At 59.4% G+C, this 57,141-nt stretch carries 51 protein-coding genes, 1 tRNA gene and 1 rRNA gene (2 of these 53 running past the window's edge); 26 read left to right on the top strand and 27 right to left on the bottom strand.

Features of this window, described 5'->3' with window-relative positions; translation table 11 throughout:
* Together QCL65_RS22865 and tyrS are read right to left on the bottom strand one after the other, a co-directional pair.
* Positions 1-728: ribosomal RNA gene (locus QCL65_RS22865) — 16S ribosomal RNA — on the bottom strand; it reaches 809 nt to the left of the window's first position.
* 525 nt (positions 729-1,253) lie between these two features.
* Positions 1,254-2,453, bottom strand: a complete 1,200-nt coding sequence (tyrS, locus tag QCL65_RS22870) for a tyrosine--tRNA ligase (protein ID WP_407312871.1) — start codon at positions 2,451-2,453, stop codon at positions 1,254-1,256.
* Positions 2,454-2,664: 211 nt separating this feature from the next.
* Between tyrS and QCL65_RS22875 the strand changes: the two genes are divergently transcribed.
* Complete coding sequence (locus tag QCL65_RS22875; RefSeq protein WP_407312873.1) at positions 2,665-4,083, top strand: peptidoglycan DD-metalloendopeptidase family protein; 1,419 nt, start codon at positions 2,665-2,667, stop codon at positions 4,081-4,083.
* A gap of 3 nt (positions 4,084-4,086) precedes the next feature.
* Positions 4,087-5,178: an anhydro-N-acetylmuramic acid kinase gene (locus QCL65_RS22880; RefSeq protein ID WP_407312875.1), complete on the top strand. Its 1,092-nt coding sequence runs from the start codon at positions 4,087-4,089 to the stop codon at positions 5,176-5,178.
* Positions 5,179-5,235: 57 nt separating this feature from the next.
* Here the strand turns inward: QCL65_RS22880 and erpA are convergent, their stop codons facing one another.
* Positions 5,236-5,586 (bottom strand): iron-sulfur cluster insertion protein ErpA, encoded by a 351-nt coding sequence (erpA, locus tag QCL65_RS22885; protein WP_407312877.1) that lies wholly within the window; start codon positions 5,584-5,586, stop codon positions 5,236-5,238.
* 144 nt (positions 5,587-5,730) lie between these two features.
* Positions 5,731-6,765 (bottom strand): N-acetyl-gamma-glutamyl-phosphate reductase, encoded by a 1,035-nt coding sequence (gene argC, locus QCL65_RS22890; RefSeq protein ID WP_407312878.1) that lies wholly within the window; start codon positions 6,763-6,765, stop codon positions 5,731-5,733.
* Between the two features lie 135 nt (positions 6,766-6,900).
* On the opposite strand from argC, the gene hemJ reads away from it, so the two are divergent.
* The 5 genes from hemJ (at position 6,901) to coq7 (ending at position 9,817) form a co-directional block, all read left to right on the top strand.
* On the top strand, positions 6,901-7,326 hold the full coding sequence (hemJ, locus tag QCL65_RS22895; RefSeq protein ID WP_407312880.1) for a protoporphyrinogen oxidase HemJ: 426 nt from the start codon (positions 6,901-6,903) through the stop codon (positions 7,324-7,326).
* 78 nt (positions 7,327-7,404) lie between these two features.
* Entirely contained in the window at positions 7,405-7,881 is a 477-nt protein-coding gene (locus QCL65_RS22900; RefSeq protein WP_407312882.1) for a DUF805 domain-containing protein, read from the top strand.
* Between the two features lie 57 nt (positions 7,882-7,938).
* The gene (locus QCL65_RS22905; RefSeq protein WP_407312884.1) at positions 7,939-8,718 is read left to right on the top strand and encodes an SDR family NAD(P)-dependent oxidoreductase; all 780 of its coding nucleotides are present in this window, start codon (positions 7,939-7,941) and stop codon (positions 8,716-8,718) included.
* 66 nt (positions 8,719-8,784) lie between these two features.
* On the top strand, positions 8,785-9,123 hold the full coding sequence (locus tag QCL65_RS22910; RefSeq protein ID WP_407312886.1) for a histidine triad nucleotide-binding protein: 339 nt from the start codon (positions 8,785-8,787) through the stop codon (positions 9,121-9,123).
* 46 nt (positions 9,124-9,169) lie between these two features.
* Positions 9,170-9,817, top strand: coding sequence for a 2-polyprenyl-3-methyl-6-methoxy-1,4-benzoquinone monooxygenase (gene coq7, locus QCL65_RS22915; RefSeq protein ID WP_407312888.1), 648 nt, complete (start codon positions 9,170-9,172; stop codon positions 9,815-9,817).
* 63 nt (positions 9,818-9,880) lie between these two features.
* Here the strand turns inward: coq7 and speD are convergent, their stop codons facing one another.
* Both speD and QCL65_RS22925 read right to left on the bottom strand, forming a co-directional pair.
* The gene (speD, locus tag QCL65_RS22920; protein WP_407312890.1) at positions 9,881-10,675 is read right to left on the bottom strand and encodes an adenosylmethionine decarboxylase; all 795 of its coding nucleotides are present in this window, start codon (positions 10,673-10,675) and stop codon (positions 9,881-9,883) included.
* Positions 10,676-10,905: 230 nt separating this feature from the next.
* Positions 10,906-11,328 carry an OsmC family protein gene (locus tag QCL65_RS22925; RefSeq protein ID WP_407312892.1) on the bottom strand — a complete coding sequence of 141 codons (423 nt, stop codon included), beginning with the start codon at positions 11,326-11,328 and terminating at the stop codon, positions 10,906-10,908.
* Positions 11,329-11,535: 207 nt separating this feature from the next.
* Between QCL65_RS22925 and crp the strand changes: the two genes are divergently transcribed.
* Positions 11,536-12,174, top strand: a complete 639-nt coding sequence (gene crp / locus QCL65_RS22930; RefSeq protein WP_407312894.1) for a cAMP-activated global transcriptional regulator CRP — start codon at positions 11,536-11,538, stop codon at positions 12,172-12,174.
* On the opposite strand, the gene QCL65_RS22935 is transcribed toward crp, so the two are convergent.
* From QCL65_RS22935 to QCL65_RS22995, 13 genes are all read right to left on the bottom strand, one after another.
* A complete protein-coding gene (locus QCL65_RS22935; protein WP_407312896.1) occupies positions 12,171-12,878 on the bottom strand; it encodes a biotin/lipoate A/B protein ligase family protein in 708 nt (235 codons plus the stop codon). The two genes, crp and QCL65_RS22935, sit on opposite strands and share 4 nt — an antisense overlap.
* Before the next feature lie 9 nt (positions 12,879-12,887).
* Positions 12,888-13,724 carry an indole-3-glycerol phosphate synthase TrpC gene (gene trpC, locus QCL65_RS22940; protein WP_407312898.1) on the bottom strand — a complete coding sequence of 279 codons (837 nt, stop codon included), beginning with the start codon at positions 13,722-13,724 and terminating at the stop codon, positions 12,888-12,890.
* A complete protein-coding gene (gene trpD, locus QCL65_RS22945) occupies positions 13,721-14,770 on the bottom strand; it encodes an anthranilate phosphoribosyltransferase (protein ID WP_407312900.1) in 1,050 nt (349 codons plus the stop codon). Before trpD ends, trpC begins: the two co-directional genes overlap by 4 nt.
* 9 nt (positions 14,771-14,779) lie before the next feature.
* Complete coding sequence (locus tag QCL65_RS22950) at positions 14,780-15,379, bottom strand: aminodeoxychorismate/anthranilate synthase component II (protein WP_407312902.1); 600 nt, start codon at positions 15,377-15,379, stop codon at positions 14,780-14,782.
* A gap of 11 nt (positions 15,380-15,390) precedes the next feature.
* Positions 15,391-16,878 carry an anthranilate synthase component I gene (gene trpE, locus QCL65_RS22955; RefSeq protein WP_407312904.1) on the bottom strand — a complete coding sequence of 496 codons (1,488 nt, stop codon included), beginning with the start codon at positions 16,876-16,878 and terminating at the stop codon, positions 15,391-15,393.
* A gap of 70 nt (positions 16,879-16,948) precedes the next feature.
* Positions 16,949-17,767, bottom strand: a complete 819-nt coding sequence (locus tag QCL65_RS22960) for a phosphoglycolate phosphatase (protein ID WP_407312906.1) — start codon at positions 17,765-17,767, stop codon at positions 16,949-16,951.
* Entirely contained in the window at positions 17,764-18,438 is a 675-nt protein-coding gene (gene rpe, locus QCL65_RS22965) for a ribulose-phosphate 3-epimerase (protein WP_407312908.1), read from the bottom strand. The genes QCL65_RS22960 and rpe overlap by 4 nt, the downstream gene beginning before the upstream one ends.
* A 208-nt stretch (positions 18,439-18,646) precedes the next feature.
* The gene (locus tag QCL65_RS22970; protein WP_407312910.1) at positions 18,647-19,471 is read right to left on the bottom strand and encodes an ABC transporter permease; all 825 of its coding nucleotides are present in this window, start codon (positions 19,469-19,471) and stop codon (positions 18,647-18,649) included.
* Between the two features lie 10 nt (positions 19,472-19,481).
* Positions 19,482-20,729, bottom strand: a complete 1,248-nt coding sequence (locus QCL65_RS22975) for an ABC transporter permease (protein ID WP_407312912.1) — start codon at positions 20,727-20,729, stop codon at positions 19,482-19,484.
* Positions 20,730-20,808: 79 nt separating this feature from the next.
* On the bottom strand, positions 20,809-21,843 hold the full coding sequence (locus QCL65_RS22980) for an ABC transporter substrate-binding protein (protein WP_407312914.1): 1,035 nt from the start codon (positions 21,841-21,843) through the stop codon (positions 20,809-20,811).
* 51 nt (positions 21,844-21,894) lie between these two features.
* Positions 21,895-23,019 (bottom strand): ABC transporter ATP-binding protein, encoded by a 1,125-nt coding sequence (locus QCL65_RS22985; protein WP_407312916.1) that lies wholly within the window; start codon positions 23,017-23,019, stop codon positions 21,895-21,897.
* Positions 23,020-23,252: 233 nt separating this feature from the next.
* Entirely contained in the window at positions 23,253-23,882 is a 630-nt protein-coding gene (locus tag QCL65_RS22990) for a response regulator (protein ID WP_407312918.1), read from the bottom strand.
* 21 nt (positions 23,883-23,903) lie between these two features.
* The gene (locus QCL65_RS22995) at positions 23,904-25,907 is read right to left on the bottom strand and encodes an ATP-binding protein (protein WP_407312920.1); all 2,004 of its coding nucleotides are present in this window, start codon (positions 25,905-25,907) and stop codon (positions 23,904-23,906) included.
* A 61-nt stretch (positions 25,908-25,968) separates the two neighbouring features.
* Here QCL65_RS22995 and QCL65_RS23000 point away from each other — a divergent pair, with 61 nt between their 5' ends.
* Positions 25,969-26,952 carry an alpha/beta hydrolase family protein gene (locus tag QCL65_RS23000; RefSeq protein WP_407312921.1) on the top strand — a complete coding sequence of 328 codons (984 nt, stop codon included), beginning with the start codon at positions 25,969-25,971 and terminating at the stop codon, positions 26,950-26,952.
* On the opposite strand, the gene QCL65_RS23005 is transcribed toward QCL65_RS23000, so the two are convergent.
* Genes QCL65_RS23005 through QCL65_RS23015 form a run of 3 tightly spaced genes read right to left on the bottom strand, consistent with a single transcriptional unit; the run spans position 26,949 to position 29,402 of the window.
* A complete protein-coding gene (locus QCL65_RS23005) occupies positions 26,949-27,713 on the bottom strand; it encodes a TerB family tellurite resistance protein (protein ID WP_407312923.1) in 765 nt (254 codons plus the stop codon). The genes QCL65_RS23000 and QCL65_RS23005 overlap by 4 nt on opposite strands.
* Before the next feature lies 1 nt (position 27,714).
* Positions 27,715-28,386, bottom strand: coding sequence for an N-acetylmuramate alpha-1-phosphate uridylyltransferase MurU (gene murU / locus QCL65_RS23010; protein WP_407312925.1), 672 nt, complete (start codon positions 28,384-28,386; stop codon positions 27,715-27,717).
* Positions 28,383-29,402 carry an aminoglycoside phosphotransferase family protein gene (locus tag QCL65_RS23015; RefSeq protein WP_407312928.1) on the bottom strand — a complete coding sequence of 340 codons (1,020 nt, stop codon included), beginning with the start codon at positions 29,400-29,402 and terminating at the stop codon, positions 28,383-28,385. The genes murU and QCL65_RS23015 overlap by 4 nt, the downstream gene beginning before the upstream one ends.
* A 129-nt stretch (positions 29,403-29,531) precedes the next feature.
* On the opposite strand from QCL65_RS23015, the gene QCL65_RS23020 reads away from it, so the two are divergent.
* The 11 genes from QCL65_RS23020 to QCL65_RS23070 all read left to right on the top strand — a co-directional run bounded on the left by QCL65_RS23020 (position 29,532) and on the right by QCL65_RS23070 (position 43,533).
* The gene (locus QCL65_RS23020) at positions 29,532-32,306 is read left to right on the top strand and encodes an LPS-assembly protein LptD (protein WP_407312930.1); all 2,775 of its coding nucleotides are present in this window, start codon (positions 29,532-29,534) and stop codon (positions 32,304-32,306) included.
* Complete coding sequence (locus tag QCL65_RS23025; RefSeq protein WP_407312932.1) at positions 32,287-33,594, top strand: peptidylprolyl isomerase; 1,308 nt, start codon at positions 32,287-32,289, stop codon at positions 33,592-33,594. Before QCL65_RS23020 ends, QCL65_RS23025 begins: the two co-directional genes overlap by 20 nt.
* Positions 33,591-34,580, top strand: coding sequence for a 4-hydroxythreonine-4-phosphate dehydrogenase PdxA (pdxA, locus tag QCL65_RS23030; protein ID WP_407312934.1), 990 nt, complete (start codon positions 33,591-33,593; stop codon positions 34,578-34,580). Before QCL65_RS23025 ends, pdxA begins: the two co-directional genes overlap by 4 nt.
* Positions 34,577-35,392 (top strand): 16S rRNA (adenine(1518)-N(6)/adenine(1519)-N(6))-dimethyltransferase RsmA, encoded by an 816-nt coding sequence (gene rsmA, locus QCL65_RS23035; protein ID WP_407312936.1) that lies wholly within the window; start codon positions 34,577-34,579, stop codon positions 35,390-35,392. Before pdxA ends, rsmA begins: the two co-directional genes overlap by 4 nt.
* 53 nt (positions 35,393-35,445) lie before the next feature.
* Entirely contained in the window at positions 35,446-35,826 is a 381-nt protein-coding gene (gene apaG, locus QCL65_RS23040; protein ID WP_407312938.1) for a Co2+/Mg2+ efflux protein ApaG, read from the top strand.
* Entirely contained in the window at positions 35,826-36,671 is an 846-nt protein-coding gene (locus QCL65_RS23045) for a symmetrical bis(5'-nucleosyl)-tetraphosphatase (RefSeq protein WP_407312940.1), read from the top strand. The genes apaG and QCL65_RS23045 overlap by 1 nt, the downstream gene beginning before the upstream one ends.
* A gap of 37 nt (positions 36,672-36,708) precedes the next feature.
* Entirely contained in the window at positions 36,709-37,038 is a 330-nt protein-coding gene (glpE, locus tag QCL65_RS23050) for a thiosulfate sulfurtransferase GlpE (RefSeq protein WP_407312942.1), read from the top strand.
* Positions 37,039-37,354: 316 nt separating this feature from the next.
* Positions 37,355-39,277, top strand: a complete 1,923-nt coding sequence (locus tag QCL65_RS23055) for a PrkA family serine protein kinase (protein ID WP_407312944.1) — start codon at positions 37,355-37,357, stop codon at positions 39,275-39,277.
* A gap of 126 nt (positions 39,278-39,403) precedes the next feature.
* The gene (locus QCL65_RS23060) at positions 39,404-40,675 is read left to right on the top strand and encodes a YeaH/YhbH family protein (protein WP_407312946.1); all 1,272 of its coding nucleotides are present in this window, start codon (positions 39,404-39,406) and stop codon (positions 40,673-40,675) included.
* Complete coding sequence (locus QCL65_RS23065) at positions 40,672-42,234, top strand: SpoVR family protein (RefSeq protein WP_407312948.1); 1,563 nt, start codon at positions 40,672-40,674, stop codon at positions 42,232-42,234. Before QCL65_RS23060 ends, QCL65_RS23065 begins: the two co-directional genes overlap by 4 nt.
* A 63-nt stretch (positions 42,235-42,297) precedes the next feature.
* The gene (locus tag QCL65_RS23070; RefSeq protein WP_407312950.1) at positions 42,298-43,533 is read left to right on the top strand and encodes a multifunctional CCA addition/repair protein; all 1,236 of its coding nucleotides are present in this window, start codon (positions 42,298-42,300) and stop codon (positions 43,531-43,533) included.
* Here the strand turns inward: QCL65_RS23070 and folK are convergent.
* Positions 43,530-44,051, bottom strand: a complete 522-nt coding sequence (gene folK, locus QCL65_RS23075; protein WP_407312952.1) for a 2-amino-4-hydroxy-6-hydroxymethyldihydropteridine diphosphokinase — start codon at positions 44,049-44,051, stop codon at positions 43,530-43,532. The genes QCL65_RS23070 and folK overlap by 4 nt on opposite strands.
* A complete protein-coding gene (gene folB, locus QCL65_RS23080) occupies positions 44,042-44,395 on the bottom strand; it encodes a dihydroneopterin aldolase (protein ID WP_407312954.1) in 354 nt (117 codons plus the stop codon). Before folB ends, folK begins: the two co-directional genes overlap by 10 nt.
* An 89-nt stretch (positions 44,396-44,484) precedes the next feature.
* Here folB and plsY point away from each other — a divergent pair, with 89 nt between their 5' ends.
* Complete coding sequence (plsY, locus tag QCL65_RS23085; protein WP_407312956.1) at positions 44,485-45,054, top strand: glycerol-3-phosphate 1-O-acyltransferase PlsY; 570 nt, start codon at positions 44,485-44,487, stop codon at positions 45,052-45,054.
* A 3-nt stretch (positions 45,055-45,057) separates the two neighbouring features.
* Here the strand turns inward: plsY and tsaD are convergent, their stop codons facing one another.
* Positions 45,058-46,083, bottom strand: coding sequence for a tRNA (adenosine(37)-N6)-threonylcarbamoyltransferase complex transferase subunit TsaD (gene tsaD, locus QCL65_RS23090; RefSeq protein WP_407316989.1), 1,026 nt, complete (start codon positions 46,081-46,083; stop codon positions 45,058-45,060).
* Positions 46,084-46,285: 202 nt separating this feature from the next.
* On the opposite strand from tsaD, the gene rpsU reads away from it, so the two are divergent.
* The 5 genes from rpsU to QCL65_RS23115 all read left to right on the top strand — a co-directional run bounded on the left by rpsU (position 46,286) and on the right by QCL65_RS23115 (position 54,713).
* Positions 46,286-46,501 carry a 30S ribosomal protein S21 gene (gene rpsU, locus QCL65_RS23095; protein WP_002551877.1) on the top strand — a complete coding sequence of 72 codons (216 nt, stop codon included), beginning with the start codon at positions 46,286-46,288 and terminating at the stop codon, positions 46,499-46,501.
* Between the two features lie 315 nt (positions 46,502-46,816).
* Positions 46,817-48,781: a DNA primase gene (dnaG, locus tag QCL65_RS23100; RefSeq protein ID WP_407312981.1), complete on the top strand. Its 1,965-nt coding sequence runs from the start codon at positions 46,817-46,819 to the stop codon at positions 48,779-48,781.
* Between the two features lie 67 nt (positions 48,782-48,848).
* Entirely contained in the window at positions 48,849-50,696 is a 1,848-nt protein-coding gene (rpoD, locus tag QCL65_RS23105; RefSeq protein ID WP_407312983.1) for an RNA polymerase sigma factor RpoD, read from the top strand.
* Between the two features lie 147 nt (positions 50,697-50,843).
* On the top strand, positions 50,844-54,620 hold the full coding sequence (locus tag QCL65_RS23110) for a bifunctional diguanylate cyclase/phosphodiesterase (protein WP_407312985.1): 3,777 nt from the start codon (positions 50,844-50,846) through the stop codon (positions 54,618-54,620).
* A gap of 16 nt (positions 54,621-54,636) precedes the next feature.
* Positions 54,637-54,713, top strand: a tRNA-Ile gene (locus QCL65_RS23115).
* Positions 54,714-55,063: 350 nt separating this feature from the next.
* Here QCL65_RS23115 and QCL65_RS23120 read toward each other — a convergent pair.
* Both QCL65_RS23120 and QCL65_RS23125 read right to left on the bottom strand, forming a co-directional pair.
* A complete protein-coding gene (locus QCL65_RS23120) occupies positions 55,064-55,456 on the bottom strand; it encodes a hypothetical protein (RefSeq protein WP_407312987.1) in 393 nt (130 codons plus the stop codon).
* Positions 55,457-56,722: 1,266 nt separating this feature from the next.
* Positions 56,723-57,141: the final stretch of a hypothetical protein gene (locus tag QCL65_RS23125; protein WP_407312989.1), read on the bottom strand. It continues 1,036 nt past the right edge of the window; only the last 419 of its 1,455 coding nucleotides appear in the window; its start codon lies beyond the right edge, outside the window; the stop codon is at positions 56,723-56,725.

Here is a 57,141-nt window from a genome sequence, read left to right on the forward strand (position 1 = left end):
TCGCCTTCGCCACTGGTGTTCCTTCCTATATCTACGCATTTCACCGCTACACAGGAAATTCCACCACCCTCTACCATACTCTAGCGTGCCAGTTTTGGATGCAGTTCCCAGGTTGAGCCCGGGGATTTCACATTCAACTTAACACACCACCTACGCGCGCTTTACGCCCAGTAATTCCGATTAACGCTTGCACCCTCTGTATTACCGCGGCTGCTGGCACAGAGTTAGCCGGTGCTTATTCTGTCGGTAACGTCAAAACACTAACGTATTAGGTTAATGCCCTTCCTCCCAACTTAAAGTGCTTTACAATCCGAAGACCTTCTTCACACACGCGGCATGGCTGGATCAGGCTTTCGCCCATTGTCCAATATTCCCCACTGCTGCCTCCCGTAGGAGTCTGGACCGTGTCTCAGTTCCAGTGTGACTGATCATCCTCTCAGACCAGTTACGGATCGTCGCCTTGGTGAGCCATTACCCCACCAACTAGCTAATCCGACCTAGGCTCATCTGATAGCGCAAGGCCCGAAGGTCCCCTGCTTTCTCCCGTAGGACGTATGCGGTATTAGCGTTCCTTTCGAAACGTTGTCCCCCACTACCAGGCAGATTCCTAGGCATTACTCACCCGTCCGCCGCTGAATCAGGGAGCAAGCTCCCTTCAACCGCTCGACTTGCATGTGTTAGGCCTGCCGCCAGCGTTCAATCTGAGCCATGATCAAACTCTTCAGTTCAATACTGCATGGGTTTTGTAAAAACCCTAAACTTGGCTCAGCAATCGCAAACTCGAACCCGAAGGATCGAGGTAACTCTTTGATTTCTCGTGGAGTTCTTGTGATGCTGATAATCTAGTTGACATCAGTCTGAGCTCACAAGCACCCACACGAATTGCTTGATTCAGTTGTTAAAGAGCGGTGGGTTGATTCTTTCGTCTCAACCGAGGCGCGCATTCTACGCTAGCCTCACATCTTGTCAAGCGTTTATTTTGAAGTTTTTCCAGAGAATCTCTAGCAACTTCAACCACTTGACCGCTTCGATCACTCGTTAGCGGGAGGCGAATTCTACAGCGTTTAAAACCGCTGTCAACCACCTTTTTAAACCGCTTTCGATCAACTCATCGAAACCCTTCGTAGCGCTGCCTATCCGAACTCTACTTGAGATAAAACATTGATTCTCAAGGAGTTTTCCGTTTCGGCTGCGCCGGAAGTGGGGCGAATTATAGACAGCTGAGCGAGGGCGTCAACCCTTAATTTGAACTTTCACTCAACTTTAAGCGTGACCCGCGCAAAAGCCTTCTTGCCGGCCTGGATAACATGGGTAGCGCCCAGCACGAAGACGAAACCTCGATCGACCGCCCCACCATCTACCTTTACGCCACCGGAATTCAAAAGATCCCGAGCCATCGCCGAGTTCTTTACCAGGCCTGCTTTATTAAGCACAGCCGCGATGGGCATGTCTTCGCCAGCCAGCAGTTCTACCTCGGGCAGATCATCCGGCAGCTCACCTTCTTTCATACGGTTACCCGCACCGCGGTGAGCGTTCGCAGCGGCTTCTTGGCCATGGAAACGCGCGACGATTTCTTCGGCCAACTTGATTTTGATATCCCGAGGGTTGGCGCCTGCTGCTACGTCAGCTTTGAACTGTTCGATCTCAGCCATGGAGCGAAAGCTCAGCAGCTCGAAATAGCGCCACATCAATGGATCGGGGATAGAGACCAGCTTGCTATACATCACACCGGGCGCTTCCTGGATTCCGACGTAGTTGCCCAATGACTTGGACATCTTCTTCACGCCATCCAAGCCTTCAAGCAACGGCATGGTGACGACGCTTTGCGCCTCCTGACCATAAGCGCGCTGCAGCTCACGCCCCATCAGCAAGTTGAATTTCTGGTCGGTCCCGCCTAGCTCGACGTCGGCCCGCAGGGCGACCGAGTCGTAACCTTGCACCAACGGGTAGAGAAATTCGTGAATTGCGATAGGCTGTTTGGAGGTGTAGCGCTTGTCGAAGTCATCGCGCTCGAGCATGCGCGCTACGGTGTACTGCGAGGCTAGGCGAATGAAGTCTGCCGGCGACAACGCATCCATCCAGGTGGAGTTGAAGGCGACCTCGGTTTTAGCGGGGTCTAGAATCTTGAAAACCTGAGCCTTGTAGGTCTCGGCATTGTCGAGCACCTGCTCCCGGGTCAACGGGGGGCGCGTAGCGCTTTTACCACTGGGGTCGCCGATCATGCCCGTGAAGTCTCCGATCAGAAACACCACTTGGTGCCCCAGCTCTTGGAACTGGCGCAGCTTATTAATAAGCACAGTATGGCCCAGGTGCAGATCCGGCGCCGTCGGGTCAAAGCCTGCCTTGATACGCAGCGGCTGCCCACGCTTGAGCTTCTCCACCAGTTCGGACTCGACCAACACCTCTTCGGCGCCGCGCTTGATCAGCGCGAGCTGCTCTTCAACAGACTTCATAAAGGACCCACAAGGCTCAGATTCAAAGGGGCTCAACCATACAAGATCACGCACCAAACACAAGTTTATGCCAATGATGTGACGTCAATGTCTCACTTGAGCGTCTGCGCGCTTGCTTTGGCGAGCTTTTGGTTATATTTTATACAGTTATTTCATCTTTATCATGTCATTCATCTTTTCCAATTCATCTTTTACAAAGTCAAAATTACCTATGACCAACGAACCGCCTAAAGCGCCCCCGCTTTATCCGAAGACCCACCTATTGGCCGCCAGCGGCATTGCCGCCCTTCTCAGCCTTGCGTTGCTGGTTTTTCCATCCAGTGAAGTAGAGGCAAAGAAGACCAACCTCAACCTCGACCTAATGGCTCCAGCCGACATGGGCGCAGAGCCGTCGAGCACCGCCAGCGAAGACACCGTCGAAGAGAACGCTGTTGCCTCGCCTTTTGCGCAGATTCCACAGGAGCCAGCTACCGACGAAACGGCGGCCACTCCCCTGGCTATGCCGCCAGCGGTAGTAGAAGCTAAAGCACCTGGGCACCGTGAAGTGGTCGTCGCTAAAGGCGACACCCTCTCGACACTGTTCGAAAAAGTAGGCTTGCCCACCACAGCGGTCCACGAGGTGTTGGCCGGCGATAAACAGGCCAAGCTGTTCACCCACCTGCGCCGTGGCCAGACCCTCGAATTCGAGGTAACCCCTGAGGGGCAGTTGACCAGCATGCACACCAAGGTCAACGATCTGGAGAGCATTCGCCTGAGCAAAACGGCCAGTGGTTACGCGTTCAGCCGCACGACTAAAAAGCCAGTGACTCGGGAAGCCTACGCCCATGGCGTAATCAACAGCTCCCTGTCGCTCTCTGCGCAACGGGCTGGCTTATCCCATAGCCAGACTATGGAAATGGCCAGCATCCTTGGTTACGACATCGACTTCGCCCAGGATATTCGCCAAGGCGACGAGTTCGATGTGATTTATGAGCAGAAATTCGTCGATGGCAAAGTCGTCGGCACTGGCAATATCCTTTCTGTGCGGTTCATCAACCGTGGCAAGGCTTACACCGCCATTCGCTACACCAGCAAGCAAGGCACCAGCAGCTATTACACGGCCGATGGCAACAGCATGCGCAAAGCGTTTATCCGTACCCCGGTAGACTTCGCGCGCATCAGCTCGCGCTTCTCGATGGGTCGCAAGCACCCAATTCTGAACAAGATCCGCGCGCACAAAGGTGTCGACTACGCGGCCCCAAGGGGCACGCCGATCAAGGCGGCTGGCGACGGCAAGGTGATACTTGCTGGACGCCGCGGTGGTTACGGCAACACCGTGATCATCCAGCACGGCAATACGTACCGCACCCTGTACGGCCATATGCAGGGCTTCGCCAAAGGTGTCAGCACTGGTGGCACGGTCAAGCAAGGTCAGGTCATCGGCTATATCGGGACCACTGGGCTTTCCACTGGGCCGCACCTGCATTATGAGTTCCAGGTCAATGGCGTTCACGTCGACCCCCTGGGCCAGAAACTACCGATGGCCGACCCAATCGCCAAGTCTGAGCGCCAGCGTTTCATGCAACAAAGCCAGCCGCTGATGGCACGTATGGACCAGGAGCGTTCTACGCTACTGGCCAGCAAGCGCTGACCGATGACGTACTACATTGGCGTGATGTCCGGCACCAGCCTGGACGGCCTGGATATCGCGCTGATCGATCAAGATCAAGGCTGCCAGCTGGTAGCCAAGCACTATGTACCCATGCCTCAAGGGCTCAAAGCAGAGCTGTTGACCCTATGCTCGCCGGGGCCAGATGAGATCGCCCGCGCGGCGCTAGCGCAACAGCAATGGGTGCGGCTTGCGGCATCAGGTATTGCGGCGTTGTTGGGCGCACAGAGCATTAATGCCGATCAGGTGCGCGCCATCGGCAGCCATGGCCAGACGGTTCGCCACGAGCCTGCACGCGGGTTTACCGTACAGATCGATGATCCGGCGCTTATGGCAGAGCTGACCGGCATCACCGTGGTAGCAGACTTCCGCCGCCGCGATGTGGCGGCAGGCGGCCAAGGCGCCCCGCTCGTTCCAGCTTTTCATGATGCTTTGTTCGGAGCCAAGGCAAACTGCCTGGCCGTGCTCAACATCGGTGGTTTCAGCAATGTGAGCCTGCTAGAGCAGGGCAAGCCGGTGAGTGGCTTCGACTGCGGCCCTGGTAACGTATTGCTCGATGCCTGGATTGATTTGAAACAAGGCAAGGCCTTCGACGAAGGTGGCGCCTGGGCTGCATCCGGGCAGGTGCAACCGGTTTTACTGGACACATTACTCAGTGATCCCTTCTTCGCCGGCGTCGGGCCCAAGAGTACCGGCCGAGAAGTGTTCAACCTGCCCTGGCTGCAGGCACACTTGAACAGCCTACCTCGCTACCCCGATGCGGACATCCAGGCGACGCTATTAGAGATGACCGCCAGAAGCATCACCGAAGCCGTGTCCGGCGCTCAGCCAGATACCCAGGAACTGCTTGTGTGCGGCGGTGGAGCCCATAATCAGGCGCTGATGGCACGGCTGGCCAGCCTGTTACCCAGAGCCAAAGTCAGCAGCACCGCCGCCCATGGCATTGACCCTGACTGGGTCGAGGCCATGGCCTTCGCCTGGCTCGCACATTGCTGCCTGGAAAACATCCCGTCGAACCGCCCAAGCGTCACCGGCGCAGCGGGCTTGCGCGTCCTGGGCGCCATCTACCCGGCTTGAACGCAGACAGCAAAACGCCGCGCTCAATGGCGCGGCGTTCGCTTATCACCATTACGATCAGATCGAGAACGACTGGCCGCATCCGCAGGTGGTGGAGGCATTCGGGTTGTTGATCACGAAGCGCGAGCCTTCCAGGCCTTCTTGGTAATCCACCTCGGCGCCGGCCAGGTACTGGAAACTCATGGGATCGACCACCAGGCTGACACCCTCACGCTCGACGATGGTGTCGTCGTCTGCAACATCTTCATCGAAAGTGAAACCGTACTGGAAGCCCGAGCAACCGCCGCCCGTGACGAACACGCGTAGCTTAAGACGGTCATTGCCCTCTTCATCGACCAGGGTCTTGACCTTGTTCGCTGCCCCGTAGGTGAACTGCAAGGCCATAGGGGTGAATGATTCGACGCTCATGCTGACTATCTCCCGGCGCAAAGCCGTTTGTGATGCTTAATGGCGCTATTATCCGCTTGTCCGAGAAAAATGGTCAACAATTGTGCAACAGCAGAAATGAAAGAGGCTCGCCAAGCGAGCCTCTGCCGTTACGCACCCCCGAATTTAGGGCATCAGGCCCGCGTGAGACAGCCCCTGCCGCTCGTCGAGGCCGAACATGATGTTCATGTTCTGCACCGCCTGCCCCGAAGCACCTTTTACCAGGTTATCGATCACCGATAGCACGACCACCAAGTCGCCGTCCTGTGGCCGATGCACCGCGATACGGCACACGTTGGCACCACGAACGCTGCGGGTCTCAGGGTGGCTGCCAGCTGGCATGACGTCGACAAAGGGCTCATCGGCGTAACGCTTCTCAAACAACGCCTGCAGGTCGACCGAGCGGTCCGTGACCGTGGCGTAAAGCGTGGAGTGAATGCCGCGGATCATAGGCGTTAGGTGTGGGACGAAGGTCAGGCCCACATCACCGCCTGCGGCCAGGCGCAAGCCTTGAGTGATTTCAGGCAGATGCCGGTGCCCTTTTACGCCATAGGCCTTCATGCTTTCGCCCGCTTCGCAAAACAGCGAACCCACACTGGCGCCCCGACCTGCCCCGCTGACGCCGGACTTGCAATCGGCAATCAGGCGCGAGGCATCAGCCACGCCGGCTTCCAGCAATGGCAAAAAGCCGAGCTGGGTTGCTGTTGGGTAGCAACCCGGCACCGCGACCAGGCGAGCCTGGCGAATTTGCTCGCGGTTGACCTCAGGCAGGCCGTAGACCGCATCCTTGAGCAACTCGGGAGCGCCGTGGGGCTGGCCATACCATTTGGCCCAGACGTCGGAATCTTGCAGGCGGAAGTCCGCTGACAGGTCGATCACCCGCGTTCCGGCGGCAAGCAGCTCGCCCGCCAGGGCATGGGCGACACCGTGGGGGGTGGCGAAGAACACCACGTCACAGGCTCCCAGGGTCTTGACGTCGGGTACGCTGAACGCCAGGCCGTCGTAGTGGCCGCGCAGATTCGGGTAAAGGTCGGCGACCGGTAGGCCGGCCTCGGATCGGGAGGTGATGACCACCACCTCTGCGCTTGGATGCTGCGCCAACAGACGCAGCAATTCGACCCCGGTGTAACCCGTGCCGCCAACGATACCGACCTTAACCATGAACCTGCCCCTCACGAACCATGACTGGAAAGCATTCGATGATAGGTCGCACAGGACGATGTCACAACCGTTGTGATGACGGAGGGCGCGCTTGCCACTACTATCGACGAACCGTGAACCTGGAAAATAACCCTAATGCTCTATCTATGGATAAAAGCGCTGCACATCGTCGCGATCGTTTGCTGGTTTGCCGGGCTGTTCTACCTGCCTCGGCTGTTTGTTTACCACGCGATGAGCGATGACGAGGCCAGCAAACAACGCTTCCAAACTATGGAGCGTAAGCTCTACCGCGGCATCATGATGCCAGCCATGCTCGCCAGCCTGGCCCTGGGCATATGGCTGCTGGTCCTCAGCCCTAGCTGGCTTCAGCAAGGCTGGATGCACGCCAAGCTGACCCTGGTGGTGCTGCTGGTGGGGTACCACCACATGTGTGGTGCACAAGTGAAGCGTTTTGCTCGGGGCGAAAATAAGCGCAGCCATACTTTTTATCGCTGGTTCAATGAGGTGCCGGTTGTTGTTCTGCTCTTGGTGGTCATTCTCGTGGTGGTCAAACCGTTCTAAATAGCTTTGGACAAAGAGCGTCTTTGCGGCTAAAAGCTTGATCGCTATTTCGATCTATGCCGACAAGGACGCTGCCCCATGACTGATCTGCCTCACGAAACCCCCGCCCCTCTGAAAGTATTTACTCACCATGGCCGAATAGGTCGTTTGCGTTACCTCGCCTGGACTTTGCTATTGGTTATCGCAGGGATGGCAGCTGCCCTCGTAACCACTGTGCTAAGGAGTATCGTCCCCCTATTAGTAGGCAACGTGCTGACGGCCCTGACTGGCATCGCGGTCATGGCGGTCGCCTTCCTGATCGGCGCTCGGCGCTTGCATGACCTGGGCTACAGTGGCTGGTGGTGGCTATTGACCTTAGTGCCCTATATTGGGGGCGTGCTTGCCTTGTTGCTGGCGGTACTGCCCGGCAACGCTTTGACAAATCAGTACGGCCCCTGCCCTGCGGTCAACTCGCGGGCCGTCAAGGTCATTGCGTCAATGTGGCTGGTGATGATCGCAGCCGTCGTAGTCGCAGGCTTCATGAAAGACTTCCAATACCTGCCTCGGGCCCATTAGCAGGCGCGTCCTGTAAACTATCTGGCCCTACCTGCGCAGGTGCCTATGGAGAATCGCATGACCCGTTACGCCATGATCACCGGCGCCTCGAGCGGGCTAGGCCTGGCACTTGCCGAAGCCTTGGCACGGCGAGGCCGGGCCTTGATTCTGGTGGCCCGCCAGCGCGAGAGCCTGGAGGCCATCGCCGCTGAGCTCACCCAACGCTTTGGTGTCGAAGTCTTGTTTCGGGCGTGCGACCTGGGTGAGCCGTTGCGCCTTTCGGGCTTTCTGCTGGAGCTAGAAGAAGGCGAGCGCCAGATCGACCTGCTGGTTAACTGCGCGGCCGTTCGCGGCTACGGTCCTTTTCTGGCCCAGGACTGGGGCCAGGAGCAAGACCTGCTCGAACTCAACGTACTCGCCCTTACCCGCCTCTGCCATGCGCTGGGCAATGCCATGGCCGTACAGGGCGGCGGGCAGATTCTCAACGTGGCCTCACTGGCGGCGTTTCAACCGGGGCCTTGGATGGCCAGCTATGCCGCGAGCAAAGCTTATGTCCTGCACTTTTCCGAAGGCCTGCGCGAAGAACTCAAACAAAGCGGGGTAAAAGTGTCGGTACTGTGCCCCGGGGCGGTACGCTCCCTGACGCGGCCCATTCCACGTTTAGCCCACAGCGGCCACAGCCTCAGTGCCGAGGAGGTGTCGCTGTACACTGTTCGAGCTCTGGAGCGCAATTGCGCAATCATCATGCCGGGGCGGCGCAATCGATGGTTACGAGGGTGCAGCCGACTGGCCCCGCGCTGGCTGGCCAGGCGCGTGGCTGGCATGGTTAACAAGGCCTACCGGCCCAGCCCACCATGAGCCGGGCTGGGCTAAACCGCTGCGGCTGATTACACTCAGGCGCACTATTAACAGGGAGAACAGGCTGTGGACACTTTGTTTACCAAGATCATCAACCGGGAAATACCGGCGAAGATCATCTACGAAGACGATCAGGTGCTGGCGTTTCACGACATCGCCCCCCAGGCCCCCGTGCATTTTCTGGTGATACCGAAAAAGCCGATCCGCACCCTCAACGATCTGACCGAGGCCGACACAGCGCTGGCTGGGCACATCCTTTTTACCGCGCAGCGTCTGGCCAAAGAACTGGGCTGTGAAGAAGGCTTTCGCGTGGTAATGAACTGCAACGAGCTGGGCGGCCAGACCGTCTACCATATCCATATGCATGTGCTGGGGCAGCGGCAAATGAATTGGCCGCCAGGCTGACCCGCCCCAAGTGCGATAGAATGCGTGAATGCCCACCGGAGGTGTCATGACCAACGAACGCCACTACTCGCCCATCGACCGTCTTTTGCTGCAGGCCGATACCGCCATGCGCACCCTGCTGCCATTCAGCGGGCAGCCTAGCCGACCCTCTCCAGGGCTGGTCCAGGCTGACACCAAGCTCAGCGATGAAGACGCCCGCCATGTCGCTGGCCTGATGCGCATCAACCATACTGGCGAAGTCTGCGCCCAGGCCCTTTACCAGGGCCAGGCGCTTACGGCCAAACTGCCTCAAGTGCGCAAGGCCATGGAGCACGCGGCCCAGGAAGAAATCGACCACCTGGCTTGGTGCGAACAGCGGATTCGCCAGCTAGGCAGCCACACCAGCGTGCTTAACCCAGTGTTTTACGGGATGTCATTTGGCATCGGCGCGGTTGCCGGACTGGTGAGTGACCGTGTCAGCCTGGGCTTCGTAGCCGCCACCGAAGACCAGGTGGGTAAACACCTGAACGAACATCTGCAGCAACTGCCACCTGAAGACGCCAAGTCCCGTGCCATCCTTGAGCAGATGCAGGCGGACGAAGCAGCACACGCCGAATCGGCCTTGGGCGCCGGCGGTTACCGCTTTCCAGCCCCGGTCAAATTCGGCATGAGTTTGCTGGCCAAGGTGATGACCAAAACGACCTATCGCGTTTGATAAAATACGCTTAAAAAAAGGGGGGCCAACTCAAGTTGGCCCCCTTTTTTTATAAGCTCATGCTCACACAGGCATGTTGCGCCCGTAGAAGATTTCCAGCATCTCGTGCTTCAGGTGCTCGGTCACTTGCTCACGCTGTTCGGCAGACAAGTTGCTGGTGGCATCACCAAACAGATAGTTGTCCAGTTCGAAGTTCTTCAGCAGCATTTTGGTGTGGAACAGGTTTTCCTGATACACGTTAACGTCGGTCATCTGGTAACCGGAACGGGTATCTTCGGACAGGTAGTTCTGAATCGAATTGATTTCATGGTCGATGAAATGCTTGTGGCCTTCGACGTCACGGGTAAACCCACGGACGCGGTAGTCGACGGTCACGATATCCGAATCGAACTGGTGGATCAGGTAGTTCAGCGCCTTGAGCGGTGAAATGACCCCACAGGTGGAAACGTCGATATCCACCCTGAAGGTTGCAATACCTTCCACCGGGTGAATTTCCGGATAGGTGTGAACGGTGATATGGCTTTTGTCCAGGTGTGCCAGGATAGTGTCCGGCAACGGGCCTGGTGACTCCTCGATCTGGCTCTCGGTCGGGGTCACCGGCTGCTCCGAGATCAGGATGGTCACACTAGCGCCTTGTGGGTCGTAGTCCTGGCGGGCGATGTTCAGGATGTTGGCGCCAATGATATCGACGACATCGGTGAGAATCTGCGTCAGACGGGCCGCGTCGTACTCTTGGTTGATGTACTCGACGTAAGCCTGCTGGTCTTGCGGGGTTTCCGCGTAGCAGATGTCATAGATGTTGAAGCTCAAGGTCTTGGTCAGGTTATTGAACCCGTGGAGCTTGAGTTTGCTTTTCACCGTTAAAAACTCTCTATATAAGGTTGCGGCCTTGCCGCGTGATCAAGCATGCCCGTCAGGTTTGAAAGTGACACCTGCGTAGGACGGTTAACACCTCTTCGCGTTGGCGATTTTGGTTGTCTGGTTCAACAGGGCCAGCCCTGAAAAGTGGCGCATTATGCAGACCACAGCGCAGCTCTGCCAGAGTCTGCGCGTCTTTTATGATAACTGCATGTCTGTGAACCGCTGGGTCAGCCTAATTCGACGATTTCATACGCGTGGGTAATCTCAACACCGGCCCGCCCCAGCATGATGGACGCTGAGCAATACTTCTCGGCCGACAGCTCGACCGCGCGTTTGACCTGGGCCTCCTTGAGGCCGCGGCCTTTCACTACGAAACGCAGATGGATGCGGGTAAACACTTTGGGGTCTTCGTCGGCGCGCTCTGCCTCCAAAAAGGCTTCACAGCTTTCAACCGCCTGGCGTGATTTTTTCAGGATGCTCACCACGTCGAAGTTACTGCAGCCACCCAGGCCCAGCAGCAACATCTCCATGGGCCGCACGCCCAGGTTACGCCCACCGCTTTCTGGCGGGCCGTCCATCACCACGACGTGGCCACTGCCCGACTCACCCAGAAACATCGCTTCGCCAGCCCACTGAATACGCGCTTTCATCACTGGAAACCCCGCTTTAAAAAAGTGCGCTAGCTTATCACAGGCCATCTGGCGGCCAAATTGCCCCCACTCGTCTAGGGTTGTAACTCAGCCTTCTAAATACTGAGATACATTTCACGGTGTCTGATAAGCTGGCGCCAATCAAATGGCGTATAGCCACTACCCCTCGCCGCCTGTCTCGCCAATTGATCAACCCGGAAACCCACCATGGTCGTCTCGCGTTCAAAGTTGCAGAACACCGAACGGTTGCTAAGCCACTGCCAGCGGCGACGGTTCGCGGCCAAGACCAACATCATCTGTGCGGGTGACCGCTCGGAGACCCTGTCATTCATTGTCAAAGGCTCCGTGACCATCCTGATCGAGGATGAAGAAGGCCGCGAAATGATCATCGCCTACCTGAACCCAGGAGATTTCTTCGGCGAGTTGGGGCTGTTCGAACCTGCTGATGAGGAGCACGAGCGCAGCGCCTGGGTGCGTGCCAAAACCGAGTGCGAGGTGGCCGAAATCAGCTACGGCAAATTCCGCGAACTCGCCAGCCGCGAGCCGGATATTCTCTATGCCTTGGGTAGCCAGATGGCCCAGCGCCTACGTAACACGACCCGTAAGGTGGGTGATCTAGCCTTCTTCGACGTCACCGGCCGGGTCGCCCGCTGCCTGCTGGACCTGTGCAAGCAGCCTGACGCCATGACTCACCCCGACGGGATGCAGATCAAAATCACCCGCCAGGAAATCGGGCGTATCGTGGGCTGCTCGCGGGAGATGGTCGGCCGAGTACTCAAAGACTTGGAAGAACGCAGCCTGGTGCACGTCAAAGGCAAAACCATGGTGGTGTTCGGCACGCGTTAATGGGACGCCGCGCGGACCTCGGCCAACACCTTCGCGAATGCTTCGGCCAGTGGCTCGACTACCGGCCGGCCCGGGTAGTGCTCAGCAAAGGCGATATGGCTCGCCGCCTGGCAACGCTGAGGCAACCCACACAACTGGTTGAAATGATTGACCGCCTGCACCATCGACTCGCGCTGGTCATCAACCAGCATAGCCCCGTGCACCAACACCACCGGGCGTGTCCCACTCAGGCCCTGACGCCAGCGCTGGGCCGTGCCCACCCATTTGCGCCCAGCGAAGTTCACGTTATAACGGCCATCACAGAACGCGCCGCTAACCTCGCCGAACGAAGGCGCCCCGCCGTACACCTGAACCAGGTCGTACAGCGGTTGGCATAAGCGCTTATAGGCCGTTTCGATACGCCCATGGTCGCCCTCGCTACGAGGGGCGGCGTATACCAGTGCCAGGTTGATCGTGGCGGCTGACTGCGGCACCGGCTCTCCGCCGGTTTCGCGAAGCAGTATGGGCCAGCCTTGGGCGGTCAGCGCTTGCTGCGCCTGCTCGAAGCCTGCCAAGCGGCTCATGCGCCGGGGCATCACCAACGCCTGATCGGTCGGCTGCCAAAACAGCACACCGTCTGGCCGCCGACCGGCACACACGTCGGCCAATAGCGCCTGTTCGGCTTGCAGGCCGGCTTCGATGGTCAGGCGCAGGGGCGTAGCCATAAGGTTGGGTCAGTCCAGGCCAGGCGTAATCGCGTGGGGCACCCGCTCAGGGAAAAACAGCCGCTGCAGCTCGTAGCCTGGGTTCTCGGCACGCATGAACGCTTCGCCCACCAGAAAGGAGTACACGTCGTTGATTTCCATCAACTCAACGTCGGCACGGTTGAGAATGCCACTTTCGGTGATGACCAAGCGGTCCCGGGGGATACGCGGGAGAAGATCCAGCGTGGTCTCGAGGCTGACCTCAAAAGTGTGCAGGTTGCGGTTGTTGACCCCCACCAGTGGTGTATCGAGGGTGTTCAGCGCTCGCTCCAACTCGTCGCCGTCATGGACTTCGACCAGCACGTCCAACCCTTGGCTTTTCGCGACCGCCGCCAGCTCAGCCATTTGCGCATCGCCCAGTGCCGAAACGATCAGCAATACACAGTCAGCCCCCAAGGCCCGGGCCTCGACGATCTGATAGGGGTCGATCATAAAGTCTTTGCGAATCACCGGCAGGCTGCAAGCAGCCCGTGCCTGTTGCAAATAGAGGTCGCAGCCCTGGAAAAAGTCGATGTCTGTCAGCACCGAAAGGCAGGTGGCCCCGCCCTTTTCGTAGCTACGGGCGATCTCCTCAGGAATGAAGGTCTCACGAATCACCCCCTTGCTGGGCGATGCCTTCTTAACCTCAGCGATAACCGCTGGCTGTTTTTTCGCTGCCATGGCCCTCAGCGCCTCGGCGAAACCACGCACGGGATCGGCCGCCGCGGCCCGCTTTTCCAGCTCGCCCAGACTGAACTCAGCTTTGCGCTGCGCAACTTCTTCAGCTTTGCGTGCAAGGATCGTTTGCAAAACGGTGGGCACGCTCATTGTTCATTCTCCTGCTTGAATACCGCGGTAAAGGCACCCAATTCTTCCAACTTCTCCCGGGCCAGGCCCGTGTGCAGCGCATCATGGGCCAACGCTACGCCTTCCTTGAGGGTACGTGCATGATCGGCAGCATAAAGGGCCGCGCCGGCATTGAGTATGATCATTTCGGCCGCTTTTTGCCCTTCTGGGGTTTTGCGCCGGCCCAGGGCATCCCGAATCAAGGTGAGCGAGGCCGCCGGGCTATCGACCACCAGGCCATACAGGCTCTGGCTGTCGATCCCCAAGTCCTCGGGCTGCACCCAATACTCGCTGATCTGGTCATCCTTGAGCTCGGCGACGAAAGTCGGCGCGGCGAGGCTGAATTCGTCCAGACCATCCTGAGAGTGCACCACTAACACATGTTTGCTACCTAAACGTTGCAGTACCTCAGCCAAAGGCCGGCACAGCGCCCGCGAGAACACCCCGACCACTTGATGGCGCACGCCGGCCGGGTTGGTCAGCGGCCCAAGCATGTTGAATAGCGTGCGCAATCCCAGGTCGCGGCGCGGCCCGGCAGCGTGCTTCATGGCGCCATGGTGAGATTGCGCGAACATAAAGCCCACGCCCACATGGTCGACACAGCGCGCAACCTGTACCGGCGACAGGTTCAAATAGACCCCGGAGGCCTCAAGCAGATCCGCGCTACCGCTCTTGCCCGACACCGCACGGTTGCCATGTTTGGCCACCGTACAACCGGCCGCCGCAATGACGAACGCCGAGGCCGTGGATACGTTAAAAATATTCGCGCCGTCGCCCCCGGTGCCGACGATGTCGACGACTCGGTCCAGTGACGTCAGCTCGACCTTGTTGGCCAATTCGCGCATGGCCGTCACCGCACCCACGATCTCGTCGATGCTTTCGCTTTTCATGCGCATGCCCATCATAAAGGCGCCGATCTGCGCCTCCGTGCATTGGCCGGTCATGATTTCCAGCATGACCTCGCGCATTTCTTCGGTGCTTAGGTCCAGCTGACTAACGATGCGGCCCAATGCTGTTTTGATGTCCATAACCTTTCCTTAGCCCTGACGGCTGCCGCCGCTTTGCTTGAGAAAGTTGGCGAACAGCTCGTGGCCCTGTTCGGTGAGAATCGATTCGGGGTGAAACTGCACCCCTTCGACGTTCAGTGTCTTATGCCGCAGGCCCATGATCTCGTCGACGGAGCCGTCTTCCAGCTGCGTCCACGCGCTCACTTCAAGGCAGTCGGGCAGGGTTTCGCGCTTGACCACCAGGGAGTGGTAACGCGTGACCGTCAGCGGGTTGTTCAAGCCTGCGAACACGCCTTGGTCGTGGTGAAACACTGGGCTGGTCTTGCCATGCATGACTTGCCGGGCCCGCACCACATCGCCGCCAAAGGCCTGGCCAATACTTTGATGGCCCAGGCACACGCCGAGAAGCGGCAGTTTGCCGGAAAAATGCCGGATCACCTCCAGCGACACGCCGGCTTCGGTCGGTGTGCACGGGCCAGGCGAAACCACGATGCGCTCCGGGTTCAGGGCTTCGATCTGAGCCAAATCGAGCTCGTCGTTGCGGATCACTTTGACCTGCGCGCCCAGCTCGCCGAGGTATTGCACAACGTTGTAGGTAAAGGAGTCGTAATTGTCGATCATCAGCAACATATTCAGTGCCCTCAAGCGTCGGAATGGGGAGTTTGTTCAGCCAACGCCACGGCACGAAACATCGCCCGGCGTTTGTTCAGGGTTTCTTCCCACTCCAGGGCAGGCACCGAGTCGGCGACGATCCCCCCACCGGCCTGAACGTGCAGCTCGCCATCCTTGATCACGGCCGTGCGAATGGCGATCGCCGTGTCCATATTGCCATTCCAGGCCATATAGCCCACCGCCCCGCCGTACACCCCGCGTTTGACCGGCTCCAGCTCGTCGATGATTTCCATGGCGCGAATCTTCGGTGCCCCCGACAACGTACCCGCCGGCAGAATCGCCCGGAGGGCGTCCATGGCGGTCAGGCCGCTCTTGAGTTGACCCGTGACGTTGGAAACGATGTGCATCACGTTGGAGTAACGCTCGATGACCATCTTCTCGGTCAGCTTCACCGACCCGACTTCAGACACACGGCCTGTGTCGTTGCGGCCCAGGTCGATCAGCATCAAATGCTCGGCGATCTCTTTGGCATCCGACAGCAGGTCGACTTCCAGCGCGTAGTCGGCCGCTTCAGTGGCACCCCGTGGGCGGGTGCCGGCGATCGGCCGCACGGTGATCAGGTTGTCCTCGACGCGCACCAGCACCTCGGGCGAACTGCCGACCACATGGAAATCGCCGAAATTGAAGAAGTACATATACGGCGTGGGGTTGAAGCAGCGCAGCGCGCGGTACAGGTCGATGGGCGCCGCTTTGAAATCGATGGACATACGTTGCGACGGCACCACTTGCATGCAGTCGCCCGCCAGGATGTATTCCTTGATGGTATCGACGGCGCGCTCGTAGTCTGCCTGGGTAAAGCTGGAGCGAAACACCGGCTCGGCAGCCTGTTGCCGCGAGAAATCCAACCCCGGGCGCGGGGTGATGGGCTGGCGCAGTTTGTCCATCAGCGCATCGAGTTGGGCATGGCCCTGTTCGAACGCATCGGGCTGGGCAGGGTCGGCTAGCACAATGGCGTGCATCTTGCCCGCCAGGTTGTCGAACACCACCACCGCGTCCGAGACCATCAACAAGATGTCTGGTACGCCGAGCGGGTCTGGGTTGGGGCACTGGCCCAGGCGCTTTTCAACATAGCGTACGCAGTCGTAGCCAAAGTAGCCCACCAGCCCGCCATTGAAACGCGGCAGGCCTTCGATGGTCGGTACGTTGTAACGCGCTTTGAAGCTTTCGACGAAGGCCAGAGGGTCTTCCACTTCGTGGCTTTCGACCTCGACCCCGGCCTGGGTGATGCGCACCTGATGGCCGTGCACCCGCAGAACGGTGGTGCAGGGCAACCCGATGATCGAATAGCGGCCCCACTTTTCGCCCCCCTGCACCGACTCCAGCAGATAGGAGTTTGGCGCGTCGGCCAGTTTCAGGTAGATCGACAGTGGCGTGTCGAAGTCGGCCAGGGTTTCCAGGGCAAGCGGGATGCGGTTGTAGCCAGCAGCGGCCAAGCGCAGAAATTCTTCGCGGGTCATGAGCAGCCTCGTGGTTGAGGGTAAAACGGTCAGGTAGGCAAACGAGCCGGCAGTGCCGGCCAGGTGGAAGTCAGGCGCGCCAACGCCAGCGGGCCAGGGCCTTGATGACTTTCATCCAGAGTTTGCGGGTGACCACCACGATGGAGTCTCGACGAGAAGTAGAGGGGTATTGCGCCAACGGTATCCCAGTGGCCGGATCTAAGCAACCGGGTATCAACGCTCTTAGATCGTCAATCACCAACGCGGGCGACTCTTCGGCGATCGGGCGGCCATGATTGTAACCATAACTCAGTGCCACGCAGGCAACGCCGGCGGCTTTGGCAGCCAGCACGTCGTTGCGCGAATCGCCGATGAACAGCGCATGGCGCGGCCGCACATTGGCCATTTTCATCACAAACAACAGCGCCGCCGGGTCGGGTTTTTGCTGCGGTAGGGTATCGCCGCCGATAATCCATTTGAAATAACGACCCAGGCCGAGCTGGTCGAGCAAAGGCGCGACGAAGCGTTCAGGCTTGTTGGTGATCAGGGCCAACTTGACCTTGCGTTTGTGCAGCCACTTCAAGGTTTCACGCACGCCCGGGTAGACCTCGGTGAGTGCGTGGCTGCCGGCATAGGCCTGCATGAACAACTCAAGGGCGTGCTCGGTCTCGGCCTCGCCAATGTGCCCATGCTCGAAGTCACGGGCCAGGCCACGGCGCACCAACACCCGCGCGCCATTGCCGATCCACACGCGCACCGCGTCGATGTCGACCGGTGCCTGGCCCAGGGCCTGCAGCGTGGTATTCAACGCGGCGGCGAGGTCGGGCACCGAGTCGACCAGGGTGCCGTCCAGGTCGAACATCACCAGTTTGGGCAGGCTCCCCGGAAATAGACGCTCAAGGCCGCTCATGAGCGGGCCAACGCCAGTTCCGCTCGCATGTTATCGATCACGGCGCGGTAATCCGGCGCGTTGAAAATCGCCGAGCCGGCAACAAAGGTATCGGCACCGGCTGCGGCGATCTCACGGATATTCTGCACGTTCACCCCACCGTCGATTTCCAGGCGGATGTCGCGGCCACTGGCGTCGATCAGGGCGCGGGCTTCGCGCAACTTGTCCAACGTGCCGGGGATGAACTTCTGCCCACCAAAGCCTGGGTTGACGCTCATCAGCAAGACCATGTCGACCTTGTCCAGCACGTATTTGAGAACGTCCAGGGGCGTGGCGGGGTTGAACACTAGGCCCGCCTTGCAGCCGCCATCACGGATCAACTGCAATGAGCGGTCGACATGTAAAGTGGCTTCGGGGTGGAAGGTAATATAAGTAGCGCCGGCGTCGACGAAGTCACCGATGATCCGGTCGACCGGGCTAACCATCAGATGGGCATCGATGGGCGCGGTGATGCCATATTTGCGCAACGCCGCACACACCATCGGGCCGATGGTCAGGTTAGGTACGTAGTGGTTGTCCATGACATCGAAATGGACAATGTCGGCACCTGCGGCCAGGACTTTGTCCACTTCTTCACCCAAACGGGCGAAATCGGCAGAAAGAATGGACGGAGCAATAGCGAAGGGCTGCATGACGCACCTTTTTTAGCTGGAATCACGGTGGCGCGCATTGTAGCTCAGGCGTCGGGGCGTGGCACTGACCCACGCCAAACGGCTTGCGCGCGGGCACCGGTTTTCTCGCCAGCGGCAGCGCGAGCGCTACCAACAGAGCTGCCGCCAACACGCTTTTGTCCACCCCTCCTGCCCCGGCTATCGACCCTTCAACGCCAGCCTATCTCATTCAAACCGCAGCAGTACGCAGCTTCTCACTGCGCCCGCGCAACCATTCCAGGGTCAATAACAACAACACCGAGAACACGATCAACAAGGTCGCCGCAGCAGCGATGGTCGGGCTGAGGTTCTCGCGGATGCCGCTGAACATCTGTCGCGGTAAGGTCGCTTGTTCGGGGCCGGCGAGAAACAGCGTGACCACCACCTCATCGAAAGACGTTGCGAAGGCAAACAACGCGCCGCTGATCACGCCCGGCGCAATCAGCGGCAAGGTGACACGGCGGAATGCCGTGAGGGGCGAAGCGCCAAGGCTGGCAGCGGCCCTCACCAGGTTATGGTTGAAGCCCTGCAGCGTCGCCGACACTGTGATGATCACGAACGGCACGCCCAGTACCGCGTGCACCACGATCAACGACAAAAAGCTATTGCCCAACCCTAGCGGGGCGAAGAACAGGTAGCTGGCAACGCCGATGATCACCACCGGCACCACCATGGGCGAAATCACCAAGGCCATGACCAGCGCTTTGCCCGGGAAGTCGCCACGGGTCAGGCCGATCGCCGCCAGTGTGCCAAAGACCATGGCCAGCACTGTCGCGGCGGGCGCAATGATGATGCTGTTGCGCAAGGCCCGCATCCACTCGACCGAGGCGAAAAAGTCCTGATACCACTGCAGCGAAAAGCCTTGCAGTGGGTAGACCAGGAAGCTGCCACTGTTGAACGACAGCGGGATGATTACCAGCACGGGTACGATCAGAAACAGCAGAATCAAGGCGCAGAGCACCCGCAAGCTGTAGTACCACACCCGCTCGACAGGCGACATATAGGGGCTTTGCATGGGCGTGTCCTCAGCTCAGGCGTAGGCGGCTAGCGCCCACCAGCCAGCTATAGATCAGGTAGAGAATGACCGTGGCCAGCAGCAACAAGCCGCCCAAGGCCGTGGCCATGCCCCAGTTAATACTGGTGTTGGTATAGAAGGCGACGAAATAGCTGACCATCTGGTCGTTCGGGCTGCCCAGCAACGCCGGGGTGATGTAGTACCCGATCGCCAAAATGAACACCAGCAGGCAACCGGCACCGACCCCGGCGTAGGTCTGCGGAAAGTAAACGCGCCAGAAACTGGCGAACGGGTGGCAACCCAGGGAGATCGCGGCCCGCATATAGCTGGGTGAAATGCCTTTCATCACGCTATAGATCGGCAAGATCATGAACGGCAACAAAATGTGCACCATCGAGATGTAGACGCCTACACGGTTGAAGACCAGCTCCAACGGTTTGTCGATAATCCCCATGGCCATGAGTGCGCTGTTGATCAACCCACCGGACTGCAACAGCACAATCCAGGCAGCCACCCGCACCAGAATCGACGTCCAGAACGGTAGCAAAACCAGAATCATCAGCAAGTTGCTTTGCCGCGCTGGCAGGTTCGCCAGCAGATAGGCCAGCGGGTAGGCCAACACCAGGCAAATGCCGGTGATCACCAGGCCCATCCAGAACGTACGAGCGAAGATATCCAGGTAGATCGACTGGTCTGGCGTGGCCGCCGCCAATTCGCCCAGGTCGTCGATACGGTGGTCCACCGCCGCCAGCAGGTAGTATGGCGTCACACTGCTGGTATTGCGGCGGATCGCCTGCCAATAGGCGGGGTCGCCCCAACGCTCGTCGAGCGCTTGCATGGCTTCTTTATAAGAGGCCGGCTCGGCCTTGAATGGCAGGGCACGAGCGGTTTTCGCCAACAGGCTGCGATAGCCGGCCAGCTCCATATTCAGGCGCTTGGACGTATCGCCCAAGGTTTGATTTTTGCGAGACTCGGCCAGGTCATCACTGAGCGCGCGGTAGGCCGCTTCATCCGGCAGGCCCTTGCCATCCCAAGCCTGGACGGCGACGACGGTGCGAGGCATGCCTTCGACCACCTCAGGGTTGCCAACGCTTTTGTACAAAAGCGCGACAATGGGCACCAGAAACACCAACAGCAAAAACACCACCAGCGGCGCTATCAAGGCTTGCGCCTTCCACCGGTTGAGCCGTTCGGCCCGGGCCAGGCGCTGTTTCAAACTGGGGCTGGCGACCTCTTTTAAAGGCACTGCAACGGCCATGGCTAACTCCGTGAAACTTTAGAACGAGAGGCGCGCAGCGAGAAGGCCGCGCGCCTGCGGCATGCATTGCCTGTATTACTTACTTCGCAGCCCAAGCATTGAAGCGTTGCTCCAGTTGCTCACTGTTGTCAGCCCAGAAGCTCACATCGATTTGCACTTGGTTGGCGATGTTTTCCGGGGTGGTCGGCATATCCTTGAGGATGGCCTTGTCCAGCAGCGGCACGGCCTGGGTGTTGGCCGGACCGTAGGCAATGTTTTGCGAGTAGGTCTTCTGCTGTTCGGGCATGACCGAATAGGCAATGAATTTCTTCGCCGCCTCGACATTCTTGGCGCCTTTAGGGATGGCCCACGCGTCGAAGTCGTAGATGCCGCCGTTCCACACCACTTTCAGGTTGCTGTCTTTCTGCACGGCGGCAATTCGCCCGTTGTAGGCCGAACTCATCACCACGTCACCCGACGCCAGGTACTGCGGCGGCTGGGCACCGGCTTCCCACCACTGGATGCTTGGTTTGAGTTCGTCCAGCTTCTTGAAGGCGCGGTCCTGGCCCTCTTTTTTGGCCAATACGGCATAAACGTCTTTCGGCGCAACGCCGTCGGCCATCAAAGCAAATTCCAGGGTGTACTTGGCACCCTTGCGCAGGCCGCGTTTACCCGGAAATTTCTTGGTGTCCCAGAAATCTGCCCAGCTGGTAGGGGCAGTCTTCAACTTGTCGGCGTTATAGGCGAGGACGGTGGACCAAACGAAAAAGCCGACGCCGCAGGGCTGAATCGCGCCTTTGACGAAGTGCTCTTGCTTGCCAAACAGCGCTGGGTCGAGCTCTTCGAACATCCCTTCGTCGCAGCCCCGAGCCAGTTCAGGCGACTCCACTTCGACCAAGTCCCAAGAGACGCTTTTGGTATCGACCATGGCCTTGACCTTGGCCATTTCGCCGTTGTATTCACCGGCGATGATCTTGCCGCTACCGGCCTTTTCCCACGGCTCATAGAACGCCTTGACCTGGGCAGCTTTGTTGGCGCCCCCAAAAGACACCACGGTCAAGTCGGTCGCGGCCATGGCATGGGCCGAACCCAACAGGCCCAAGGTCAGGGCGCTGAACTTCAAGTGCTTGAGCATTGATTCTTCTCTCCACGTACAGTTGGTTAAGTGCCGAGCGTTGCTACGCCTCTATTGATCGATTGCCAGCGGGTCCAGCGCGCGCACGTGCTCCACCTGCCAACCCAGCGGTACCACATCGCCCACCGCCAGGGCTGGGTCCAGCTCGGCAATGGGTTGTTTAACGAAGAAATCACTCTTGCCACAGACTTCCAGGCGCACCCGTACGTGGTCGCCCAGATAAACGAATTCGGCGACACGCCCAGAGAAACGATTGGCGCAGCCGTCACTGCGGCCGTTGAGGCTGACCCGCTCGGGGCGAATGGACAGCGTGACCGGGTCACCCGGCTGGCCGACATTGACCGCCAACGCCTCGACCTTCTCACCACGGCTCAGGGTAACCACGCAGCGCTCGCCGTCGTGGCTGAGCAGGTGCCCGTTCAAGCGATTGTTTTCGCCGATGAAATTTGCCACAAAGGTGTTTTTCGGCGATTCATACAGGGTGCGCGGGGCATCGATTTGCTGAATTTCGCCCTGGTGGAACACCGCAACGCGGTCCGACATGGTCAGCGCCTCGCCCTGGTCGTGGGTGACGTACACCACGGTCAACCCCAAGCGCTGGTGCAGATGCTTGATTTCCATCTGCATGTGTTCACGCAGCTGTTTGTCCAACGCCCCGAGAGGTTCGTCCATCAACACCAGTTGCGGCTCGAAGACCAACGCCCGCGCCAAAGCCACACGCTGCTGCTGGCCGCCTGAAAGTTGCGCGGGGTAGCGCTGGGCGAACGCATCGAGCTGGACCATGCCCAGCACTTTCTTCACCCGCTCGCTGATATCGGTCTTGCCCACACCGCGCACCGACAGCGGAAAGGCGAGGTTTTCCGCGACCGTCATATGGGGGAACAGCGCGTAATTCTGGAACACCATGCCGATATCGCGCTTGTGCGGTGGCACATGGTTGATCGAGCGCCCAGACAACTGGATCTCGCCCGCCGTGGGCGTCTCGAACCCGGCCAGCATCATCAGGCTGGTGGTCTTGCCCGATCCAGAAGGGCCCAGCAGGGTCAGGAACTCGCCCTTGCGAATCTCCAGGTTGAGGTCTTTGACGATCAGGTTTTCGCCATCGTAGCTCTTTTGCACGCCACGAAAGCTGACCAGTACTTCGCCTGCCTCAGCGCTTGAATTAACCCCACCCATACCTGCACCTTCGTTGAATGACTGCGTGGGCCTAGCCTAGGCGCCGGCGCAAGCCGCGCAAATCGGGCAGGGCGAGAGATTGTCATCAGCCGTTTGGACGCTTGGGGGTAGGGATTGCCCTACAAAGATGTCGCTTACAGGTAGGTAGCGACTTGGCCCTCCACGCCTGGGTTTGGCCCGCAGTGGGCCGCTGGCGGATTTCCCAGCGCGAGACCTCGGCCCAGGTGTCGCTTTCAGATCAATTTATGCGCCATCGCATACTTCACCAGCTCCGCCAGCGAGCTGACATTGAGCTTTTGCATCAAGCGCGCCTTGTGGGTGCTGATGGTTTTGCTACTGAGCGCCAATTGCACGGCAATGTCATTGACGTTAGCGCCCCGGGCCAGGCGCTCGAACACCGAGAACTCCCGCTCGGACAACGCAGCGTGCAACGGCCGGGAATCGGTAAGGCCCACTTCGAACACCATGCGGTCGGCCAACTGCGGGTCGATGTAGCGCCCGCCGCTGCCAACGCGGCGGATGGCGGTGAGCAGCAAGGCCGGGTCGCTGTCTTTGGTGGCATAGCCAGCGGCCCCGGCTTTCAGCGCCCGGGCGGCCATTTGTGCTTCGTCGTGCATCGACAGCACTAGAATCGCCGGCGGGCGGCTTAGGGCGAGGATCCTGGGTATCGCCTCCAGGCCGCTGACCCCAGGCATGGAGATATCCAGCAGCACCACGTCACACTCGACGTGGCGCAGCGTCTCCAGCAGTTGCTCACCGTTGCACGCTTCGCCGACCACCAGCAGGTCTTTGGCCAGGCCGATCAACTGCTTGATGCCTTCCCGCACGATGGTGTGGTCTTCTGCCACCAGTACCCGAATCACACGACTCTCCCCGCCTCAATATCAATTCAACGTTACCTGCACCGTCAGGCAAGTGCCTTCGCCCGGCGCACTGCGCAGTGCCAGGCTGCCGCCCAGCATCAGCACGCGCTCGCGCATGCCCACCAAGCCGAACGAGTTAGAGGGCGCATCGGCTGGGATAAACCCGCAGCCGTCATCTTCGATGGTCAGGCACAGGTGGCTAGCGTCTAGGGTCAAACCTATTTCGACAGTATGCGCTTGCGCATGCCGCAGCACATTGGTCAGTGCCTCTTGCAGCACGCGAAACAGGCCAATGGCCTTGGCGTCGCTCAACGCCAACGGCTGCTCGGGAACCTGCACCAGGCAGGTCATCTGGGTCCGGGCTTCGAAGCGCTGGGCCTGCCATTCTATCGCCGAGCCGATGCCGGCATCCAGGATCGGTGGGCGCAGCGCCGTGGCGACATCGCGTACCTGCTGGAACAGTTGCGCGATCAGGCGCTTCATGCTGTCGAGGCGCTCATTCAGGCCGGGGTCGAGGTGGCCGAAACCCAGCTCGCACATCGACGTTTCCAGCTTGAGTACCGTGAGAATTTGCCCCAGTTCGTCATGCACTTCACGGGCAATCCGGGCTTTTTCTTCCTCGCGCACGCTTTCCAGGTGCGCTGCCAGTTCCCGCAAGCGCGCCTCGCTCTCTTGCAGGGCCGCCAACGCCCGGTGCCGTTCGGTGACGTCCGTGAGGAACACCACCAGGTATTCAGCCTCACGAAAGCGTAAAAAGCTCAATGACACGTCGGCAGGCAATAAATGGCCGTCGGCTCGCAGGCAGTGGGTCTCGAAACGCTGGCGAGTGGTTTCCCCCGAGCGCGCCGCGTTCCACAGGGCCAGCCAGCGGTCCATGCTCAGATTGGGTTCGAAATCTACCAGCGGGCGCCCCAGCACAGCGCCGGCGGCATAGCCAAGCATTTTCTCGGCCGCCCGGTTGGCGTAGCCCACATGGCTGTCCCAGTTGACCCAGAGAATACCCACTGTGCTCTGGTCAATGGAAAACTGCGCCACCCGCATGGCCTGCTCCCCTGCTTCGCGCGCCACCGCCTCGGCGCGCTCATCGAGCAGGCGTTGCTCCAAGGCCAGTAACCGCCGCCGCTGCCACAGCGCAACAGCGATACCCGCACACAACAACAGCCCTAACAGCACACTCAAGTTTTGCCAGAACCCAGGGGACGCGCTCAGCGGCGGGTAGTGCACTGCTAACCACCGGTCATGCAATTGCTCAAACTCTTTGGCGGGCACGGCTAGCAGCGCGACGTCGAGGATTTCTGCCAACTGCGGCCAGTCCTTGCGTGTCGCCACCCGTAGCAACAGCGGCAGACCAATGTCACCGACCACTGCCAGCTCGGCGAACTCGGCTTCGCGCGACAGCCGGCTAAGTTGCGCCTCATCCAGCACGGCGTAACGCGCCTGCTGGCTGAGTAGCAATTGCAGGGCCTGGCGCTCCAGGGGCACGCCCTGCAGGTTGAGGTTGCCATAGGTGCTGCGCAGGTAGTCGGCAACCGCGCTGGGCATGCGCACCGCGACCCGGTCACGGCTGTCGAGGGCCTCCAGGTCGACCGCGACGGCCTCATTGCGCAAGCCGACGACGCGCTGGGCAATGCGCATATACGGGTCGGAATAGAGCCAATGACGCAGGCCCGCCGGGGTTTGGCTCAGCCCTGGGGCAAAATCGACTTCACCGTTGCGCACGGCGCGGTCCAGGTCAGCGGGGTCGGTAAAGGTCCGCCAAGATAACTCCACCGGCAATGAACGCACCAAAGCATTCACCACCTCCACGTTCACCCCCGACAACTGCTGCAAGTGTCGATCAAACTGCGCATAGGGCGCCTGCAACACCAGGCCGACGCGCAAGTGCGGATGCGCCGCCAGCCACTCCCGTTGCGCCAACGTCAGCCTCAAGGGGTCGCTGGCAGGCGCCGCCAGCAGCGACATCGGCAGCCACAGGCTGACGATCAGTAACACGCCGCCAGAGAGCGCAGGCCAAACAGCAGACATTTTTTGCCTGCGCACCCCGATTACCATTACGCTGCCTCAATCAAATGGCTGGAAACTTGCGATGTCACACCCATACCGCACTACGCTGAGCGCCTGCTGCCTCGCGCTGATACTACCCTACACTGGGGCAGCAATGGCCGAAGACGCCCCGGCCGCGCCGGCCCCGGCCACCACTGAGCGCCAGCCCCTGCTCGAGCGCAGCCAGGAAGACGCCGCCGCCCTGGGCCGCCAACTGCCCGCCAGCGAGCAGCAAACCCTGCAGGCCGGCAGCGATGATTTTCTAAGTTTGTGGTTGCCAGCCAATGGCGACAACCCGACCGGCACGGTGGTCATCGTGCCCGGCGCCGGCGAAACTGCGGACTGGCCCGAAGCCATCGGCCCACTGCGGCGCAAATTGCCGGATGCCGGGTGGAACACCTTAAGCCTGACCCTACCCGACTTGGCCAGCCAGACCCCAACCGCCAGGCCTGAGGAAAAGCCGGCGCCGGTCCAGGCCGGCAGCAGCTCGACCCCGCCCGACGCCGGCGCCTCCGTGGAGAAAGCCACGGCACCGGGCTCGGAAAACGTCGACGCGCCCAGCAGCGAGGCCGCCGATACTCAACAGGAACAAGACGCCGAACGAGTCTTTGCGCGCATCGAAGCCGCTATCGCCTTCGCCCAGCAGCAGCGCTCACGCAGCATCGTGCTGCTGGGCCATGGCACCGGTGCGTACTGGGCCACCCGCTACTTGCAGGAACGCCGCCCACCCCATGTGCAGCGCCTAGTCATGGTGGCGGCGAAAACCCCGAGCGACGCGCAAACCAGCTTCGAAAGCATGAATGCCGAGTTGAAACTCAACACCGCCGACTTTTACTACACCGACCGCCAGGTCGCCCGGGATGCTGCCCAACGGCGCTTGCAAGCCAGCAAACGCATCAAAGGCAACCCTTACAGCCAGGTTGGCCTGAATGCCTTACCGGCTGATCGCAACACGGAACAGGAGCAATTGTTCCGCCGGGTGCGCGGCTGGCTAAGCCCGCAAGATCTGGATAAACCCAGCTTTTAAAAGCCTCGGCGCTCGCGGATTAACGCATAGGCATTGTGCAGTTCGCGGGTGCGCTCGGTAGCCTCGCGGATCTGCGCCGGGCTGGCGTTGCTGCCAGCCAGTTTATCGGGGTGGTGGCGGCTGAGCAGTCGCCGGTAGGCGCGTTTGATCTGTTCAGGCTCGCTGGCAGCCACCACGCCAATCAAGCGCAAGGCGGCGGCATAGGCCCCTCCGGCCTGGGCCAGGCCTTGCCGCGAGGGTTCGTACTCAGCCCCCAGGCGCTGCACAGTCTGGGCAGACAAACCTAGCCACTGGCCCCATTGCAGTAACAGAGCGGCTTCCGCACGCCCCACTCGCCCATCTGCCCAGGCCATGCGCCAACAGGCACGCAAAGCCCCTTCGCCCGAATTAGGCTGCTGGGCCAACCGCAGCAAATGCCCACGAACGCGGTCGCCACCACTTTTACCGCGGTTGAACGCCGCGATGGCCCGTTGCTGGGCAGGCCCGCCCAGCTCCATCTGGCGCATCTCCTGGCGCGCCTGCTGAATATGGCCCTCGACCACGCGCCCATCGCTTTTGGCTAAACGGCCCAACAATACGAACAGCAGCTCATCGTCCTGCAGACGGCTGCGGCCCGCCAGGCGGTCGCGAAGCTCTTCCAGGCTGCGCAGTTGCAGGCGCCGGTCCAACGCCTGGCCCAATAACGCGCCCAGCAGCGCCCCTGGAATACTTGCAATGGCAAAACCCGCTCCTGCGCCGATTAACGTCCCTGGCCATAGCATTTCAGTGGGGTTCTCCGATCATTCGCTCAGCTTCGGCCAGGCGTTCCAGGGTGCCCACGTCAACCCAGCGACCGCGATGGTGCTCGCCGCTGACGCAGCCACGTGCCATGGCCTGGCGCAATAGTGGGGCCAGCTTGAACGCCTCAACCGATAAACCCGCGAACAGGCGCGGATGCAGCAAGGCAATGCCGCTGTAGGTGAGGTTGGCGCCGCTGTCAGGGCTATCGGCTACCTGGCCGTCTGCCAGTTGAAAGTCTCCGCCAGGGTGGTGGCTTGGGTTGTCGACCAGCACCAGATGCGCATCGCCGCTTATGGCCTTGGGCAGCGTGGCGAAATCGTAGTCGGTCCAGATGTCCCCGTTTACCACCAGAAAAGCAGCGTCTCCAAGCAACCCCAGGGCCTTGCAGATGCCTCCGCCGGTTTCCAGCGGCTCGCCTTCGGGGGAGTACTGAATACGCAGCCCCCACTTCGACCCATCGCCCAGGTGATCTTCGATTTGCTGGCCAAGCCAGGCGTGGTTGATTACCACCTCAGCAATACCGGCGGCTTGCAGGGCCCGCAGGTGATACTCGATCAACGGCACCCCGGCCACCGGCACCAATGGTTTGGGCGTATGCAGGGTCAGTGGGCGCATCCGTTCGCCCTTGCCGGCAGCCAGGATCATCGCCTTCATGGGCGACCCCTAGGATTGAGCTCATCCAGCAATTGGCCCAGCTCGGCCAATTCAGGGCGCCGTGCCAGCACCGTATCGATATAAGCAAAGAAACGCGGCACATCGCTGAGGTAGCGCGGCTTGCCGTCGCGATGACAAATGCGCGCGAAAATACCGATGACCTTCAAGTGGCGCTGCACGCCCATAAGGTCACTGGCGCGCTGGAACGCTTCGAACGTAGCCTGCACTGGCACCCCTCGAGCACCGGCCAGCTCCCAATACTGGCGCAGCCAGGCTTGCACGCGCGCCTCGGGCCAACTGAGAAAAGCGTCTTTGAACAGGCAGGTGATGTCGTAGGTGACAGGCCCATACACCGCGTCCTGAAAGTCCAGCACACCGGGGTTGGGCACGCTATGCATCAGATTGCGGGGCATGAAGTCGCGATGGACCAACACTTTGGGTTGCGCCAATGCGCTGTCAATCAGCAGCGCCGAGACCCGCTCCCACGCCTTGCGCTGGGCGGCCGACAGCTCGATGCCCAGCTCGCGCCCCACGTACCATTCGGGGAACAGTTCCAACTCGCGGCGCAACAAAGGCACATCGTAGCTGGGCAGTGGGGCGTCCATGGGCAGTTGCTGGAACGCCAGCAACGCGTCAATCGCCGAGGCAAACAACGCGTCAGCGTTGCCCAGGTCGATCACGTCCAGGTAGGTCTGGTGGCCCAGGTCACTGAGCAAAAGAAACCCGCGCGGCAGATCTTGCGCCTGAATTTTCGGCACATTGATGCCTGTGCTGGCGAGCAATTGAGCAACTTTCACGAACGGTTCGCAGTTTTCTTGGGGCGGCGGAGCATCCATCACAATAAAACTGCGGCCACCGCCCTGCCAGCGGAAGTAGCGACGAAAACTGGCGTCACTACTGGCCGCGGTCAACGTGGCCGGGGGTACCGCCCCCCAGCCCTCGGCCAAAAAGAGGTTCTCCAGCTGTTCAGCCAGCCAGACTTGGAGCAGTTGCAGGCGTACATCTTGATCAAGCATTACAAGGGTCTCCGACGGCGCTAGCCGTCAAGCGGGTCATGCTTTATTATCCAGCATCTTTTTCAGACCATCGAGAGGCGTGCGGCCCCCCCGCGGGCAGATGGCACGCAGGAAGCCCGGACTAATAAGATGGCATTGAAATCCCCCGCGTTTCGTAAAAAATTCCCGTTGCTGGTCACCGGCGGTTTGCTGGCGATGCAACCCTTAGCCACTCCACTCGTGGTCGCGGCTGAACAGTTTGACTGTCAAGTCTCTGCTGCGGGTGCCTGGGACTGCAAGCCCAAATCGAGCGTTGCCCAGCTGCCCCCGCGCCCGGTGCACGCTGGAGCCGCGGCTAGCACCGCGAGCGCTGGCCAAGCCGAGGGCGCCTCGAGCGACGAGCAAAAGGCCCAAGGCCCGGCGCTGGTCACCGAAGCCAAAGGCCGTGGCATGAAGTCGCGTAGTGCAGACTACAGCCACCTCGATTGGGTTCCGCGCGACAAGCTCACGGCCGCTCAGTTGGCCGAAACGGGCCCATACTGCTCCGGTGCTTATATCGAGCCACTGCGCCCGGGCATGAACGACCAAACCCCGAAAAGCGAGGCGCCGACCTTTATCGGCGCCAAGGCTTCGCGCTACCAGCAGGAAGAGCAAGTCGCTTCCCTGGCCGGTGACGTGGTCATGCGCCAAGGCAGCATGCAGATCGAAGCCGACGAAGCGGCCCTGCACCAAGCCGAAAACCGTGGCGAGCTGAACGGCAACGTCAAGCTGCGCGACAACGGCGCGCTGATCGTAGGCGATCACGCACAAATCCAGCTGGACAATGGCGAAGCCCAGGTCGACAACGCCGAGTACGTGCTGCACAAGTCGAATATTCGCGGCAACGCCTTGTACGCCAAGCGCGCCGAGACCTCGATCATCCGCCTCAAAGACGGTACGTACACCACCTGTGAGCCGGGCAGCAACGCTTGGACGCTCAAGGGCAATAACATCACGCTGAACCCGGCTACCGGTTTCGGCACGGCGACCAACGTCACCCTGCGGGTCAAGGACATACCGGTGCTGTACACGCCGTATATCTATTTCCCTATCGACGACCGCCGCCAGTCCGGCTTCCTGCCACCGAGCTTCTCGACCAGTAGCGATACTGGTTTCATGATGGTCACGCCGTACTACTTCAACCTGGCGCCGAACTACGACGCCACCTTGTACCCGCGCTACATGGCCAAGCGCGGCACGATGATGGAAGGCGAGTTCCGCTACCTCACGCCGTCCAGCGAAGGCCAGTTTGGCGGTGCGTTCCTGAACGACCAGGATGACGACCGCAAACTGCAGTCTGACTACAAAGAACAGCGCTGGATGATCAACTGGCAGCACAAAGGCGGCCTGGACCAGCGCCTGATGACCGAGGTTGAATACACCGACATCAGCGACCCCTACTACTTCCAGGACCTGCAGTCGGACCAGATCGGCGTTGAGAAGACCGAATACGTCAACCAGCAAGGCCGCATGACCTACCGCGCCGAAAACTACACGGCGCAGTTGAATTTGCAGGCTTACGAACTGGCGACCGTATCGGACATCACCCCGTACAACCGCCTGCCGCAACTGACCCTCAACGGTACGTTGCCGTACAACCCGCAGGGTCTGGAACTGAGCTACGAAACCGAAGCAGTGCGTTTCGAACGTAGCCTGCAGAACGGTCTCTACGTTGACGAAAACGGTGCCATCCAGAACCGCCTCGACACCAACGTTCAAGGCCTGGCCCGTGCCAACGGTACCCGCCTGAACCTCAAGCCGGGTGTTGCGCTGCCAATGGACTGGAGCTGGGGCTTTATCAAGCCATCGGTCAAGTACGCCTACACCCAATACGACCTGGACCTCGACTCCCGTGGCCGTAATAGCCTGCTGCCCGACCAGAGCTATAGCAGCTCGCAGACCCGCGGCGTGCCGATCTACAGCATCGACAGCGGCCTGTACTTCGACCGCAACGCCCAGTTGTTCGGCACCAACTACCGGCAAACCCTCGAACCGCGTTTGTTCTACCTGAACGTGCCGTACGAGAAGCAATCGGACATTCCAGTGTTCGACACCTCGGAAACGCCGTTCAGCTATAACTCGCTGTTCCGTGAAAACCGCTTCTCTGGTTCCGACCGGATCGGCGACGAAAACAAACTGTCGCTCGGTGTAACCAACCGCTGGATCGAAGAAGACGGTTTCGAGCGCCAACGCTTCAGCATTGGCCAGGCCATCTACTTCGAAGACCGCAAGGTGCAATTGCCAGGTGTGGATTATCGCCAGCGCGACGAATCCCAGGCCGACGTTTCACCGTACGCCATGGAGTACGAATACCGCTTCAACCGCGACTGGCGCTTGAATTCCGACTTCAACTGGGACCCGGACTCTCGCTCGACACGTTCGGCCAGCGCCATGTTCCACTACCAGCCTGAGGCCAACCCGAACAAAGTGGTCAACCTGGGCTACCGCTACCGCAACGACCTGGTGCGTTACGACACCACCACCGGTCAGTGGCGCGTAGGCGGCGACTATGGCAACCCGGGCGATCAGAATTATGTGAAGGACTACTACAAGATCCAGCAGCATGATTTCTCGGTCATCTGGCCACTCGCCCCGCAGTGGAGCGTGATCAGCCGCTGGCAGTTCGACTACAACCGCAGTCGTACGCTGGAAGCCTTCGGTGGCTTCGAATACGACAACTGCTGCTGGAAGCTGCGCCTGATCAACCGTTACTGGGTCGACTACGACGAATTCAGTCAAGACGCCCCAGCCAACGAAAAAGGCGACCGTGGCATCTTCCTGCAAATCGTGCTGAAGGGCCTTGGTGGCGTGGTAGGCAATAAAGTTGAGGGTTTCCTCGACAAGGGCATTCAAGGTTATAAAGAACGTGAAGACCAAGCTTACTGATTGTCTGCGCCCCGTCTTTCTGGGCGCATTGCTACTGGCCGGTAGCGCCCATGCGCAGGTCCAGCCGTTGGACAGCATCGTGGCCACCGTCGACAACGACGTGATCATGCGCAGCCAACTGGACCAGCGCGTTCGCGAGGTCGAGCAGACCATCCGCAAGCGCGGCGGTGAACAACCGCCCGTTGGCGTACTGGACCAGCAGGTGCTGGAGCGCTTGATCATCGAAAACCTGCAACTGCAGATCGGTGAACGCTCGGGTATCCGCATCACCGACGAAGAGCTGAACCAAGCCATTGCTACCATTGCGCAGCGCAATAACATGAGCGTCGCGCAATTCCAGGCGGCTCTCGCTCGCGACGGCCTCTCTTACAACGATGCCCGTGAGCAAGTTCGTCGCGAGATGATCATCAGCCGCGTACGTCAGCGGCGGGTGGCCGAGCGCATTCAGGTTTCGGAACAGGAAGTGAAAAACTTTCTCGCTTCAGACTTGGGCAAGATGCAGCTGTCGGAAGAGTACCACCTGGCCAATATCCTGATTCCTACCCCGGAAAGTGCCAATGCGGCGGCCATCCAAGAGGCCGCAGGCAAGGCGCAGCAGGTGTACACGCAGCTCAAGTCCGGTGCTGACTTCAACCGCCTGGCCATCTCCAGTTCCTCTAGCGAGAACGCCTTGGAAGGCGGCGACATGGGCTGGCGTAAAGCCGCTCAGTTGCCACCGCCGTTTGACCGGCTGCTGGGCACCCTCGCCGTCGGCGACGTTACCCAACCCGTGCGCACCCCAGGCGGCTTCATCATTCTCAAGTTGCTCGAGAAGCGTGGTGGTGAGGCGGTAGTCCGTGAAGAAGTGCATGTGCGGCACATCCTGGTCAAACCTAGCGAGATCCGCTCGGAAGCCAAGACTGAAGACTTGATCAACAAGCTCTACGCACGTATTCAGGACGGTGAAGATTTCGCCACCCTGGCCAAGAGCTTCTCCGAAGATCCAGGCTCTGCCCTCAACGGCGGCGATCTGAACTGGATCGACCCGAGCGTGCTGGTACCGGAGTTCCGTGAAGTGATGGCGGCCACGCCGGTCAACACCATTTCCAAACCGTTCAAGACCCAGTTTGGCTGGCACGTACTGGAAGTGCTGGGCCGTCGCGCCACCGACAGCACTGAACAAGCGCGCGAACAGCAGGCGATGACCGTGCTGCGTAACCGCAAATACGACGAAGAACTGCAAACCTGGCTCCGTCAGATCCGCGACGAAGCCTACGTGGAAACCAAGCTCGCCCCGGCAGCCCAGTGACCGCTAAACGTTTTGCATTGACCGCCGGCGAGCCGGCAGGCATTGGCCCCGACCTCTGCCTGCTACTCGCCGCGCAAGCCCAGCCCCACCCCCTGATCGTGATCTCTAGCCACAGCCTGCTCAAAGAGCGGGCTGTGCGCTTGGCACTGGATGTCGACCTTATTCTGGTCACCCCACCAACATTCCCCGACCATCCGGCACCCGCCGGTAGTTTGTATGTCTGGGACACGCCCCTGGGCGCCACGGTGGTGGAAGGCCAACTTGACCGGCTCAACGCCGGGTTCGTGCTGCAGACCCTCACCCGTGCCGCCGAAGGGTGCGTCGACGGCGTATTTGCCGGCATGATCACAGCCCCTGTGCACAAAGGTGTGATCAATGAAGCCGGCATCGGCTTTTCCGGCCATACCGAGTTCCTCGCCGACCTGACCCACACGGAACAAGTGGTGATGATGCTGGCCAGTGGCAACTTACGAGTTGCCCTGGTGACCACCCACTTGCCGCTGCGCGCAGTGGCCGAGGCAATCACCGCCGAACGCCTGGAGCGGGTCACGCGCATCCTGCATGCCGACCTGCAAAGCAAGTTCGGGCTGCCCCACCCGCGCATTCTGGTCTGCGGGCTAAACCCCCATGCCGGGGAAAGCGGGCACCTGGGCCGAGAAGAAATCGACATCATCGAACCCACCTTAGAGCGCCTGCGCGGTGAAGGTATGGACCTGCGTGGTCCATTGCCTGCCGACACGCTGTTTACCCCCAAATACCTGGAGCACTGTGACGCAGTGCTGGCGATGTACCATGACCAAGGCCTGCCTGTACTCAAGTACAAAGGCTTCGGCGCCGCCGTCAACATCACCCTGGGCCTGCCGATCATCCGGACCTCGGTCGATCACGGCACCGCCCTCGACTTGGCGGGCACCGGCCATATCGACACCGGCAGCCTACGCGTCGCACTGAATACCGCCTACCAGATGGCCGAGACCCACCCATGAACGAGCAATACCAACACCGGGCGCGCAAGCGTTTTGGCCAGAACTTTCTCCATGATGCTGGCGTAATCGACCGTATTCTGCGCGCCATTCGCGCCCGCGCAGGCGAGCGCCTGCTGGAAATTGGCCCAGGCCAGGGCGCACTCACCGAGGGCATTCTGGGCAGCGGCGCACAGCTGGATGTGGTTGAACTGGACAAGGACCTGGTGCCTATCCTCAGCCACAAGTTCGGCCACCTGGAAAACTTCAACCTGCATCAAGGCGACGCCCTGAAGTTCGACTTCGGCCGCCTGCAGGCCGCCCCCCGTACCCTACGCGTGGTAGGCAACCTGCCTTACAACATCTCCACACCGCTGATTTTTCACCTGTTGAAAAACGCCAGCGTGATTCAAGACATGCATTTCATGCTGCAAAAAGAGGTGGTCGAACGCATGGCGGCCGGCCCTGGAGGCGGTGACTGGGGCCGTCTGTCGATCATGGTGCAGTACCACTGCCGCGTCGAACACCTGTTCAACGTTGGCCCGGGGGCGTTCAACCCGCCGCCCAAGGTCGATTCGGCCATCGTGCGCCTGGTGCCCCACGAAACCCTGCCCTACCCTGCCAAAGACCATCGGTTGCTCGAGCGCGTGGTGCGTGAGGCCTTCAACCAACGGCGCAAGACCTTGCGCAATACCCTTAAGGCCCTGCTCGATGCGCCGGCCATCGAGGCCGCCGGCGTCGATGGCAGCCTGCGCCCAGAGCAGCTCGACCTGGCCGCCTTCGTGCGCTTGGCTGACCAACTGTTTGAGCAAGCCCCGCCCAGTGTCCTAGACTGACTGAAACCGGCACCGGCCGGTTTTAATCCGCTTTCGCTTTTAAGGCCTCCTGCATGTCCGATCCTCGCTATCAGATAAACGTCAGCGTCGTTACCCAATTCCTGAAAGAGCAGTCACAACCCGAGCAACAGCGCTATGCCTTCGCTTATACCGTGACAGTGCGCAACAACGGCCAGATCCCCGCTCAGTTGTTGTCCCGCCACTGGGTCATCACCGACGGCGACGGGCACGTCGAAGAAGTCCGAGGGGCAGGCGTGGTGGGTCAGCAACCGCTGATCGAGGCTGGCATGAGCCACACGTACAGCAGCGGCACGGTCATGAACAGCAAGGTCGGGACCATGCAAGGCACCTACCAAATGCTTGCCGAAGACGGTAAACGCTTCGATGCGGTTATCGCCCCCTTCCGCCTTGCGGTGCCCGGGGCCCTGCACTGATGGCGGTGTACGCCGTAGGCGACCTTCAGGGTTGCCTGCAACCCTTGAAGTGCCTGCTCGAACGCGTGGCCTTCGACCCGGCCAACGACACCCTGTGGCTGGTGGGAGACCTAGTCAATCGCGGCCCGGAGTCGTTGCAAACCCTGCGCTACCTTTACAACATGCGTCACGCGCTGGTGTGCGTGCTGGGCAATCACGACCTGCACCTGCTGGCGGCTGGCAGCAACGTAGAACGCCTAAAAAAAGGCGACACCCTGAGCGAGATTCTAGAAGCACCGGATGGCCGCGACCTGCTGGACTGGCTGCGCCAGCAAAAACTCATGCACTACGATGAGCAACGCAATACCGCCCTGGTGCACGCCGGCATCCCCCCCCAGTGGACACTCGGCAAAGCCTTGCGCCTGGCTGCCGAGGTCGAGCAGGCCTTGCGTGACGACACGCGCTACGGCCCCTATCTGGACGGCATGTACGGTAATGAACCCGCAAAATGGGATAAATCCCTCACCGGTATCACCCGGTTGCGGGTCATCACCAACTACTTCACCCGCATGCGCTTTTGCACCAGCGACGGCAAACTTGACCTCAAAGGCAAAGAAGGCGCAGATACCGCACCACCCGGCTACGCCCCCTGGTTCAGTCATAAAGAGCGTAAAACCCGTGGCATGAAAATCATTTTCGGCCACTGGGCGGCGCTCGAAGGCCGCTGCAGCGAACCGGGGGTGTTTGCCTTGGATACCGGCTGTGTCTGGGGCGGCGCCATGACCCTGTTGAATGTCGACACCGGCGTACGCCTGACCTGCCAGTGCGATGAACATGGCCATTCGGGCACGCTACCGGGCCGATGATTGGCTAAACTATAGGCCTTGCCCCAGGAGACCAGACATGACCGAATTCAAACGTATCCCCCCCCAGGAGGCTCAGGCCCTGCGAGAACAGGGCGCGGTGGTCGTCGATGTGCGCGACCCGCAGACCTACGGCGCCAGCCACATCAGCGGCGCGGTGCACGTCGACAACCACTCGATTGCCGACTTCATTCGCCAAGCCGACCTCGATAAGCCCGTGGTGGTAGTGTGCTACCACGGTAACTCCAGCCAAAGCGCCGCTGCTTATCTGGTCGGGCAGGGCTTCTCGGACGTCTACAGCCTCGACGGTGGCTTCGAGTTGTGGCGCACCACCTACCCTGACGAGACGGCGCAAAGCCAGCTCGAATAAAACCGCGCTCGGAAATACCATGCAAAGCTCTCGTTAAAATTTTTTTCGAGAGCCGACACCCCGAACCACGCGGCCTGGCGCCAAGGCAGATGAACGGTCGCAGCAACTAATTGCCGATCCGGCCTTGAAATCTACGATTACCAACTATCCTTTAGCTCAGGCCATCCATTACAGGGGAGAGCCGGTACACCGGCGCGTGGGTCATCGGTACTGATTACAAGGTGCTCTGGGGGGTACACAGCGGTCGTGGTTTAGCCGCTGCCAGCATCAGCTGAATGATCCAGCGTCGGCTCCACGTATCGAGCGAGGTGACGTCATGAGTATTTTTAGCCACTTCCAACAACGTTTCGAATCTACGCGCCAGGAAGAGTTCTCGTTACAGGAGTACCTTGAGCTCTGCAAGAATGACCGTGGCACTTACGCTTCGGCCGCTGAGCGGATCCTGATGGCCATTGGGGAACCCGAGCTGCACGACACCTCAACCAATTCGAGGCTGTCACGCATCTTTTCCAACAAGGTCATCCGGCGCTACCCAGCCTTCGAAGACTTCCACGGCATGGAAGAGTGCATCGACCAGATCGTGTCGTACTTCCGCCATGCCGCCCAAGGTCTGGAAGAAAAGAAACAAATCCTCTACCTGCTCGGGCCTGTGGGGGGCGGTAAGTCATCTCTGGCCGAAAAGCTCAAACAGCTGATCGAAAAGACTCCTTTCTATGCCATCAAGGGCTCACCCGTGTTCGAGTCGCCTTTGGGGCTGTTCAATGCCACTGAAGACGGCCAGATCCTCGAAGAAGACTTCGGTATCCCGCGGCGCTATCTCAATACCATCATGTCGCCCTGGGCCACTAAACGGCTCGCCGAGTTCGGTGGCGACATCAGCCAGTTCCGCGTGGTCAAGCTCTACCCTTCGATCCTCAACCAAATCGCGGTAGCCAAGACCGAACCCGGTGACGAGAACAACCAAGACATCTCGGCACTGGTGGGTAAGGTCGATATTCGCAAGCTAGAGGAGTATTCGCAGAACGATGCCGATGCCTACAGCTACTCCGGTGCCCTGTGCCGGGCCAACCAAGGGCTGATGGAATTCGTCGAGATGTTCAAAGCACCGATCAAGGTGCTTCACCCGCTGCTGACCGCCACTCAGGAAGGGAATTACAACAGTACCGAGGGGCTGGGGGCGATTCCGTATTCGGGTATTCTGCTGGCTCACTCCAACGAATCGGAATGGCACAGTTTCCGTAACAACAAGAACAACGAAGCGTTCATCGACCGGATCTACATCGTCAAAGTGCCGTATTGCCTGCGGGTGAGCGACGAGATCAAGATCTACGACAAACTTCTGTTCAATAGCTCGCTGGCCAAGGCCCATTGCGCCCCTGACACCCTGAAAATGCTCGCTCAATTCACCGTGCTGTCGCGCCTTAAAGAGCCCGACAACTCGAATGTTTATTCGAAAATGCGCGTGTACGACGGTGAGAACCTCAAAGATACAGACCCCAAGGCCAAGTCGATCCAGGAATACCGTGACAGCGCGGGGGTCGATGAAGGCATGAACGGCCTCTCCACCCGATTCGCCTTCAAGATTCTGTCGAAAGTCTTCAACTTCGACCCCCATGAGGTTGCCGCCAACCCGGTGCATTTGCTCTATGTGCTGGAGCAACAGATCGAACAGGAGCAATTCCCTGCCGAAGTCCGTGAACGCTACCTGCGGTACCTCAAAGAATACCTGGCACCGCGCTACATCGAATTCATTGGCAAGGAAATCCAGACCGCCTACCTGGAGTCCTACAGCGAGTACGGGCAGAACATCTTCGACCGCTATGTGCTGTACGCGGACTTCTGGATTCAGGACCAGGAATACCGCGACCCGGAAACCGGCGAGATCCTCAACCGCGTGGCACTGAACGAAGAGCTGGAAAAAATCGAGAAGCCGGCGGGTATCAGTAACCCGAAAGACTTCCGTAACGAAATCGTTAACTTTGTCCTGCGTGCTCGCGCCAATAACAACGGCAAGAACCCCACCTGGCTCAGCTACGAAAAGCTGCGCGTGGTCATCGAGAAAAAAATGTTCTCGAACACCGAAGACCTGCTCCCGGTCATCAGTTTCAACGCCAAGGCCAGCAAGGAGGACCAACAGAAGCACAACGACTTCGTCACCCGCATGGTGGAACGTGGCTACACCGACAAACAGGTACGGCTGCTCTCCGAGTGGTACCTACGGGTCAGGAAGTCGCAGTGAGGCAGCATTGAGCGTCAAGCGAGCGGCCTGCGGCGGGGTCTTCATGACTTCACCCTAGGCCTGCGGCTTGCAGTTTTCGACTTAAGGCCAGCCGCTTAAGGCTTACAGCTGCCCGGAGAGCCTCCCATGAGTTATGTGATCGACCGCCGCTTGAACGGCAAGAACAAGAGTACGGTCAACCGCCAGCGCTTCCTGCGGCGCTACCGTGACCACATCAAAAAAGCAGTGGAAGAAGCCGTCAGCCGCCGCTCCATCACCGACATGGAGCATGGCGAGCAAATCAGTATCCCTGGCCGCGACATCGACGAGCCGGTGTTGCACCACGGCCGTGGAGGCAAGCAGACGGTGGTGCACCCCGGCAACAAAGAGTTCAGCAGCGGGGAGCATATACCGCGCCCCCAGGGCGGCGGTGGCGGTAAAGGGGCCGGCAAAGCCGGCAACTCGGGTGAGGGCATGGACGAATTCGTCTTCCAGATCACCCAGGAAGAATTTCTCGAATTCATGTTCGAAGACCTCGAACTGCCCAACCTGGTCAAACGCAACCTGACTGGCACCGATACGTACAAAACCGTTCGCGCTGGCATCAGCAATGAAGGTAACCCTTCGCGTATCAATATCGTGCGCACCCTGCGCTCAGCCCATGCGCGCCGTATTGCCCTGTCGGGCAGTAGCCGCGCCAAGCTGAAAGCGGCAAAACTGGAGCTCGAACGCCTTAAACGCGAAGAGCCTGACAACTTTGGCGATATCCAGACGGTCGAGGCCGAGATCGAAAAACTCAGCGCCCGCATTCACCGCGTGCCATTTCTCGACACCTTCGATCTGAAGTACAACCTGCTGGTGAAGCAGCCTAACCCTAGCTCCAAGGCCGTGATGTTCTGCCTGATGGACGTCTCCGGCTCCATGACCCAGGCGACCAAAGACATCGCCAAGCGCTTCTTCATTTTGCTCTACCTGTTTCTCAAGCGTAATTACGACAAGATCGAAGTGGTGTTCATCCGGCACCACACCAGTGCCCGGGAAGTGGACGAAGAAGAGTTTTTCTATTCCCGGGAAACCGGTGGGACCATCGTCTCGAGCGCTTTGAAATTGATGCAGGAAATCATGGCGGCTCGCTACCCGGCCGGAGATTGGAACATCTACGCCGCCCAGGCTTCAGACGGCGACAACTGGAACGACGACTCGCCTATCTGCCGCGAGATCCTCACCAAGCAGATCATGCCGTTCGTGCAGTACTACACTTATGTCGAAATCACACCGCGTGAACACCAAGCCCTGTGGTTCGAATACGAACGCATCGGCGATGCCTTTCCCGATACGTTCGCCCAGCAACAGCTGGTGACGGCCGGCGATATTTATCCGGTTTTCCGAGAACTCTTCCAGCGCAGGTTAGTGACATGACGGGTAGAGAACAGAAACGCCAACCTCTTTCCACCGGTTCTGAATGGACGTTCGAGCTGATTCAGGCCTATGACCGGGAAATCGGTCGTATCGCTGAGCGCTATGCGCTCGATACCTACCCCAACCAGATCGAAGTCATCACCGCTGAACAGATGATGGATGCCTATGCGTCCGTAGGCATGCCGCTGGGTTATCACCATTGGTCATACGGCAAACACTTCCTGAGTACAGAGAAATCCTACAGCCGTGGCCAGATGGGGCTGGCTTACGAGATCGTGATCAACTCAGACCCCTGCATTGCCTACCTGATGGAAGAAAACACCATCTGCATGCAGGCCTTGGTCGTAGCGCATGCCTGCTATGGGCACAACAGCTTTTTCAAAGGTAACTACCTATTCCGCACCTGGACCGACGCCAGCTCAATCATCGATTACCTGGTGTTCGCCAAGCAGTACATCATGCAATGCGAGGAGCGCCACGGGATCGACGCCGTCGAAGACCTGCTCGACTCTTGCCATGCGCTGATGAACTACGGGGTCGACCGCTACAAGCGCCCCTACCCTATTTCTGCCGAGGAAGAGCGGCGTCGGCAGAAGGATCGTGAGGAGCACTTGCAGCGCCAGATCAACGACCTGTGGCGCACCATCCCGAAAAGCGCAGACAAATTCAGCGAGAAAGATAACGCACGCTTCCCCGCCGAACCTCAGGAAAACATCCTCTACTTCATCGAAAAGCATGCGCCCCTGCTGGAGCCCTGGCAGCGCGAAATCGTACGCATCGTGCGCAAGATCGCTCAGTACTTCTACCCTCAGCGCCAGACCCAGGTAATGAACGAAGGTTGGGCTACGTTCTGGCATTACACCCTGATGAACGACCTTTACGACGAAGGCCTGGTGACCGACGGCTTTATGATGGAGTTTCTCCAATCCCACACCAGCGTGGTCTACCAGCCTGGCTTCGACAGCCCCTATTACAGCGGTATAAACCCTTACGCCCTGGGTTTTGCCATGTACCGCGATATCCGCCGCATGTGCGAACACCCCACCGAAGAAGATCGCCGCTGGTTCCCCGAAATCGCTGGCAGCGACTGGCTGTCGACCATCAAATTCGCCATGAGCAGCTTCAAGGACGAGAGCTTCATCTTGCAGTATCTGTCACCCCAGGTTATCCGCGACCTCAAGCTGTTCAGCATCATGGATGACGATCAGCGCGATGATTTGCTGGTGCCTGCTATCCACGATGAAAACGGTTATCGCATCGTTCGCGAGCAACTGGCGGCGCAATACAACCTGGGCAATCGCGAACCCAACGTACAGATCTGGAGCATCGACCGGCGCGGTGACCGCTCGCTGACGCTGCGCCATCAACAGCACAACCGCAAACCGCTGGGCGAGTCCACCGAAGAGGTCCTCAAGCATCTGCACCGGCTGTGGGGCTTCGACATTCACCTGGATTCCGTGCAGGGCGAACAGATCGTCAAAACTGTCCACGTACCGCCAAAAAGCGAGCATGGCGAAGGCGAGTACGGCCGTATGGAGATGGGCGTCGTACACCTTTAGCAACCCGTTTTACCTCCGTTAGCCCCAACACAGGTTATCCTGTGGGGCTATCGGAGGTTTTTTATGCGTATCTACACCGTCGGCGGCGCCGTGCGAGACCGCCTGTTAGGCCTGCCTGTCACCGACATCGACCGGGTGGTAGTGGGTGCCACCGAACAACAAATGCTTGACCTAGGGTATCGCCCCGTCGGCAGCGACTTCCCGGTATTTCTCGCGCCCACTAGCGGCGATGAGTACGCGCTGGCTAGAACCGAGCGCAAAAGCGGCAAGGGTTATGGCGGCTTTGTATTTCACGCCAGCCCGGACGTCACCCTCGAGCAAGACCTCATCCGCCGTGACCTGACCATCAATGCCATGGCGCAAGACGATGACGGCAATATCACCGACCCTTATAACGGCCAGCAGGACCTGCAACAGCGCATGCTGCGGCACGTCTCCCCCGCGTTTGCCGAAGACCCCTTGCGCGTGCTGCGTGTCGCACGTTTCGCCGCGCGCTATGCCCCGTTGGGGTTCCGCGTGGCGGACGAAACCCTCGAGTTGATGCGCCAGCTCAGCGAATCTGGCGAATTACTTGCACTGACCCCGGAGCGCAGCTGGAAAGAAATCTCTCGTGCGTTAATGGAACAACAGCCCCAAGTCTTTATTGAGGTCTTGCGCCAATGCGGCGCGCTGCGCGTGCTGCTCCCAGAAGTCGAGGCATTGTTTGGGGTGCCGCAACCAGAAGCGCATCATCCTGAGATCGACAGCGGCGTGCATACCCTGGCGGTGCTCCAGCAAGCCGCTTTGCACGGGCAACCCCTGAGTGTCCGTTGGGCATGCCTGGTGCATGATCTGGGCAAAGGCACCACCCCGCCTAGCGAATGGCCGCGGCATATTGCCCATGAGCAACGCGGCCTCAAATTGATTAAAGCGGTGAACGAACGTTTCAAGGCGCCCCGCGAATGCCAAGAGTTGGCCTTGCTGGTGGGCCAGTACCACACCCATAGCCATCGCGCGTTGGAGCTCAAAGCCTCGACCCTGCTCGAGTTGCTGCAAAGCTTCGACGTCTACCGCCGCCCGGAACGCTTTGAAGCCTTCATCGCCGCCTGCGAAATGGACGCCCGCGGCCGGCTTGGCCTGGAGAAGCGAGCGTACCCCCAGGCGGAGTATTTGCGCGGCGCGGCGCGGGCAGCCATTGGGGTAGCGGTCAAACCGCTGATTGAGCGCGGCCTACAAGGCCAAGCGCTCGGCGAGGGGTTAAAAGCCGAGCGGCTAAAAGCCTTGAAGGTCTACAAAGCAGCCAGCAACCAAGGCCTTTAAAACAAAAGGTTCACCTGGCCCAGGGGCTGTCCATTCCACTCGAACGGCACAGGTGCCAGCACCTGATCGATCTGGGCGGCTTGCCACAGCGCCTCGAACGTTCGCCCGTCGGCTGGGTGCCGCACCTGCGGGGCGAGCAATGCCAGAGGCCACAATACGAAAGCATTTTTCAGGATTTCGGCACGCGGCAATATCAGCCCATCGAAATTGCCCACTCGTTCGCCGTACAGCAGCACATCGATGTCCAGGGGCAAGCCTTTGCGGCCGGGGGCGTAGCGGCCATTATCGGCTTCGATAAACTTGAGCTTGCGATCAAGGTCGCTCAAGGAAAGGTCCGTCAGGCCAGTCACCACCAAATTGTAAAAAGGCCCGCTCTTGATCCCCACCGGTGCGCTCTCGAACACCGCCGAGCACTGCATATCGTCGACGAAGCTGGCCAAGGCGTCGAGCCCGGCGCATAGATGCCGGTGGCGGTCAGTATTACTGCCCAACCCCAAGTAGATTCGGTTCAGCGACATCCGCGCTCGATCTCCACACCAACGCCGGCTGCAGCTGGTACTGCGCCAGGTTTGGTCAGTTTGAGGCGCAGCCAGGGGATCTGGAACTCGGCCATCAAGACTTCAGCAAGGCGCTCGGCGAATGTTTCCACCAATTGGAAGCGCGCCTGCTCGGCAAAACCTTGAATACGCGCGCTGACACTGGCGTAATCCAAGGCCAGGGCCAAGTCGTCGCCAGCGGCAGCCGGGCGATTGTCCCAGGCAAAGCAGAGGTCCAGGCGTAAGCACTGGCGTATCTCGCGCTCCCAGTCGTAGGCACCGATCACGGTGTCGACTTCCAGCCCGTCAATGAAAACCTTGTCCAAGTACTTCGCTCCACTGGGTTCTACGATCAGCACGACAACGGCGCTTGCGCCCGCTAGAATCAGGGCCGTCCCTGCCCGGAATAGTTAGCATGTTTTGGCTACTGGCGGTACTCGCCTACCTACTTGGCTCGCTGTCCTTCGCGATCCTGCTCAGCCGACTCACCGGCATGCCCGACCCGCGCATGAGCGGCTCCGGCAATGCCGGCGCCACCAATATGCTGCGCCTGGCAGGGAAAAAACTCGCCATCCTGACCCTGCTCGGCGATCTCTGCAAGGGCATGCTCCCCGTGATACTCGCGGCGCTGGCCGGGCTTAGCCTGCAGCAACAAGCCTGGGTCGGGCTGTGTGCCGTTACCGGCCACCTGTTCCCTGTGTATTTTCGGTTCCGTGGCGGTAAAGGCGTTGCCACTGCCGCCGGCGTGTTACTGGCACTTTATCCACCTGCCGCAGCGCTAGCCGCCTGTGCTTGGCTGCTGACCTTCTACCTGACCCGCACCAGCTCCCTGGCCGCGCTGATCGCCACGCCCTTGGTGCTGCCGTTGCTAGCCTGGCAGCGGCCTGCGGCGTTGCTGCCGATGAGCATGCTGACGCTGCTGATCGTCTGGCGCCACCGAAGCAACCTGCGCGACCTGCTAGCAGGCCGCGAACGCCATTTCTAATGCTCAGATAGCGGGCAACTGCTCCATCGGCCAGCGTGCTTGCACGCTGATGGCCAAACTCTCGTGCTGCCCTGCCTGCAAGCGCTGGCAACCGGCGTAAGCGATCATCGCGCCGTTGTCGGTGCAAAACTGCGGGCGCGCATAGTAAACCTGGCCGTTAAGCTGCCCAAGCATGCCCTCCAGCGACAGCCGCAGCGCGCGATTGGCACTCACACCGCCGGCGATCACCAGGCGCTTGAGCCCGGTCTGCTTGAGCGCACGCTTGCACTTGATGGTCAGAGTGTCCACCACCGCCTGCTGGAAGGCCAGGGCGATGTCGCTGCGGGTTTGTTCACCGTCGTCCCCAGCACGCTGGCATTGTTGCCAGGTATTGAGGGCGGAGGTCTTCAAGCCGCTGAAGCTGAATTCAAGCCCTGGGCGATCGGTCATCGGCCGCGGAAAGACAAAGCGCCCCGCCACACCGTCAGCGGCCAACCGCGCGATTTCCGGGCCGCCTGGGTAGTTCAGGCCCATCATCTTGGCGGTTTTGTCAAAAGCCTCGCCTGCGGCGTCGTCGAGGGTTTCCCCGAGCAACTCATAGCGGCCGATCCCATCGACCCGCACCAGCTGGGTGTGCCCGCCGGAGACCAGCAACGCCACAAAGGGAAACTGCGGCGGCTGCTCTTCCAGCATCGGCGCCAACAGGTGGCCTTCCATGTGGTGCACACCCAAAGCCGGTATATCCCACGCAAACGCCAGCGCCTGAGCGCAAGACGCTCCAACCAGCAAAGCGCCCACCAGCCCAGGGCCGGCGGTGTAGGCAATGGCATCGATTTCGGTGGGCACACAGTCAGCTTCAGCCAGCACCTGACGGATCAGGGGCAGCATGCGTTTGACGTGATCACGGGAGGCAAGCTCGGGTACTACGCCGCCATAGGCGCGGTGCAGGTCGATCTGGCTGAATAATGCGTCAGCCAGCAGACCGCGTTCGCTGTCATATAATGCGACACCTGTTTCATCACAGGACGTTTCTAATCCCAGTACTAGCATGGGCACTGCCTTGTTGAGGCTGCATTCGAAGGCGCGCATGATAGTCGCCGCTGGAAGCCCCGACCAGCGGTTTTCGATCAGAGGCTTTGCATTCCTGCGAGCTAAGGGTTAACATCCGCAACCCTTAAAAACCGACGTTGTTCAAGCGCGTATTTTTCGCGCAGCGCACGTTGACCCCGGTAATGAATGAAGGTAGCTCTGGATGCCAGCCGTCAAAGTTAAAGAGAACGAACCCTTCGACGTAGCTCTGCGTCGTTTCAAGCGCTCCTGCGAAAAAGCCGGTGTTCTGGCTGAAGTTCGTAGCCGCGAATTTTACGAGAAGCCGACTTCTGAGCGTAAGCGCAAGGCAGCAGCCGCTGTCAAACGTCACGCCAAGAAAGTTCAGCGCGAGCAGCGCCGCGCCGTTCGTCTGTACTAATACACAGACGCCTGTCGCACGCTTCTGCCTTGCCCGGTCTACAGCCGGGCTGTCGGCAGTTGTTGCTTTATCCTCTAGCCTAATAGCCAGAGGCTGCCAGAATGCTTTATCCCATTCAGGCAAACCCGCCTCAAACGTCAGGACTGGCTGTTATGCCAGGTCGTGCACGTCGTTCCTGACGAGCCCTTGCGGCTATGGACGAGCACACTATTCTTCTCTCAAGATTCAGCACGACTTCGACTACCGCCAGGTGCGCCTCGAACGATATGCCGTTTCCGATACACTGCTGCACCAGCCTGATATGAAGAGAATGCCATGGCAGGGCTGATTCCCCAGGGTTTCATTGACGACCTCTTGAACCGCACCGACATCGTCGACGTGGTGCAGTCGCGCGTGCAAATGAAAAAAGCGGGCAAGAACTACACCGCCTGCTGCCCGTTCCACAAGGAAAAGACCCCCTCCTTCAGCGTCAGCCCAGACAAACAGTTCTATTACTGCTTCGGCTGTGGCGCCGGCGGCAACGCCCTTGGCTTCATCATGGACCACGACAACCTGGACTTCCCCCAGGCCGTCGAAGAACTCGCCAAAGCAGCTGGCATGGAAGTGCCCCGCGAGGAAGGCGGGCGCAACCAAAAACCGCGCCAGCCGACCGATTCGCCGCTCTACCCGTTGCTCTCGGCCGCCGCCGATTACTATCGCCAGGCGCTTAAAAGCCACCCGGCCAAACGTGCCGCCGTGGAGTATTTGAAAGGCCGCGGCCTGACCGGCGAAATTGCCCGCGATTTCGGCCTGGGCTTTGCGCCACCCGGCTGGGACAACCTGTTCAAGCATTTGAGCAGCGACACCCTTCAGCAAAAAGCGATGATAGACGCAGGCCTGCTGATCGAAAACGCCGAGTCGGGCAAACGCTATGACCGCTTCCGCGACAGGGTAATGTTCCCCATTCGCGACAGCCGCGGCCGTACCATCGCCTTCGGTGGGCGGGTGCTGGGCGACGACAAGCCCAAGTACCTGAACTCACCCGAAACCCCGGTTTTTCACAAAGGCCAAGAGCTATACGGCCTGTACGAGGCGCGCAAACACAACCGCAACCTCGAAGAAATCATCGTGGTGGAAGGTTACATGGACGTCATCGCACTGGCCCAGCAGGGCTTGCGCAACGCCGTCGCCACGTTGGGCACCGCCACCAGCGAAGAACACCTCAAGCGACTTTTCCGGGTAGTGCCCAGCGTCCTGTTCTGCTTCGATGGCGACCAAGCCGGGCGCAACGCCGCCTGGCGTGCCCTGGAGGCAGCCCTGCCAAGCCTGCAGGATGGGCGCCGGGCGCGGTTTTTATTCCTGCCCGAAGGTGAAGACCCCGATACCCTGGTACGCGCCGAAGGCACTGACGCCTTTCGGGCGCGCATCAACCAGCACGCGCAACCGTTGGCCGATTATTTTTTTCAACAATTGACGGAAGAAGCCGACCCGCGCTCGCTCGAAGGTAAAGCGCACATGGCCACGCTGGCCGCGCCGCTGATCGACAAAGTTCCGGGGGCCAACCTACGGGCGTTGATGCGTAATCGCCTGAGCGAAATCACCGGGCTCAATAGCGAAGCCATGCACCAATTGGCCCAACACACCCCCAGCGAGGCGCCGCCGGCCTACGATCCGCTGGTCAATTACGAGGCCGCGCCAGATTACTCGCCTGATTATGGTGACTTCCACGCGCCTCAGGACTTCCAACCCCAACAGCCATGGATCCAGAATAAACCTGGAGGGCAAAAAAAGTGGGAAGGCAAGCCGTGGGACAAGAAAGGTCGCGGTCGCCAATTCGAACCGCGCGTCCCGCCGCGTACGCCGACCACCGTGGAACCACCTACACTGACAGCGTTGCGCACGCTATTGCGCCACCCAACGCTGGCAGCAAAAGTTGAAGATACCAGCCACTTTGCCGATGAAGAGCATATGTATGCGCAATTATTGGTCGCGTTGCTGGAGGCGCTGCAGAAAAACCCCAGCCTGCGCTCGTTGCAATTGATCGCACGCTGGCACGGCACCGATCAGGGGCGCTTATTGAGGGCCCTGGCCGAGAAAGAATGGCTGATTGATGCCGATAACCTTGAACAACAGTTTTTCGACACTATAACTAGCTTGTCCGCTCGCCAACGCGAGCGCAGCCTGGAGCATTTGCTCCGTAAGGCACGCCAAAGTGAACTGAGCGCAGATGAAAAAAATCAGCTGCGTGACCTGCTTACACGCAATGTTCACGCACAAACCCCGACCTCAACTGGCGCGTGAGGTCCTAGCTCGGGTATAATCCTCGGCTTGTTTTTTGCCCGCCAAGACCTTCAGTGGATAGGGTGTTATGTCCGGAAAAGCGCAACAGCAGTCTCGCATCAAAGAGTTGATCACACGCGGTCGTGAGCAGGGTTACCTGACTTACGCGGAGGTCAACGACCACCTGCCTGAGGATATTTCAGATCCGGAGCAGGTGGAAGACATCATCCGCATGATCAACGACATGGGGATCAACGTATTCGAGAGTGCTCCGGATGCGGATGCCCTTTTGTTGGCGGAAGCCGATACCGACGAAGCCGCCGCTGAAGAAGCCGCCGCAGCGTTGGCAGCGGTAGAAACCGATATCGGCCGCACCACAGACCCAGTGCGCATGTACATGCGTGAAATGGGCACCGTGGAACTGCTGACCCGCGAAGGCGAAATCGAAATCGCCAAGCGTATCGAAGAAGGCATCCGTGAGGTGATGGGCGCTATCGCGCACTTCCCCGGCACGGTTGACCACATCCTCTCCGAATACGACCGCGTTACGGGTGAAGCTGGCCGTCTGTCCGACGTCCTCAGCGGCTATATCGATCCGGACGACGGCATCGCGCCGCCGGCCGAGGTTCCGCCACCGGTCGATCCAAAAGCGCCAGCGGCTGCCACCGATGACGACGAAGAAGAAAACGCTGACAGCAGCGACGACGAGGAAGAAGCCGAAAGCGGCCCCGACCCCGTTATCGCCGCGCAGCGCTTCGGCGCCGTCAAGGATCAGCTCGAGGCCACCAACAAGTCGCTGAAAAAGCACGGTCGCTCCAGCAAGCAAGCTATTGCCGAACTGGTATTGCTGGCCGAGCTGTTCATGCCGATCAAGCTGGTGCCCAAGCAGTTCGAAGGCCTGGTAGAGCGCGTCCGTGGCGCCCTCGACCGTCTGCGCCAGCAAGAACGCGCCATTATGCAACTGTGCGTTCGTGATGCCCGTATGCCCCGCGCCGACTTCCTGCGCCAGTTTCCTGGCCATGAAGTCGACGAAAACTGGAGCGTCTCGCTGGCCAACGGCAAGGCTAAATACGCCGAAGCCATCGGCCGTCTGCAGGCCGATATCCAACGCTGCCAGCAGAAGCTGACCGCGCTGGAAAAAGAAACAGGCCTGACCCTTGCCGAAATCAAGGACATCAACCGTCGCATGTCGATCGGCGAGGCCAAGGCCCGCCGCGCGAAAAAGGAAATGGTTGAAGCCAACTTGCGTCTGGTCATCTCGATCGCCAAGAAGTACACCAACCGTGGCCTGCAATTCCTTGACCTGATCCAGGAAGGCAACATCGGCTTGATGAAGGCGGTGGACAAGTTCGAATACCGTCGCGGTTACAAGTTCTCGACTTACGCCACCTGGTGGATTCGCCAGGCAATCACTCGCTCGATCGCCGACCAGGCCCGCACCATCCGTATTCCGGTGCACATGATCGAGACGATCAACAAGCTCAACCGTATTTCCCGGCAGATGTTGCAGGAAATGGGTCGCGAACCGACCCCGGAAGAACTTGGCGAACGCATGGAGATGCCTGAGGACAAAATCCGCAAGGTATTGAAGATCGCTAAAGAGCCGATCTCCATGGAAACACCGATCGGCGACGATGAAGACTCCCACCTGGGTGACTTCATCGAAGACTCCACCATGCAGTCGCCTATCGATGTGGCCACCGTCGAAAGCTTGAAAGAAGCCACCCGTGAAGTGCTCTCCGGGCTAACCGCCCGTGAAGCCAAGGTGCTGCGTATGCGCTTCGGTATTGATATGAATACCGACCATACGTTGGAAGAAGTTGGCAAACAGTTCGACGTGACCCGTGAGCGGATCCGTCAGATCGAAGCCAAGGCCTTGCGCAAACTGCGCCACCCGACGCGAAGCGAACATCTACGTTCCTTCCTCGACGAGTGACACCAAAACCCCCAGCCCTGCTGGGGGTTTTGCTTTACGTAGTAGGTGCGACACAACACCGATACGTATTGCCTCACGCTATGCCCTTCCCGTAGAGGGACCGCCGCGACTACACTCGACCCATTGCGATGGTTTTACGAGGCAGCCATGCCCAAGGCGTGTCACTACTTATTACCCGACCTGCGCCGAAGCCTGACAGCCCTCTGCCTGCTGAGCTTACTGGCCTTAAACAACTGGGCTTACGCCCTGAATTTGACCGACGAAGAACAGGACTGGCTCGATGCTCACTCGCGGCTGAAACTGGGCGTCGACTCCGCTTGGCCTCCCTTTGAATTCCGTGACGCCCAGGGCCGCTATCAAGGGCTCGCCGCCGATTACGTGGCGCTGCTCGAGCAACGCTTGAACATCGACCTCACGCCCTCTGAACCGATGAGCTGGGCCACCGCCATAGAGCGCGCAGAAGACAACCAACTGGACCTGCTCCCCGGCATCATGGCCACGCCCGTGCATGAAGCGGGCTTGACCTTTACCAAACCCTACCTCGATATTCCCATCGTCATCCTCGCCCACAACAGCGGCCCGCAGCCGCGCACGCTGGAAGAACTCGCGGGCCTGACCATTGGCGTCGTAGACCACCATGCACCGCAAGAGCTGCTGCTTGGGCGCTATCCGCATCTCAAACTGCAAGCCTTGCCCAACATGGGCGGCTTGCTTCAAGCCTTGGCCTTGGGCCAGGTGGATGCGGTGGTGGGCGACCTGGCATCAAGTGTGTGGAGCCTGCGCGAGCTCAAGCTCGAAGGCTTGTCGATCAGCGGTGAAACGCCGCTACGCTATCAACTGGCGATGGCCGTGCCGCACAAACTCGCGCCACTGGCGACCATCATCGATAAAGTCCTGGACGACCTCACACCCGCTGAAACCGCCAGCTTGCAGCAGCGCTGGACAGGCGCGTTGCTGGAACCAAACCACTGGCGCGAAGTGTTGCTTTATGGCTTGCCGGGGCTGCTTCTGCTCATTGTGATCCTGGCCCTGGTGATTCGCGTCAACCGCCGACTCAGCTCGGAGATCGCCCGCCGCGTGGGCCTGGAGCAAGAGCTGCGCAGCAGCGAATACCACTATCGCGGGCTGGTGGAGAGCCTCTCGGCGGTGGCCTGGGAGGCCAATACCCGGGATTTCACCTACAGCTATGTGTCGCCCCAAGCCGAGGACCTGCTCGGCTACCCGCGCGCCGCCTGGCTGGCGACCGGCTTCTGGGAAAGCATCATCCACCCCGAAGACCGGGCCTGGGCCAAGGCTTTTTGTGCAGAGGAAACCGCCGCGGGCCGCGATCACAGCCTGGACTACCGCCTGATCAGCGCAGACGGCCGTTGCCTGTGGATACGCGACATCGTCAGCCTGGCTGGTCAAGGTTCTACGGCGGTGATGCGCGGCCTGATGATCGATATCAGCGAAACCAAAAGGACCGAAGAGGCCCTACGCCTCTCTGAAGAAAAATTCGCGTCGGTCTTTCAGCAGTGTCCAGACATCTTGGTGATTTCCCGGCTTAGCGACGGTTGCCTGCTGGAGGTCAACCAGGCCTTCGAGGAACAAATCGGCCTCAGCGCCGGCGAGGTCATTGGCCGCAGTGCGACGGACCTAAACATCTGGAGCGGCGACGGCCTTGGGCCGGACCCTCTGCAAAGCCTATGGGCCGGCAGTATCCGCAACCTGGAGCGGGTGCTGCGGCGCAGCAATGGCCAGCTGTTTACCGGGCTCATCTCGGCCGAACCCTTCGACCTCGACAGCACCCCTGCCGTGGTCACGGTGGTGCGTGATATCAGCCAACTCAAGGAGACCCAGCAGAAACTGCAAATTTCCGAAGAAAAGTTTGCCAAGGCGTTTCATGTATTGCCGGACGGCCTTTTGCTGACCCGCCAGAGCGACGGCTTGCTAATCGAGGTCAACGAGGGATTCAGCCGAATCACCGGCCACCCGGTTAACACCTCCCTGGAGCACTCGACCCTGGAGCTGGGCATCTGGGTCGACCTCAACCAGCGCAAAACCCTGATCGAACGGCTCAGGCGTGACGGCCGAGTGCATAATTTTCGCTGCCTGATCCGCCGCGTCGACGGCGACATTCGCCATTGCGAGCTAGACGCCCGGCCCCTGCCGATCGCTGGCGAAGAGTGCATGTTGGTGATCGCCCGGGATATCACCAAAAGCCACATCATGCAGGAAAAGCTACAACTGGCCGCCACCGTGTTCGAAAGTACCGCCGAAGGCGTGCTGATCACTGACACCAGCCAAAAAATCAGCGCAGTGAACCGGGCCTTCAGCCAGATCACCGGTTACGCCGAAGAAGAAGCCGTAGGCCAGACGCCCCGCCTGCTGGCGTCGGGGCAACACGACAGCGCTTTCTATGTCGCCATGTGGCACCGCCTGGCCGCCGAAGGGCATTGGCAGGGTGAAATCTACAACCGGCGCAAAAACGGCGAGCTGTACCCCAGCTGGCTCACGATCAGTTCGGTGCGCAACCCGGACAGCGTGATCACCCACTTCGTCGCAGTGTTCGCCGACATCTCCAGCCTCAAGCATGCCCAAGCCAAGCTCGACTACCAGGCCCACCATGACCCGCTCACCGGCCTGCCCAACCGCACCCTGTTCGAAAGCCGCCTGTTGGCGGCTCTAAGCAGCCAGCAGGACTCCCGCGGGCAAGGCGCGGTGCTGTTCCTCGACCTGGACCGCTTCAAAAACATCAACGACAGCCTGGGCCACCCAGTCGGGGACCTCTTGCTCAAGGGCATCGCCCAGCGCCTACGTGAGCAGGTGCGCGACATCGACACCGTAGCCCGCCTGGGCGGTGACGAGTTCATTATCCTGCTGCCCGGCCTGCAGCACGCCAGCGACGCCGAACACGTCGCCAACAAACTGGTGAGCTGCTTCACGGCCCCCTTCCAGGCCGGCGAGCACGAGTTCTTCACCAGCGCCAGCATCGGTATCAGCCTGTACCCCCAAGACGGCAGCGACGTCGCCACCCTCGTCAAAAACGCCGACGCCGCCATGTACCGCTCCAAAGCCAAAGGCCGCAACCGCTTCGAGGCCTACACCCGCGACCTGACTACCCAGGCCAGCACCCGGGTCGCCCTGGAACAGGAATTGCGCCGCGCCATCGAGCGCAACGAACTCAGCCTGAACTACCAACCCAAATTCAGCCTGGCCACCCAAGGCCTGGTCGGCGCCGAAGCCCTGATCCGTTGGAACCACCCCCAATTCGGCGACATGCCCCGCGAGCAGTTCATCCCCCTGGCGGAAGAAAACGGCATGATCCTGCACATCGGCGACTGGGTGCTCGAACACGTCTGCCAGCAAATGCGCCAGTGGGACCAGCTCTACGCACCGTTCGGCCCGTTATCCGTAAACCTGGCCGGCGCGCAACTGCGTCAACTCAACCTGGTGGAGCGCATTGAACAACTGCTGAACCAAGCCCAACTGGCACCCGGCCGCCTGCAATTGGAAATCACCGAAAACTTCATCATGAGCCAAACCGAAGAAGCCCTGGCCGTGCTGCACCAGCTCAAGCAACTGGGCGTACAACTGGCCATCGACGACTTCGGCACCGGCTACTCCTCCCTCAGCTACCTCAAGCGCTTGCCACTGGACATCCTCAAGATCGACCAATCCTTCGTCCGCGGCCTCCCCGACGACCCCCACGACGCCGCCATCGTCCGCGCCATCATCGCCCTGGGCCGCAGCCTGCAACTGACCGTCATCGCCGAAGGCGTGGAAAACCAAGACCAACAAAACTTCCTCGCCCGCGAAGGCTGCGAACAGTTCCAAGGCTACTACACCGGCCGCCCCCTCCCCGCCGAACAATTCGCCGCGACGTTCCTTCGTATGAAGGAATCAGATCTTTCGGATAGCACTGTTGATAATCCGTCGCTATAATCCGCGACCTGTATCAGGGCCCATAGCTCAGTTGGTTAGAGCAGAGGACTCATAATCCTTTGGTCCACGGTTCGAGTCCGTGTGGGCCCACCAACTCCAAAGCCGCGCATTGCGCGGCTTTTGTGTATCTGGATGGTTCTTCTCTGATACAAGCCCATGGTCCGGAAGCCTCGTATTCAGGCCCGAAAGGAGATGCCATGGGACGTCAGCGTTAGCCCGAAGCATTCAAGAGCGAAGCGGCCACGCTAGTGATAGAAAAAGTAGCCTATCGCTGACTTTGCCTCTACGCCTGGCTCAAGCTCCAAAGCAAACCTGAAGAGCAACGTCCGCTCGCACAATCGGACAGGTGTAGAGGGCCGTCACCGCCGGTCTCGATAAGCCTAATGCCGAACCAGCATATTTTTGCAATACTGAGTTTCGCCGGTGCCCACGCATTCTCAGTGCTATACCTTGAAAATCACTTTAGGGTCGTCATTGCAAATAATGTCAATCCATTCGTCAGTTAAAATTGCCAAATGCCAAATCGGGTCATCTTTATAGATATCAAACGACTCACTATTAAGCCACTTTAAAAATTTGGAATTCTCTACTAGAAAAAATGATGTCGCCCTTACTTCGTTCGTGAGTATCGGCATAGTAGCAAGCCTCATACTCTCATTGGTGATTCGGAAAGCTGTGGGAAGATCGGAAAACTTCAAGTAAAAGCGCCTACGCTCCCCCGCCTCTTCTTTCAAGTGAATTTCCATGCCGGCATCATAAGTAATTCGCTCGAACTCTACTCGACCTAAAGCGGGAATACCCAGGGCGGTCCACGGATGTAATATCTCTATGCTCATGGAAAAAATCTCTCAGTTGTAGCGTATCTTATCGGAAGCACGCTTACCGTCCGGCCTTTGTATCTCAATGATTGGTCTACCATCAGTACTTTTCGGACCAACCATAACGCGCCTACAGTCCTCTAGGTTTTCAACGGGTGCGCCGTTACCTTTATCTGATACTTTGGGAGAGCTCATATTATAAAATTTTGTTGGCCTCATCGATGCCATTTGCTCGGGCCCATAATTGCGTTCCCTTATCAGTTACCCCCCGGCAACAGCACCCGGTACTGGTGGCTTTGCATTTTTTCCACTAGATTGGTCCTCCTTACTTTCACCGTGGAATGCTCAGCTATTCATTCTGGATGAAACGTCGGCTGTCGCGCCAGGATAATTACCCGCATCCTTATTCTTACCGCCAGTGAGAGATGTCAAAAACACTGACATCAAGACGAAGGCGGCGATGAGAGAGCGGGTCAACATCAATGGTTGCCCAATGCGCCTCGGGATCGTAGATGCGATCCGCCTTGGACTAGACCACTAGCCGCATTTCAGCATGTGAAAATTGATGCCTTGGGGGTCCAATTAAGGTTTGCTCGCACTGGGTCGAAATCTCAATCCGATTGCTCGGCGCTTGAATGAAGGTACCTACAGGCCAATCATCGTCGAGCGGATCGAGGCACTTAGGCGACTGATAACGGAGCATACAAAAGTCCTGAGCGACGCTATCCGGGCGAGCTTGGAACGGCGGAGCATTACTCGCGAGCCTTAGACGTGTAAACGTTCACGGCTATAACTCACCATGCAGATTCGGCCATCAGCGATCATATGGGCGAATTTAGCTTGTTGATGACAGGCGCATAAAATTTTTCATTACGAATTTTTATGCGCCTGAGTAGAGTTTGCGAAGGAATTGTGTTAGACGACCTCTGCCGAGAAGCCTTATGTCTAGTCGATTGGCTTAAGTCAAACTGCCTGTACAGATAGCATGCCTCTAGTAAGGCTGCGCCGGTTGACCTCAATCTCACGGACAACGTCGGGCCCTAGATGGACTATCGAAATTTCGTGACGCTCATAGCCGCTCTTCGCGCCAGACAGCTATCGGCCAGAAGCGGCTTCCAGCAATCGACGTTCCAAATCATCAACTGCTAGAACATGAACGGTGAAGACAGGATAGCTATCGCCCTCGTTCGTGCCTAGCCGTGCAAACTAATGCCGCCATCCACATAATGCCGATTGGCTCTGCTTTTCTTGCACTCCAAAGACTAACAGAGCAACAGGACCTGACTACGCTTCGTCACTGCTAGGTAGCTCGACCTCACTAGCGGGCAGTGTCGGCACCTGCGGGAACTCAGGAAAGCGTACCTTACCGATAGTGGTCAAAAGTGCTTTTCTGCATTCAGCCGCATAAACTTCATCGCATTTATCTTTTAGGTACTTAGCGACCAGAAAAAGATCAGGCGTAAATACGAGCGCGGTAGAGCTTGTTGCAGCGGCTGAGATACACTTATTAGTGAAAGGCTCTGGCCTTTCCTCAACAGACTGTAATCTGTAAGGATTTCCAAATAGTACCGGCTTGGCCGGCTCATTCACTTCATCTCGCTCGAAATCCTCATGAATGTTCAGTGCCAGCTGACGAAGTTTATCTATATTTATAGCCTTATTATCCTTACCTTCAGCCTCTCCAATAAGCCTACCTTCCTTCG

Origin of the sequence: Pseudomonas sp. nanlin1 (genome assembly GCF_045571515.1) — a bacterium.
In the GTDB taxonomy this organism is placed as follows: Bacteria; Pseudomonadota; Gammaproteobacteria; order Pseudomonadales; family Pseudomonadaceae; genus Aquipseudomonas.

What these genes read in the sequence shown, in the direction of transcription:
- dnaG (WP_407312981.1), top strand. Translation starts at nt 46,817, where the DNA reads ATGGCAGGGCTGATTCCCCAGGGTTTCATTGACGACCTCTTGAACCGC.
- QCL65_RS23000 (WP_407312921.1), top strand. Translation starts at nt 25,969, where the DNA reads ATGTCACACCCATACCGCACTACGCTGAGCGCCTGCTGCCTCGCGCTG.
- QCL65_RS22995 (WP_407312920.1), bottom strand. Translation starts at nt 25,907, where the DNA reads ATGTCTGCTGTTTGGCCTGCGCTCTCTGGCGGCGTGTTACTGATCGTC.
- QCL65_RS23065 (WP_407312948.1), top strand. Translation starts at nt 40,672, where the DNA reads ATGACGGGTAGAGAACAGAAACGCCAACCTCTTTCCACCGGTTCTGAA.
- QCL65_RS23005 (WP_407312923.1), bottom strand. Translation starts at nt 27,713, where the DNA reads ATGCTATGGCCAGGGACGTTAATCGGCGCAGGAGCGGGTTTTGCCATT.
- tsaD (WP_407316989.1), bottom strand. Translation starts at nt 46,083, where the DNA reads ATGCTAGTACTGGGATTAGAAACGTCCTGTGATGAAACAGGTGTCGCA.
- rpsU (WP_002551877.1), top strand. Translation starts at nt 46,286, where the DNA reads ATGCCAGCCGTCAAAGTTAAAGAGAACGAACCCTTCGACGTAGCTCTG.
- folK (WP_407312952.1), bottom strand. Translation starts at nt 44,051, where the DNA reads ATGTCGCTGAACCGAATCTACTTGGGGTTGGGCAGTAATACTGACCGC.
- trpE (WP_407312904.1), bottom strand. Translation starts at nt 16,878, where the DNA reads ATGACCCGCGAAGAATTTCTGCGCTTGGCCGCTGCTGGCTACAACCGC.
- QCL65_RS22875 (WP_407312873.1), top strand. Translation starts at nt 2,665, where the DNA reads ATGACCAACGAACCGCCTAAAGCGCCCCCGCTTTATCCGAAGACCCAC.
- QCL65_RS22905 (WP_407312884.1), top strand. Translation starts at nt 7,939, where the DNA reads ATGACCCGTTACGCCATGATCACCGGCGCCTCGAGCGGGCTAGGCCTG.
- trpC (WP_407312898.1), bottom strand. Translation starts at nt 13,724, where the DNA reads ATGAGCGTGCCCACCGTTTTGCAAACGATCCTTGCACGCAAAGCTGAA.
- glpE (WP_407312942.1), top strand. Translation starts at nt 36,709, where the DNA reads ATGACCGAATTCAAACGTATCCCCCCCCAGGAGGCTCAGGCCCTGCGA.
- QCL65_RS22960 (WP_407312906.1), bottom strand. Translation starts at nt 17,767, where the DNA reads ATGAGCGGCCTTGAGCGTCTATTTCCGGGGAGCCTGCCCAAACTGGTG.
- QCL65_RS22880 (WP_407312875.1), top strand. Translation starts at nt 4,087, where the DNA reads ATGACGTACTACATTGGCGTGATGTCCGGCACCAGCCTGGACGGCCTG.
- QCL65_RS23110 (WP_407312985.1), top strand. Translation starts at nt 50,844, where the DNA reads ATGCCCAAGGCGTGTCACTACTTATTACCCGACCTGCGCCGAAGCCTG.
- QCL65_RS23060 (WP_407312946.1), top strand. Translation starts at nt 39,404, where the DNA reads ATGAGTTATGTGATCGACCGCCGCTTGAACGGCAAGAACAAGAGTACG.
- QCL65_RS23120 (WP_407312987.1), bottom strand. Translation starts at nt 55,456, where the DNA reads ATGAGCATAGAGATATTACATCCGTGGACCGCCCTGGGTATTCCCGCT.
- QCL65_RS23055 (WP_407312944.1), top strand. Translation starts at nt 37,355, where the DNA reads ATGAGTATTTTTAGCCACTTCCAACAACGTTTCGAATCTACGCGCCAG.
- hemJ (WP_407312880.1), top strand. Translation starts at nt 6,901, where the DNA reads ATGCTCTATCTATGGATAAAAGCGCTGCACATCGTCGCGATCGTTTGC.
- apaG (WP_407312938.1), top strand. Translation starts at nt 35,446, where the DNA reads ATGTCCGATCCTCGCTATCAGATAAACGTCAGCGTCGTTACCCAATTC.
- tyrS (WP_407312871.1), bottom strand. Translation starts at nt 2,453, where the DNA reads ATGAAGTCTGTTGAAGAGCAGCTCGCGCTGATCAAGCGCGGCGCCGAA.
- murU (WP_407312925.1), bottom strand. Translation starts at nt 28,386, where the DNA reads ATGAAGGCGATGATCCTGGCTGCCGGCAAGGGCGAACGGATGCGCCCA.
- QCL65_RS22980 (WP_407312914.1), bottom strand. Translation starts at nt 21,843, where the DNA reads ATGCTCAAGCACTTGAAGTTCAGCGCCCTGACCTTGGGCCTGTTGGGT.
- argC (WP_407312878.1), bottom strand. Translation starts at nt 6,765, where the DNA reads ATGGTTAAGGTCGGTATCGTTGGCGGCACGGGTTACACCGGGGTCGAA.
- plsY (WP_407312956.1), top strand. Translation starts at nt 44,485, where the DNA reads ATGTTTTGGCTACTGGCGGTACTCGCCTACCTACTTGGCTCGCTGTCC.
- QCL65_RS22975 (WP_407312912.1), bottom strand. Translation starts at nt 20,729, where the DNA reads ATGGCCGTTGCAGTGCCTTTAAAAGAGGTCGCCAGCCCCAGTTTGAAA.
- coq7 (WP_407312888.1), top strand. Translation starts at nt 9,170, where the DNA reads ATGACCAACGAACGCCACTACTCGCCCATCGACCGTCTTTTGCTGCAG.
- rpe (WP_407312908.1), bottom strand. Translation starts at nt 18,438, where the DNA reads ATGCAGCCCTTCGCTATTGCTCCGTCCATTCTTTCTGCCGATTTCGCC.
- rsmA (WP_407312936.1), top strand. Translation starts at nt 34,577, where the DNA reads ATGAACGAGCAATACCAACACCGGGCGCGCAAGCGTTTTGGCCAGAAC.
- QCL65_RS22970 (WP_407312910.1), bottom strand. Translation starts at nt 19,471, where the DNA reads ATGCAAAGCCCCTATATGTCGCCTGTCGAGCGGGTGTGGTACTACAGC.
- QCL65_RS22900 (WP_407312882.1), top strand. Translation starts at nt 7,405, where the DNA reads ATGACTGATCTGCCTCACGAAACCCCCGCCCCTCTGAAAGTATTTACT.
- QCL65_RS23045 (WP_407312940.1), top strand. Translation starts at nt 35,826, where the DNA reads ATGGCGGTGTACGCCGTAGGCGACCTTCAGGGTTGCCTGCAACCCTTG.
- QCL65_RS23020 (WP_407312930.1), top strand. Translation starts at nt 29,532, where the DNA reads ATGGCATTGAAATCCCCCGCGTTTCGTAAAAAATTCCCGTTGCTGGTC.
- QCL65_RS22935 (WP_407312896.1), bottom strand. Translation starts at nt 12,878, where the DNA reads ATGGCTACGCCCCTGCGCCTGACCATCGAAGCCGGCCTGCAAGCCGAA.
- rpoD (WP_407312983.1), top strand. Translation starts at nt 48,849, where the DNA reads ATGTCCGGAAAAGCGCAACAGCAGTCTCGCATCAAAGAGTTGATCACA.
- QCL65_RS22985 (WP_407312916.1), bottom strand. Translation starts at nt 23,019, where the DNA reads ATGGGTGGGGTTAATTCAAGCGCTGAGGCAGGCGAAGTACTGGTCAGC.
- QCL65_RS22925 (WP_407312892.1), bottom strand. Translation starts at nt 11,328, where the DNA reads ATGAAAGCGCGTATTCAGTGGGCTGGCGAAGCGATGTTTCTGGGTGAG.
- crp (WP_407312894.1), top strand. Translation starts at nt 11,536, where the DNA reads ATGGTCGTCTCGCGTTCAAAGTTGCAGAACACCGAACGGTTGCTAAGC.
- trpD (WP_407312900.1), bottom strand. Translation starts at nt 14,770, where the DNA reads ATGGACATCAAAACAGCATTGGGCCGCATCGTTAGTCAGCTGGACCTA.
- QCL65_RS23015 (WP_407312928.1), bottom strand. Translation starts at nt 29,402, where the DNA reads ATGCTTGATCAAGATGTACGCCTGCAACTGCTCCAAGTCTGGCTGGCT.
- QCL65_RS23070 (WP_407312950.1), top strand. Translation starts at nt 42,298, where the DNA reads ATGCGTATCTACACCGTCGGCGGCGCCGTGCGAGACCGCCTGTTAGGC.
- erpA (WP_407312877.1), bottom strand. Translation starts at nt 5,586, where the DNA reads ATGAGCGTCGAATCATTCACCCCTATGGCCTTGCAGTTCACCTACGGG.
- QCL65_RS22950 (WP_407312902.1), bottom strand. Translation starts at nt 15,379, where the DNA reads ATGTTGCTGATGATCGACAATTACGACTCCTTTACCTACAACGTTGTG.